General features: G+C 46.0%; 39 protein-coding genes and 1 tRNA gene (2 of these 40 cut by a window edge). 26 read left to right on the top strand and 14 right to left on the bottom strand.

What is annotated here, in order from left to right:
• Positions 1-77, top strand: the 3' end of a protein-coding gene (locus HMPREF1254_RS07515; protein ID WP_023058067.1) for a GatB/YqeY domain-containing protein. 373 nt of this gene lie to the left of the window's left edge; only the last 77 of its 450 coding nucleotides appear in the window; its start codon lies off the left edge, out of view; its stop codon occupies positions 75-77.
• A 242-nt stretch (positions 78-319) separates the two neighbouring features.
• Here HMPREF1254_RS07515 and recO read toward each other — a convergent pair whose 3' ends face one another.
• Positions 320-1,045 carry a DNA repair protein RecO gene (recO, locus tag HMPREF1254_RS07510; RefSeq protein WP_036878303.1) on the bottom strand — a complete coding sequence of 242 codons (726 nt, stop codon included), beginning with the start codon at positions 1,043-1,045 and terminating at the stop codon, positions 320-322.
• A gap of 222 nt (positions 1,046-1,267) precedes the next feature.
• Between recO and rpsT the strand changes: the two genes are divergently transcribed.
• Both rpsT and gyrB read left to right on the top strand, forming a co-directional pair.
• Positions 1,268-1,522 carry a 30S ribosomal protein S20 gene (gene rpsT / locus HMPREF1254_RS07505; protein ID WP_004348968.1) on the top strand — a complete coding sequence of 85 codons (255 nt, stop codon included), beginning with the start codon at positions 1,268-1,270 and terminating at the stop codon, positions 1,520-1,522.
• A gap of 336 nt (positions 1,523-1,858) precedes the next feature.
• Positions 1,859-3,832 (top strand): DNA topoisomerase (ATP-hydrolyzing) subunit B, encoded by a 1,974-nt coding sequence (gene gyrB, locus HMPREF1254_RS07500; RefSeq protein ID WP_023058021.1) that lies wholly within the window; start codon positions 1,859-1,861, stop codon positions 3,830-3,832.
• A gap of 104 nt (positions 3,833-3,936) precedes the next feature.
• Here the strand turns inward: gyrB and HMPREF1254_RS07495 are convergent, their stop codons facing one another.
• Positions 3,937-4,968 (bottom strand): C1 family peptidase, encoded by a 1,032-nt coding sequence (locus HMPREF1254_RS07495; protein ID WP_023058090.1) that lies wholly within the window; start codon positions 4,966-4,968, stop codon positions 3,937-3,939.
• A gap of 83 nt (positions 4,969-5,051) precedes the next feature.
• Here HMPREF1254_RS07495 and HMPREF1254_RS07490 point away from each other — a divergent pair, with 83 nt between their 5' ends.
• From HMPREF1254_RS07490 to HMPREF1254_RS07470, 5 genes are all read left to right on the top strand, one after another.
• Positions 5,052-6,311, top strand: a complete 1,260-nt coding sequence (locus HMPREF1254_RS07490) for a peptidase U32 family protein (RefSeq protein WP_023058034.1) — start codon at positions 5,052-5,054, stop codon at positions 6,309-6,311.
• A gap of 242 nt (positions 6,312-6,553) precedes the next feature.
• Positions 6,554-6,973 carry a SufE family protein gene (locus tag HMPREF1254_RS07485; protein WP_023058108.1) on the top strand — a complete coding sequence of 140 codons (420 nt, stop codon included), beginning with the start codon at positions 6,554-6,556 and terminating at the stop codon, positions 6,971-6,973.
• A 54-nt stretch (positions 6,974-7,027) separates the two neighbouring features.
• Positions 7,028-9,184 carry a hypothetical protein gene (locus HMPREF1254_RS07480; RefSeq protein WP_023058003.1) on the top strand — a complete coding sequence of 719 codons (2,157 nt, stop codon included), beginning with the start codon at positions 7,028-7,030 and terminating at the stop codon, positions 9,182-9,184.
• Between the two features lie 5 nt (positions 9,185-9,189).
• Positions 9,190-9,720 carry an RNA methyltransferase gene (locus HMPREF1254_RS07475; RefSeq protein WP_036874242.1) on the top strand — a complete coding sequence of 177 codons (531 nt, stop codon included), beginning with the start codon at positions 9,190-9,192 and terminating at the stop codon, positions 9,718-9,720.
• A 285-nt stretch (positions 9,721-10,005) separates the two neighbouring features.
• A complete protein-coding gene (locus HMPREF1254_RS07470; protein ID WP_023058019.1) occupies positions 10,006-10,872 on the top strand; it encodes an OmpA/MotB family protein in 867 nt (288 codons plus the stop codon).
• Between the two features lie 120 nt (positions 10,873-10,992).
• On the opposite strand, the gene trpS is transcribed toward HMPREF1254_RS07470, so the two are convergent.
• The gene (trpS, locus tag HMPREF1254_RS07465; protein ID WP_023058081.1) at positions 10,993-11,979 is read right to left on the bottom strand and encodes a tryptophan--tRNA ligase; all 987 of its coding nucleotides are present in this window, start codon (positions 11,977-11,979) and stop codon (positions 10,993-10,995) included.
• Positions 11,980-12,114: 135 nt separating this feature from the next.
• Here trpS and HMPREF1254_RS07460 point away from each other — a divergent pair.
• The 3 genes from HMPREF1254_RS07460 (at position 12,115) to HMPREF1254_RS07445 (ending at position 15,295) form a co-directional block, all read left to right on the top strand.
• Positions 12,115-12,189, top strand: a tRNA-Val gene (locus HMPREF1254_RS07460).
• 538 nt (positions 12,190-12,727) lie between these two features.
• On the top strand, positions 12,728-14,245 hold the full coding sequence (locus tag HMPREF1254_RS07450; RefSeq protein ID WP_036878246.1) for a bifunctional ADP-dependent NAD(P)H-hydrate dehydratase/NAD(P)H-hydrate epimerase: 1,518 nt from the start codon (positions 12,728-12,730) through the stop codon (positions 14,243-14,245).
• 3 nt (positions 14,246-14,248) lie between these two features.
• Positions 14,249-15,295 carry a DUF4831 family protein gene (locus HMPREF1254_RS07445; RefSeq protein ID WP_023058114.1) on the top strand — a complete coding sequence of 349 codons (1,047 nt, stop codon included), beginning with the start codon at positions 14,249-14,251 and terminating at the stop codon, positions 15,293-15,295.
• A 195-nt stretch (positions 15,296-15,490) separates the two neighbouring features.
• Here HMPREF1254_RS07445 and bglX read toward each other — a convergent pair whose 3' ends face one another.
• On the bottom strand, positions 15,491-17,752 hold the full coding sequence (gene bglX / locus HMPREF1254_RS07440) for a beta-glucosidase BglX (RefSeq protein WP_023058035.1): 2,262 nt from the start codon (positions 17,750-17,752) through the stop codon (positions 15,491-15,493).
• A gap of 317 nt (positions 17,753-18,069) precedes the next feature.
• On the opposite strand from bglX, the gene HMPREF1254_RS07435 reads away from it, so the two are divergent.
• Positions 18,070-19,080, top strand: coding sequence for a class II fructose-bisphosphate aldolase (locus HMPREF1254_RS07435; protein WP_036878248.1), 1,011 nt, complete (start codon positions 18,070-18,072; stop codon positions 19,078-19,080).
• 420 nt (positions 19,081-19,500) lie between these two features.
• On the opposite strand, the gene HMPREF1254_RS07430 is transcribed toward HMPREF1254_RS07435, so the two are convergent.
• Complete coding sequence (locus HMPREF1254_RS07430; protein ID WP_023058103.1) at positions 19,501-20,715, bottom strand: sugar MFS transporter; 1,215 nt, start codon at positions 20,713-20,715, stop codon at positions 19,501-19,503.
• Between the two features lie 368 nt (positions 20,716-21,083).
• On the opposite strand from HMPREF1254_RS07430, the gene HMPREF1254_RS07425 reads away from it, so the two are divergent.
• The 6 genes from HMPREF1254_RS07425 to HMPREF1254_RS07400 all read left to right on the top strand — a co-directional run bounded on the left by HMPREF1254_RS07425 (position 21,084) and on the right by HMPREF1254_RS07400 (position 30,332).
• Entirely contained in the window at positions 21,084-23,504 is a 2,421-nt protein-coding gene (locus tag HMPREF1254_RS07425) for a TonB-dependent receptor (RefSeq protein ID WP_023058074.1), read from the top strand.
• Positions 23,505-23,574: 70 nt separating this feature from the next.
• Positions 23,575-25,020: a hypothetical protein gene (locus tag HMPREF1254_RS07420; RefSeq protein WP_036878250.1), complete on the top strand. Its 1,446-nt coding sequence runs from the start codon at positions 23,575-23,577 to the stop codon at positions 25,018-25,020.
• Positions 25,021-25,186: 166 nt separating this feature from the next.
• Positions 25,187-26,644: a hypothetical protein gene (locus HMPREF1254_RS07415; RefSeq protein WP_023058024.1), complete on the top strand. Its 1,458-nt coding sequence runs from the start codon at positions 25,187-25,189 to the stop codon at positions 26,642-26,644.
• Positions 26,645-26,701: 57 nt separating this feature from the next.
• Positions 26,702-28,087 carry a hypothetical protein gene (locus tag HMPREF1254_RS07410; protein WP_023058104.1) on the top strand — a complete coding sequence of 462 codons (1,386 nt, stop codon included), beginning with the start codon at positions 26,702-26,704 and terminating at the stop codon, positions 28,085-28,087.
• A 59-nt stretch (positions 28,088-28,146) separates the two neighbouring features.
• Complete coding sequence (locus HMPREF1254_RS07405; protein WP_036874088.1) at positions 28,147-29,253, top strand: DUF4876 domain-containing protein; 1,107 nt, start codon at positions 28,147-28,149, stop codon at positions 29,251-29,253.
• A gap of 92 nt (positions 29,254-29,345) precedes the next feature.
• Positions 29,346-30,332 carry a leucine-rich repeat domain-containing protein gene (locus HMPREF1254_RS07400; protein WP_036874090.1) on the top strand — a complete coding sequence of 329 codons (987 nt, stop codon included), beginning with the start codon at positions 29,346-29,348 and terminating at the stop codon, positions 30,330-30,332.
• Positions 30,333-30,838: 506 nt separating this feature from the next.
• On the opposite strand, the gene HMPREF1254_RS07390 is transcribed toward HMPREF1254_RS07400, so the two are convergent.
• The 7 genes from HMPREF1254_RS07390 to HMPREF1254_RS07360 all read right to left on the bottom strand — a co-directional run bounded on the left by HMPREF1254_RS07390 (position 30,839) and on the right by HMPREF1254_RS07360 (position 44,214).
• Complete coding sequence (locus HMPREF1254_RS07390; RefSeq protein WP_023058098.1) at positions 30,839-32,620, bottom strand: MutS-related protein; 1,782 nt, start codon at positions 32,618-32,620, stop codon at positions 30,839-30,841.
• Positions 32,621-32,935: 315 nt separating this feature from the next.
• A complete protein-coding gene (locus tag HMPREF1254_RS07385) occupies positions 32,936-34,543 on the bottom strand; it encodes a hypothetical protein (RefSeq protein ID WP_023058096.1) in 1,608 nt (535 codons plus the stop codon).
• 117 nt (positions 34,544-34,660) lie between these two features.
• Positions 34,661-36,010, bottom strand: a complete 1,350-nt coding sequence (locus tag HMPREF1254_RS07380; RefSeq protein WP_036874243.1) for a RagB/SusD family nutrient uptake outer membrane protein — start codon at positions 36,008-36,010, stop codon at positions 34,661-34,663.
• 12 nt (positions 36,011-36,022) lie between these two features.
• A complete protein-coding gene (locus tag HMPREF1254_RS07375; RefSeq protein ID WP_023057989.1) occupies positions 36,023-39,268 on the bottom strand; it encodes a SusC/RagA family TonB-linked outer membrane protein in 3,246 nt (1,081 codons plus the stop codon).
• A gap of 19 nt (positions 39,269-39,287) precedes the next feature.
• Positions 39,288-41,822, bottom strand: coding sequence for a zinc-dependent metalloprotease (locus HMPREF1254_RS07370; RefSeq protein WP_231385831.1), 2,535 nt, complete (start codon positions 41,820-41,822; stop codon positions 39,288-39,290).
• A gap of 248 nt (positions 41,823-42,070) precedes the next feature.
• Entirely contained in the window at positions 42,071-43,168 is a 1,098-nt protein-coding gene (locus HMPREF1254_RS07365; protein WP_023058015.1) for a porin, read from the bottom strand.
• 71 nt (positions 43,169-43,239) lie between these two features.
• On the bottom strand, positions 43,240-44,214 hold the full coding sequence (locus HMPREF1254_RS07360) for a YitT family protein (RefSeq protein WP_023058023.1): 975 nt from the start codon (positions 44,212-44,214) through the stop codon (positions 43,240-43,242).
• 1,241 nt (positions 44,215-45,455) lie between these two features.
• Between HMPREF1254_RS07360 and HMPREF1254_RS07355 the strand changes: the two genes are divergently transcribed.
• From HMPREF1254_RS07355 to HMPREF1254_RS07320, 8 genes are all read left to right on the top strand, one after another.
• On the top strand, positions 45,456-46,895 hold the full coding sequence (locus tag HMPREF1254_RS07355; protein ID WP_051331303.1) for a leucine-rich repeat domain-containing protein: 1,440 nt from the start codon (positions 45,456-45,458) through the stop codon (positions 46,893-46,895).
• Between the two features lie 189 nt (positions 46,896-47,084).
• Positions 47,085-47,435: a hypothetical protein gene (locus tag HMPREF1254_RS07350; protein WP_155945439.1), complete on the top strand. Its 351-nt coding sequence runs from the start codon at positions 47,085-47,087 to the stop codon at positions 47,433-47,435.
• A gap of 8 nt (positions 47,436-47,443) precedes the next feature.
• Positions 47,444-48,100: a DUF4903 family protein gene (locus tag HMPREF1254_RS07345; protein WP_008123029.1), complete on the top strand. Its 657-nt coding sequence runs from the start codon at positions 47,444-47,446 to the stop codon at positions 48,098-48,100.
• 247 nt (positions 48,101-48,347) lie between these two features.
• Complete coding sequence (locus HMPREF1254_RS07340; RefSeq protein WP_036878258.1) at positions 48,348-50,402, top strand: TonB-dependent receptor plug domain-containing protein; 2,055 nt, start codon at positions 48,348-48,350, stop codon at positions 50,400-50,402.
• Positions 50,403-50,406: 4 nt separating this feature from the next.
• The gene (locus tag HMPREF1254_RS07335) at positions 50,407-51,111 is read left to right on the top strand and encodes an HmuY family protein (protein ID WP_023058064.1); all 705 of its coding nucleotides are present in this window, start codon (positions 50,407-50,409) and stop codon (positions 51,109-51,111) included.
• Between the two features lie 46 nt (positions 51,112-51,157).
• The gene (locus HMPREF1254_RS07330; RefSeq protein WP_023058047.1) at positions 51,158-52,711 is read left to right on the top strand and encodes a DUF438 domain-containing protein; all 1,554 of its coding nucleotides are present in this window, start codon (positions 51,158-51,160) and stop codon (positions 52,709-52,711) included.
• A 14-nt stretch (positions 52,712-52,725) separates the two neighbouring features.
• On the top strand, positions 52,726-53,604 hold the full coding sequence (locus HMPREF1254_RS07325) for a hypothetical protein (protein WP_023058105.1): 879 nt from the start codon (positions 52,726-52,728) through the stop codon (positions 53,602-53,604).
• A 14-nt stretch (positions 53,605-53,618) separates the two neighbouring features.
• The gene (locus HMPREF1254_RS07320) at positions 53,619-55,064 is read left to right on the top strand and encodes a PepSY-associated TM helix domain-containing protein (protein ID WP_036878314.1); all 1,446 of its coding nucleotides are present in this window, start codon (positions 53,619-53,621) and stop codon (positions 55,062-55,064) included.
• Positions 55,065-55,164: 100 nt separating this feature from the next.
• On the opposite strand, the gene HMPREF1254_RS07315 is transcribed toward HMPREF1254_RS07320, so the two are convergent.
• A complete protein-coding gene (locus HMPREF1254_RS07315; RefSeq protein WP_023058099.1) occupies positions 55,165-55,827 on the bottom strand; it encodes an ABC transporter ATP-binding protein in 663 nt (220 codons plus the stop codon).
• Between the two features lie 67 nt (positions 55,828-55,894).
• A protein-coding gene (locus HMPREF1254_RS07310) for an ABC transporter permease (protein WP_023058036.1) crosses the window boundary here: on the bottom strand, positions 55,895-57,671 show its 3' portion. Its footprint extends 626 nt past the window's final position; only the last 1,777 of its 2,403 coding nucleotides appear in the window; its start codon lies beyond the right edge, outside the window; the stop codon is at positions 55,895-55,897.

Below are 57,671 nucleotides of genomic sequence, written 5' to 3'. Positions count from 1 at the left end.
GAATGGCCAACAAACAATTGGCTGGCAAAGCTGATGGCAAAACCATTTCAGGCATCGTTAAAAAGCTGCTCGCCTAATTCTTAAACTCAATTTCGCCATCTGCGAACCCAACGGCAAGAACCCTTTGAAACACTATGTACCAAAGGGTTCTTGCCGTTTTCTTTTTCCTTGAAAGTCAAGACTTTAAAACCTGACCTGCAATTGCATTGAGTTTGGGGTGCAAAGTCATGCACTTTGCACCCCAAAAGCATGTAGATTGGCACCCAAAGTCAATGACTTTGCAAAGCCAGCCCACAAAGGCTTGAAAAGCAACCGGTGGCTACCGAAACAAATCTTGCAACACCGAGAGCGATTTCAGTTCGGGGAACGAAGGGATGTGCAAGCGATAGTAGCGCAATATCAAGTTGGCGCAACGATTGCGTTCCTCACGGGAAAAGCGAAAAAGATGCATCGTTTCATAGTTCATCCGCATCAGTTGACCAATCTTCGCCGCCTCGTTTGGGGGAATAAAGTCGGGATGTAAGGGAACGAGAGAGCAGAACACGCCGTTGCGAAGGTCGAAGAAATCGCCCGCATGCCAGTTCTCAAGATTTGGATAAAACCCGATGAAGCGCGTCAGATGCATCATGAACACCAGGTGAAAGTTTGCGAAAGCCCCCTCCGCCGAATCCAACCAACGAATGCTGTTCTCCACATATTGATACAATGCCCCCACCTCATGCTCGCCGCGCACGCTGAAATACAAGAACTCTGACAAGAACAAGGAGATGGACAACTTATAAGAATTGAAAGGTATGGTAGAGAACGGATAGGCCAGCCGCATCTCCTTGATGCGCTGCAACTGCTTGTTAGGACGCTCATCAAACTCGATATCCAAGATAGTGAGCGGCTGAAAATAGGGCTTTCCTACTCTGCCGCCTTTGCCTTTGCGCATACGCTGGATAAAAGAGACGTTCCCCGTAGACTGGGTGAACAAATCTGTTATCAACTGAGAATCGCCATATTTGATGGTTCGTAGTACAATAGCTTGCGTCTTTACTAACATCTGAACGTGGGTTTGAATGGCAAAAATACTGATTTTCATACATTCAATGAAAAATTACAGCATAAAATTTGGTTGGTAAGGAAAAATGTCATAACTTTGCACCCGCTAATCAAATGGCACGGTCCCTTCGTCTATCGGTTAGGACGTGAGATTTTCATTCTCAAAAGAGCAGTTCGACTCTGCTAGGGACTACACAAAAGAAATAAAAGAAGTAAATAGAAGATGGCAAATCACAAATCATCACTTAAAAGAATCCGTCAGGACAAAGTTAAGACTTTGCACAACAAATATTATGCAAAGACCATGCGTAATGCTGTACGCAAGTTGCGTGCAATGACCGACAAGGATGAGGCTGTCAAGCTGTATCCTGAAGTACAGAAGATGGTAGACAAGCTGGCCAAGACCAATGGCATCCACAAAAACAAGGCTGCCAACCTGAAGTCAAGCCTCTGCAAGCACATCAGCAAACTCGCATAAGTCCATCTGACGACCCTACATACAAAGGTTACATTTCGAAAGAAGTGTAACCTTTTGAGGTTTCACCCACCTCAATCTCATCCTCCGTTGACACAGCACAGCGTCTATCCCAATCTTCAAGCAGGCGATTCGTCACAGGTTCGTTGCCGACCAACACAGGCTACGAGGTGGGCAAGAACTACAAAATACCAGAAAACAGAAAAACTTTATTCGCATCTTTAAACCACATAAAAAAGGCAAACGCACGCCAGCCTTTTACGCATTTTTAGCAACAAAAGATTTCCTCATTTGGCGGTAATTTCGTATCTTTGCATATCATAATATACAAAACGACAAATGGCAGAAAATCAGAATACCGAAAACAATTATTCGGCCAGTAACATCCAAGTCTTGGAAGGACTTGAGGCTGTTCGCAAACGCCCTGCAATGTACATCGGTGACATCAGTGAGAAGGGTCTCCATCACCTGATTAACGAGACCGTGGACAACTCTATTGACGAAGCGATGGCAGGTTATTGCACCGACATTGAAGTGACCATCAACGAAGACGAATCAATTACAGTACAAGATAACGGTCGAGGCATTCCAGTAGACCAGCACGAAAAACTGCACAAGTCGGCCCTGGAAGTGGTCATGACGGTACTCCATGCTGGCGGAAAGTTCGACAAAGGCTCGTACAAAGTCAGCGGTGGTCTGCACGGAGTTGGTGTAAGTTGCGTTAACGCGCTATCCTCTCACATGACATCTCAGGTGTTTCGTGACGGCAAAATCTACCAACAGGAATACGAAAGAGGAAAAGCCCTCTACCCTGTGAAAGTCGTTGGAGAGACCAACCTACGTGGAACACGTCAGCAATTCTGGCCAGACAAATCTATATTCACAACCACTCACTTTCAATGGGACATCATTGCGAGGCGCATGCGAGAGCTGGCGTTCCTGAATGCAGGCATCCGCATTACTCTTACTGACCTGCGTCCCAATGAGGAAGGCAAAACACATACGGAGGTTTTCCATGCCAAAGACGGCCTTAAAGAGTTCGTCCGCTATGTTGATCGGCACAGAACTCACCTCTTCGACGATGTCATCTATCTGAAAACAGAGAAGCAAGGCATCCCCATTGAGGTGGCCATCATGTACAATACCGACTATTCTGAGAACATACACTCGTACGTTAACAACATCAACACCATAGAGGGTGGCACGCACCTCACAGGTTTTCGCGCCGCACTGACACGCACGTTGAAGACGTATGCAGACAACGACCCCGTTATTTCAAAGCAAATTGAAAAGGCAAAGATAGAGATTGCAGGTGAAGACTTCCGTGAAGGACTTACCGCTGTGATATCTATTAAGGTGGCAGAGCCGCAGTTTGAGGGGCAAACCAAGACCAAATTGGGCAATAGTGAGGTATCAGGAGCCGTGCAACAAGCTGTTGGCGAAGCACTTACCAACTACTTGGAAGAGCATCCCACCGAGGCAAAACAAATCTGTGAGAAGGTGGTTCTGGCAGCTACGGCACGTATTGCGGCACGAAAAGCGCGCGAGAGCGTTCAGCGTAAGAACGTCATGAGCGGTGGAGGACTGCCAGGCAAACTGGCCGACTGCTCCAACAAAGACCCAAAAGATTGTGAGATATTCCTGGTGGAGGGCGACTCCGCAGGTGGATCGGCTAAGCAAGGACGCGACCGATACACGCAAGCTATATTGCCATTGCGTGGTAAAATTCTGAACGTGGAAAAGGTGCAATGGCACAGAGTGTTCGAGGCCGAGTCGGTGATGAACATCATTCAGAGCATCGGCGTACGCTTTGGCGTAGACGGAGAGGACGACCGAGAGGCCAATATCGACAAGTTGCGCTACGACAAGATTATCATCATGACCGATGCCGACGTCGATGGTTCGCACATCGACACACTCATCATGACGCTGTTCTATCGCTTCATGCCCAAAATCATCGAAGAAGGTCACCTCTACATCGCTACCCCACCGCTTTACAAGTGTACATACAAGAACAAGGCCAGCGAATATTGCTACACCGAACAGCAACGACAGGCCTTCATAGACAAGTACGCCCAGGGCGAGGAAGACAGCAAGAGCATTCACACGCAGCGATACAAAGGTCTTGGTGAGATGAACCCTGAACAATTATGGGAAACGACCATGGATCCAAAGACCCGTCTGTTGAAGCAGGTTACTATCGAGAACGCAGCCGATGCAGACGAGATATTCTCCATGCTTATGGGTGATGACGTGGAGCCACGTCGTGAATTTATTGAACAAAACGCAACCTATGCGAACATTGATGCATAGGCGCTAAATAAGTAAAAGCTAAGGGGCATGCTATCAATTTGCATGCCCCTTTTTTAATAATCTAATGTGCAGTGTGGGCCAACCCTTGTTGTTATGAAGTTTTATCACACTCCATAGGCCGCTTGACTCATGTAAACAGCCACCGTTTTCAAACGCAAATAATTGTTGCTAAGATACATATACCCACCGAAAGGATTGTTCTTACCCCACGAATTCTTGGCAATATAGTAGGTATTTCCTCGCTCATCGTGCGCCAATCCCACCAATACCATACAATGGTCGTCAGTAGTTTTCAGTGTTTCAAACTGCCTTTGACGCGCTGCTGGCGTAACGTTTACGGCTTCATTGGGCAACTTAGCCACGCCCTTTGCAAACGAAAATCCCGGCTCGCTGATATCTCCTTCCCAACAAACGGGATGCCCCGTCTGCAAAGCCCGCTTGACATGTGCCATCAATGTGTCCAGGGGTACATTCATAAAGGTGTCGCGGTACCGATTATCGGGTATCTCCAAAGCAAACGAATGCCCGTATGGATGGTGCGTAAAACTGGTTAATAAGAGATATTCATGAGGTAAACAAACGCTGTGGGCAAACTGTTTTGGCGTATATTCAGCATGCCTGAAAAAGACAAACCGCGGCATGAAACCAACTTCAGCGTCCAACATTTTATCCACAAGCCCATCCATTTTCTGCAAACTTGCTGACCGCGAGGCCGCCAACTGCACCTTTCTGGCCAACACATTGTAATTCACTTGCTGACTATGATACGTGTCCTCATGCAACATGCCATATCTTTCCAGCAAACGAAGAGCCATCGATGCCGTCCCACGAAGCGACACCTGCTTTCTTCCTCCCGCAAAGAAAGCCTCACGAGCCTGTTCCTTCAGCAACATTCGAGCAAGATAATCAACCGACAAGTTGACCGAGTCGCCCATCATCAACCGTTCCGATTCGATGGTTCCCAGCATGGCATACGCCCAACAAAGCGAACTGCTTCCCTGGTTCTGCACGGGAGTGGCCTTCAACATCACATCCGTTTTGAACTGATGATGCCGTACCTCGTTCGACTTATTAGCATTTCTGCAAGCCGAAACTAAAACCAACGTGCCGCACACAAACAATAGTATCTTTCTCATCTCAGTGCAAAGATAATACAAAAACCGAACAAATCGCACAGCTTTACTTTGCAGTTATTACAAATAAGCGTAACTTTGCATGTATGAATTATCAGTTATCAGACTTTGAAATCATGGCACCCGTGGGGTCCAGAGAGAGCCTCGCAGCCGCCATTCAGGCCGGAGCGGGAGCGGTATACTTCGGCATCGGCCAGCTCAACATGCGCTCGCACTCGGCCAATCATTTTACGATTGACGACCTGCACGACATCGCCGACACGTGCAAGGCACACGGCATCAAGACCTATCTCACAGTGAACACCGTGATTTACGGCGAGGATATCCCAACCATGCGCAAGATAATCGACGCGGCAAAGGATGCCCAAATATCGGCAGTGATTGCCAGTGACGTAGCCGTGATGACCTATTGCGTGGAGAAAGGAGTAGAAGTGCACCTCTCCACCCAACTCAATATCTCCAACATTGAGGCCCTGAAGTTCTACGCCCGCTTTGCCGATGTGGTGGTATTGGCGCGCGAACTGAACCTAAAACAGGTGAAAGAGATTCACCAACAGATTGTCGAACAGCACATCTGCGGCCCCCATGGCGAGCTCATTCGCATCGAAATGTTCTGTCATGGTGCGTTCTGCATGGCAATCAGCGGCAAGTGTTACATGAGTCTTCATGATGCCAATCGCTCGGCTAACCGTGGTGAATGCGTGCAAATCTGCCGCCGTTCGTACACCGTTACCGACAACGAGACGGGCAACCAGCTGGAGATTGACAACAAATACATCATGAGTCCGAAGGACTTGAAGACCGTTCGCTTCATTAACCTCATGATGGATGCAGGCGTGCGGGTATTCAAAATCGAGGGCAGGGCACGCGGACCAGAGTATGTGTACAACGTGGTGACGTGCTACAAAGAAGCCATTCAGTCGGTTATCGACGGCACTTTCACCGAAGAGAAGAAAGATACTTGGGACAAACGCCTGTCCTCAGTCTTCAACAGAGGATTCTGGGACGGCTATTACCAGGGTCAGAAGCTGGGCGAATGGACGAAAGAGTATGGCAACAAGGCTACCGAGAAGAAGGTCTTGGTGGGCAAGGTGGTGAAGTATTTCTCTAACCTTGGCGTGGCAGAGTTGGCCATCGAAGCCGCAGAAATAGAGCTTGGTGAGCATCTACTCATCACGGGTCCCACAACTGGCGTGATGTATTTCGACGCCAACGAGATACGCTATGAGCTGAAACCGGTACAAAAGGCCGAGAAAGGTTGGCGCATCTCCATTGCCGTTCCTGACAAAGTGCGCCCCAATGACAAGCTGTTCAAGATAGTAAGTGCGGTGAAACGGGATGTGTGAAAACTGCGGCCTCTCCCCCAACCCCTCCCCAAAAGGGAGGGGAGTGATTAGCCTGTTTACTGCATGATATTGTCAAAACCTTGAAAATTCAACGTGAACAAACCATAAAGTTCAAAGCTCAATGTTCAATGTTCAAAGTAAACAAACCATAAAGTTCAAAGCTCAATGTTCAATGTTCAAAGTAAACTGACCATAAAGTTCAATGTTCAAAGTTCAATGTTCAAAATTAAAAACTCCTCAATATGACCATTAACGAATTGCAAGACGAAGTAATAGAAGATTTTTCAGAACTGTCCGACTGGATGGACAAGTACCAAATGCTCATCGACTTGGGCAACGAATTGGATCCATTAGACGAACGGTACAAAACCCAATCGAACCTCATTGACGGCTGTCAAAGTCGCGTTTGGCTGCAATGTGATGAGAAAGAAGGCAAGTTGTACTTCACAGCCGACAGTGATGCGCTCATCGTTAAGGGCATCATAGCCCTGCTCATCCGCGTGGTCAGCGGGCATACGCCCCAGGAAATCATGGATGCAGAACTCTATTTCATCGACCGCATCGGCCTTCATGAGCATCTATCCCCCACCCGAGCCAACGGTTTGCTGGCGATGGTAAAGCAGATGAAGATGTATGCGCTGGCCTTCCAAGCCAAGAATTGACGAGCTGACACCTCTAAATATAAAAACAACGCCCAACACACAAACCAACACATCATGAAACACCTATTGATTATTCTGGCCTTGCTCATCAGCTGTGCAACAACCAACGGGCAAGTAAAACGCGAAAAAACAACGTTTCAAACGGACGCACAGTGGAAACCAGTCACCGACATCCGTGCCGATGTGGTGATGTGTTATGGCACCCTAGTACACAAAGGAATGACCTTTGAAGAGCGTGTCAAGTCGTGGCGCGACCGCGGATACGTAACCCATTTCATGACAGGCATCGCTTGGGGCGAATATCAAGACTACTTTACAGGCAAGTGGGACGGTCGGTGGCACATTGATGAAGGACAGTTTGAGCAGAACGGAGATTCCATCTGGCATGGACATTTGGTTCCCTACATTGTTCCCAACGACAACTTTTTGACCTATTTTAAGCAAACTCAGATCAAGCGAGCCATTGACGCAGGCATCGATGCCATCTTCCTTGAAGAGCCTGAATACTGGGCTCGTGCTGGCTATAGCGATGCATTCAAGAAAGAATGGAAGAAGTATTACGGTTTCGACTGGCGGCCTCAGCATCTTTCAGCGGAGAATACATACCTATCAAACAAACTGAAATATCACCTGTACTACAAGGCTTTGGAAGACTGTTTCACCTATGCAAAGGCTTACGGTCAAAGCAAAGGCATGAATGTAAGATGCTATGTACCCACCCATTCGCTGCTTAACTATTCACAATGGTCCATCGTCAGCCCCGAAGCCAGTCTGGCTTCGATGGACTGTGTGGATGGATATATCGCACAAGTATGGACCGGAACGTCACGCACACCCAACTATTTTAACGGCAATGCCAAAGAAAGGGTGTTCGAAACAGCTTTTCTTGAATACGGATGTATGGAGTCGATGACGGCACCTACCAAACGAAAAGTCTTCTTCCTGACCGATCCTATCGAGGACAGAGCGAAAGATTGGGACGACTACAAGCGAAATTATCAGGCCACATTCACAGCCAAACTGCTCTATCCTCGCAACAACAACTATGAGGTGATGCCGTGGCCCGACCGCATATATGAAGGACTTTATCGCGTCAGCACCAACAGCAACGAGCGAGCTAACATACCACGATTCTACTCTACGCAGATGCAAGTGATGATTAACACGCTGAACCACATGCCGCTGTCCAACAATCAAGTGAGCGGATCGCAAGGCATCAGCGTGCTGATGGCCAACTCCTTGATGTTCCAACGAGCTCCCAAACCGATTGAAGGATATGACGATCCACAGCTTTCCAACTTCTATGGAGAAGCTTTACCCTTCATCAAACGCGGCGTTCCAGTGAACATCGTACATATAGAAAACACGGGATATCCCGACACCTGGAAGCATACAAAGGTGCTGTTGATGTCGTATTCCAACATGAAACCTCTCGACAGCAAGGCTCATCAGTACATCGCCAACTGGGTAAAGCAAGGTGGTGTACTGGTTTATAGCGGCAGAGACGATGATCCTTTCCAGCGGGTATTGGAGTGGTGGAACCAACATGGCAACTCTTATTCGGCACCTTCACAGCATCTCTTCGAACTGATGTCTATGCCAAAGAATGCCACAGAAGGCCGCTATGCCGTGGGGAAAGGTGCCGTTTACGTGATTCGTCAGGATCCGAAGGAATTTGTTTTGCAGGCAAATGGTGACAGCAAACTGGTCGACACCGTGAAAAAAGCCTACGAAAACGATGCCAAGGGCGGACAATTGCAATGGAAGAATGTATTTACCCTGTCGCGTGGCAACTATGATTTGGTGTCTGTCATCGACGAAAACGTCGTCAGCAACCAGCCCTACACAGCCAAAGGCCGGTTCATTGATTTGTTTGATCCGCAGTTACCGATACTTTCCAGCAAAACAGTTAGACCTGGAGAGCAGGCTTTCCTGTACAACATCAACCGCATCAAGAATAAGAAACAACCGCAAGTATTGGCTGGAGCGGCACGCGTATATGACGAAAAACGCACCCAGAAGAGCTACTCATTCGTAGCGAAAAGCCCCAAGAACACTACGAACGTGATGCGGGTGTTGCTACCCAAGCAGCCCAAACTGGTGGAAATCAGCGGCGAGAAAGTCCGACACACATGGGATGTGAGCAGCAAGACACTGCTCGTTCAATTCGAAAACGATCCCGATGGCGTACAAGTTTCATTAAAATGGTAAGAAAATTGAGAAAATTAAAGACCATAGAAATGCAGCGGTTGTCGGTCAAAGACTTCAAAGCGGCCGACAAACTACCGCTGGTTGTCGTGCTGGACGACGTGCGATCATTATATAATGTGGGGTCGGTATTCCGCTCATGTGATGCCTTTCGGGTAGAAGCGGTGTACCTCTGCGGCATCACGGCCACCCCTCCACACCCCGAGATACACAAGACAGCCTTGGGTGGAGAGGACAGTGTGGACTGGCGATATTTCGCATCGGCCACCCAAGCGGTGGAAGATTTGAGAGAAAGGGGATACTGTGTTTACGCCATCGAGCAGGTGGTAGGCTCCACTAAGCTGCAACATTTGTCTGTTGACCGCAGTCAACGTTACGCCGTAGTCTTCGGCAACGAGGTGAAAGGTGTGCACCAAGACACGGTTGACGCATGCGACGGATGCCTGGAAATACCGCAGTTTGGCACCAAACACTCGCTTAATGTTTCCGTCACCGCTGGCATCGTGGTATGGGAGTTTGCCCAAAAACTGCTGTTGTAATCATACGACATTCATCAAAGTCGATGACAGAAGAAAGGCAAGTAGAATACAGCAAATTGTAAAATAAACGCCTCTATTGACATCTACCTAACGTGTTAACACTCAATAAATAACGGCTTAAGCGGTTAAAATATTTTAATTTCGGTTTACTTCTCATTGCCTTTGCCGTCATTATATGTATATTTGGCACAAGAACAGTGTGCCTAAACAGGCTTAAAATGGCGTTCATCCAAGAGCCAGACACACACGGAAAGAAGATTTTAAACTGAATAAAACAATAAAATCATGAAGAAGAAAAATGCTGTTATATTACCCTTGTTGGCAGCAACATTACTTGTTACAGGCTGTGCCAGCAAGAAAGATTTAGAGAATTGTCAAACGGAGAACCGCGAGTTGACAAACAACTACATGACAGCCAAAGAACAACTGGCTGCCGCACAGGCTCGTCTTACCTCGCTGGAGGAACAACTTGCACAGCAAAAGAGCGACTACGCTGCTTTACATAAGTCGCTGGACAAGAGTTTGTTGAACACCAACTCCAACAACATCAACATCTCTAAGTTGGTTGATCAGATTAATGAGTCCAACCAATACATCCGCCATTTGGTGGAAGTAAAGTCAAAGTCAGACTCGCTGAACATGGTGCTGACCAACAACCTCACCCGCTCTTTGAGTCGTGAGGAGTTGAAAGAGGTTGACGTTCAGGTGCTAAAGGGCGTGGTATACATCAGCTTGGCCGACAACATGCTGTACAAGAGCGGCTCGTATGAGATTAATGACCGCGCGGCAGAGACGCTGAGCAAGATTGCCAAAATCATCATGGACTACAAGGATTACGATGTCTTGGTAGAGGGAAACACGGACAACGTGCCGGTAAACCAAAACAGTCCGCTGATGAAAAACATCCGCAACAACTGGGATTTGTCAACCCTTCGCGCATCCAGCGTGGTGCAGTTCTTGCAAAACCACTATGGCGTTGACCCAAAACGGATGACTGCTGGCGGCCGTGGTGAGTACAATCCGCTGACAAGCAACGACACGGAATTGGGCAAACAGCGCAACCGCCGTACGCAAATCATCATCACACCAAAGCTCGACCAGTTCATGGATCTGATTGACAAGGCACCCGAGAACGAGGGCATGGCGAAGTAACGCAACGATTTTCTGCCGATGACGCAGGTTTCGGCAGGTAAGAATAGAACTGAAAGCGGGGGCGTTCCAAATGTTGGAACGCCCCCGTTTTCGGTGTTCATGCAGTCTTTTTCAGACCTGTTATGACCTGAATCCGATGATTCTACGCACCTCTTTCAAGGTAGCGCTGGCACTCTCGCGCGCCCGGTCGGCACCCTCTTTGGCTATCTTGTCCAACAACTCCTTATTCGAAATGTATTCGTTAATCTTCTCTCTGATGGGAGCTACCGTCGCACAGATGTCCGCTGCGATCTGTTTTTTCAGGTCTCCGTAGCGAATGCTGCAATCGTTCCACTTCTCATCAAAATAGTCGTATGTGTCTTGTGTCGAGCAAATTCGCAAGAACGTGAACAGGTTTTCTATCACCTCCGGCTTCTCACTGTTGGCCTTCTCGGGGCCACTGTCCGTAACGGCCTTCATCACTTTCTTTGAGATAGTCTTGTCATCATCGTGCAAATAGATGCAGTTTCCAGTGCTCTTCCCCATCTTTCCACTTCCATCCAGGCCAGGTACCTTCAAAGCCTGCGAGTTGAAATAGAAGTTTTGCGGTTCAGGAAAGAAGTCAACGCCATAGATTCTGTTGAAGCGCGAGGCGCACTTCCGCGCCATTTCCATGTTTTGTTCCTGATCTTTACCTACCGGAACCTTCTTAGCCCGATGCTGCAAAATGTCGGCGGCCATGAGCGTTGGGTATGTAAAGAGCCCCGCGTTGACGTTGTCAGGCTGCTGACGCGCTTTCTCCTTAAACGTGGTGACGCGCCCCAGTTCGCCGATATAAGTGTTCATGTTGAGGTAAAGATACAATTCCAGCGTTTCTTTCACGTCACTCTGAACATAGATGGGAGCCTTTTGGGGATCGATGCCACAGGCAAGATATTCAGCCAAAATGATGCGCGCACTGTCTTGTATGTCTTCTGGTTTGGGTCGAGTGGTCAATGAATGCCAGTCTGCAATGAAAAACATGCAATCATACTTGTCCTGCATCTCTATGAAGCTCTTCACTGCACCGAAATAATTTCCCAGGTGTAAATAACCTGTCGGGCGTATTCCACTAACTACTTTTTCCATTATTTATTCCTTTTTTTAATTGATTATCATCTGCAAAGGTACATCAAATTGAAGTCAACGCAAAAAAATATAATCAAAAGTTTGGAGGTTATCAGAAAAAGGCATATCTTTGCACCCGCTTACTTCAAATAGCAAGGGCGTTTAGCTCAGCTGGTTTAGAGCATCTGCCTTACAAGCAGAGGGTCGGCGGTTCGAATCCGTCAACGCCCACTGGGGTGTTTCCCTGTAATCCTTCGGGATTGCAGGGATTTTTTTTGGCCATTATGTTCCCACCGCCTCGCCCACCAACATTTATCAATTTATAAATCAACGAGTTACTATCACCTTTCAATAGCATTGACTTTGGCGGCCAATTGCATTGAGTTTGGCATCCAATTGCAATGAGTTTGCCGGCCAAAAGCTATGACTTTGTTTTTCATCCTCATATCAATCGTTTGTTTCAACAACGAATTGAACCAATAAAACAAATTCGATTGTTTGAAATCAATGAACGCCGGCGTTCTCCTAATCAAACGAATTTGGCAAACACATGCAGCATGTTCATGTCGGTAGACTTGCTTTCATTCGCAGAACGCTTGCGTTCATTGTCTTGTTTACTTTATACGTTACATTTGTTAAATTTGTTGTTAAACAACATTGCCCTTCAATGAAAGAGCCGTGAAAACGGACGCTCCATTTTGATTCAAATTAACGAAAAATAGGACAGCCCATGCCCATGCATTGGTATTATTTTTGTATTTTTGCAAGGATGAAGATATTTACAAGTGCTCAGATACATGAGCTTGACCAACATACCATTGCGCACGAACCCATCAAAAGCATCGACTTGATGGAACGCGCAGCACAGGCTTTAACCCAAGCCATTACCGATGAGTGGACCAACCGCACACCAGTCGTGGTGTTTGCCGGTCCGGGAAACAACGGAGGCGATGCGCTGGCCGTGGCTCGCATGCTGACGGAAAAAGGTTACACGGTGAGTGTCTACCTGTTCAATACCAGCAACAAGCTGTCGGAAGACTGTGCCATCAACAAGAAACGCATCGTAGAGGCGAAAAAAGCAAACCTGTTCAAGGAGATTACGCTCAACTTTGAGCCGCCCACACTGGACGCTGATACCCTGGTGGTGGACGGTCTTTTTGGTTCGGGACTTAACAAACCGCTCAACGGCGGCTTTGCCTCGCTGGTGAAATACATCAACCAGTCGCCATGTCAGGTGGTGAGTATCGACCTGCCATCGGGACTGCTGCCCGAGGACAACACGTTCAACGTGCGCACACACATCGTCAAAGCCAACCTTACCCTGACGCTACAACAAAAGAAACTGGCCATGATGCTGCCCGACATGCAATGCTTTCTCGGCCGCGTGAAGGTGCTGGACATCCGGTTGTCCGAGGAGTTCATCAACAAGACGGATGCGACTTACACCATCTTGGAAGAGCAAGACGTGCGGCAAAAATTGCTGCACAGGCCCTGCACGGCGCACAAAGGCGACATGGGACACGCACTTTTGGTGGCTGGCAGCTATGGCATGGCCGGCGCAGCCGTACTGGCAACGAGGGCATGTTTGCGAGTTGGCGTGGGAAAGGTAACGGTATGCTCGCCCCAACGCAACAACGACATTTTGCAAATCAGTGTTCCGGAAGCGGTGATGCACGCCGATGCAGACGAGAATGTGTTCAGTGAGCCGGTCGATACTGACGACTTTGATGCGTTGGGCATCGGTCCCGGACTGGGACAGGATGAGACTACGGCCATCGCTATGATTGCTCAGGTGCGCCGCGCACAGTGTCCTGTGGTAGTCGATGCCGATGCTCTGAACATGTTAGGTACGCATCGAGCATGGATGCAGCAGCTGCCCAAGAACATCATCCTGACGCCACACCCCAAAGAGTTCGACCGACTGGTAGGCAATACCTGTGGGGGTGGCTACGAAAGACTGCAAAAGGCCATCGAACTGGCCCAACGTCTGCATGGCTATGTGTTGCTGAAAGGGCATCACACGGCACTCTGTCTGCCCGACGGTCACGTCATCTTCAACGCCACCGGCAATGCGGGAATGGCCACGGCGGGCAGCGGCGACGTGCTAACGGGCATCATCACGGGACTGGCGGCGCGTGGGTATCAACCGGCTGACGCCTGCGCCGTGGGCATGTACCTGCACGGACTGGCGGGCGACTTGGCCGCCAAGGAACTGGGACAGGAGAGCATGACGGCCGGCGACATTGTGCGCTTCATCCCACAAGCATTCAAACGATTAAACGACTAAGACATGAATAAGCTCATTTTATCAACCTTGTTTCTGGCCTTCTGCCACGCTACGGCGCAAGCTCAGATACCAACAGAGGGGGTTACTTACTTTCTTCCGAAGACGGCTTTGCGCTTCGCACTGCTCATCGAGAAAACCACTTTCACGCCGGGTGAATACGCCCGATATTCTGAAAGATTCATCAAAACACCTGTAAACGACCAGCCTACGACGACTTACCGCATCGTGGCGACACAGATGGACACATACGCGGTGCCCGATTCGGCCAAACAATTCACGGCTACCATCGACAAGAAACACAGTATCGTGAGTGTGAGTCGCGACCAAAACGGGGTCATCATGGCCGTGAACGACAAACCGAGAGCAGTGGAGAGCCAACCAGCGTTCAAGCCGGCGCGCAAGCCTTCGCCCATCGATCCCGCCAAATACATGACGGCAGAGATGTTGGCGGCGGGCAGCAGTGCCAAGACCGCCGAGCTGATTGCACAGGACATCTACGACATTCGCGACAGCAAGAACCAGCTATCGCGCGGTGAAGCCGAATTCATGCCAAAGGATGGCGAGCAGCTGAAGATTATGCTGAACAACCTGAACGTGCAGGAAAAGGCCATGCTGCGGTTCTTCCAAGGCACCACAACCGTCGATACCATGCAGGTGTTTGTTGACTACGTGCCGACGAAAGAAGTGGACAAGGCGCTGCTCTTCCGTTTCTCCAAGCACTTGGGCATGGTGGATCAAGACGATTTGGGCGGTGCGCCCTACTATATCAGCATTCAGGATGAGCAGGTAATCCCAACATTGAAGATGCCCGTTGAAGTGAAGAAAAAAGACAAGCGTGACGTGGGCATCAACGTAAATCTGCCAGGAAAAATCAAAATCACGCTGTACAAAGAAGAACAGCCAGCAGCCTCTTTTGAAACTTATGCAGCCCAATTCGGTCGCATAGAGAATCTCAGCGGCGAGCTGTGGGGCAAGAAATTCACCACGCACGTCGTGCTTAATCCCGTGACCGGTAACGTGGAGCGCCTCGAAACCGAGGCTCTCGATTAAGCAGAGCAGCGCAGGGACGCAGCCGAGTCAATGGGCTTGGCACGCGAGAGGTAACAATTCAGCTATCAACATATAGATACAACACCTGCTTTCTGAAGTTTTATCATGTCGATGATGATGAGCGACAGGCGTTAACTGATTAGGTGGGTGGCGGCAAATCACCGTCACCCACCTCACCGATGCAGCCACCTTATTTTATTGAACGGTGATGCTGGCACGCTTGAGGTCACGACTATTGGGGCCAACCATCACATCAAACTCGCCTGGTTCGACCACCTCTTTTAAGTCATAGTTGTAGAATTTCAACTTACTGGCATCAATAGTGAACGTCGCAGTGGCTGTTTCACCAGCCTTGATCGACAAGCGTTGAAAGCCTTTCAGCTCTTTAACGGGTCGGGCGATGCTACCCACCACGTCGCGAATGTAAAGCTGTACGACCTCTATCCCATCCCTGTTGCCGGTATTGGTCACGGGAATGTTAACGGTAATTTGGCCATCAGGGCTCATCGTCTTGCTGTCCAACTTCAGCTCACCATACTGATAAGTGGTATAACTGAGTCCATAGCCGAAGGGATAAAGTGGATCATTGCGAACGTCAAGATAGTTGCTCTGATAGTTAAAGAAGCGGTCAGCACCTTCTGCGACGGGCCTACCGGTGTTGAAATGATTGTAGTACAAAGGAATTTGTCCCACATGTTGCGGGAAACTGGTGGTGAGCTTGCCACATGGATTCTTGTCACCAAAGACCACATCACAAATGGCATCACCCGCCTCACTGCCTCCGAACCACACGTTCAAGATAGCTGGAACATGCGCTTTTTCCCAATTTAAGATGGTGGGACGGCCCGAGAAGTTCAGCAACACCACAGGTTTTCCAGTAGCAACAAGTTCCTTAAGCAGGGCCATTTGCACGTCGGGCAGTTCCAAATTAACCCGACTGTGGCTCTCACCACTGAACTCAGCCGCCTCTCCCATGGCGGCAATGATGACATCAGACTGCGCAGCCACGGCGAGAGCCTCGGCCTTTGCTTGCGCATCATCTACCCGCATGATGTTTTTACCCTGCTCACCAGCCTTCTGTAAAGCATCGTCTGAAGCGATGTTGCAGCCTTGCGCATAGAGCAATTGGGCCTTTCCTTTCAAGGCACGCTCCATACTTTCTTTCAACGTTGAATAGCGTTCGGGAGCCATCGCCACACACCAGGTGCCACAAAGATTAGCTCGATCGTTGGCCAGAGGGCCGATTAAAGCGATTTTACCCTGCTTCTTCAAAGGTAAAACCTGGTTCTCGTTCTTCAACAACACAAACGTTTCAGCTGCCAAATCACGGGCCGCTTTCCGATTAGTAGCAGTATATACATACTGATTCCTGCTCTTCACCCTTATATATTTATAAGGATCTTTGAACAAGCCCAACTTATATTTCGCCTCCAGCACCCTGCGACAAGCCTGGTTGATGTCAGCCATGGTGACCTGTCCGTTGGCCAATGATTGCTCCAACGTGCCGATAAACCCTTTTGCCACCATGTCCATGTCGGTTCCTGCACGCAAGGCTCGAACCGAAGAGGTTGCCAAATCGCCTACACCATGCGTTGCCATTTCATTGATGGAAGCGTAATCAGTGACGACAAAACCATCAAATCCCCATTGTTTGCGCAGTACGTCATTAACCAACCAAGCATTGGCTGTGGCCGGAATGCCATCCACGAGGTTGAAAGAGGTCATCACACTGCCCACCCCAGCCTCAACAGCTGCCTTGTAAGGAGCAAAATACTCGTTGTACATTCGCAGCCTACTCATATCCACAGTGTTGTAATCTCGCCCAGCTTCTGACGCACCGTACAAAGCAAAATGCTTCACACAGGCCATGATGTTCGATGGCAAACTGTAATCACCTTGATAGCCCTTAACCATGGCTTTGGCGATAAGACTGCCTAAATAAGGATCTTCTCCGGCGCCTTCCACAATGCGTCCCCACCGCGCATCCCTACAGATATCAACCATAGGTGAGTAGGTCCAGTTCACTCCCTCAGCACTTGCTTCGAGCGCAGCCACACGCGCGCTGTTCTCAATGCCCTCCAAATTCCAACTACAAGCTAAGGCCAAAGGAACAGGAAAGATAGTTTCGTAACCATGAACTACGTCCATGCCCACCAGCAGTGGAATGCCAAGGCGAGATTTCTTGATGGCTATCTCCTGCAAAGTGCGAATCTCATTCAGTCCCTTGATGTTGAACACGCCACCCAATTCACCGTCCTTGACTTGCTGAACGATAGAATTATTTTGCACCGCCCCCGTGGTAATATTCCCGGCAGGCAACAGATTCATCTGACCCAACTTCTCTTTTAAGGTCATTTTAGACATGAGTTCATCCACGAACTCCTTCATAGGTTTGTTTTGTGCCACGACATTCATCGAAACAACACACAAAGCCAACAGAACAAATAGTTTTTTCATCGTATCTTATTGTTATATTATTTTTTTACTGCCGTATAGATTTATCGGTTATGCAAAGTTAACCATATTTCATGAAAACAGATTGAATATTCCAACCATTTTTCCGTCAAAAAGTGGCAGGGGTTTGACAACTATCTGATTTTGACATGTACAATTGACAATTAGGCAGGCAAAGATGGCTATTTTTAGACAGAAAGATTATGCACAGGACTTCATTCATAAAAAAATGTTGCATCACTTTGTCATGCCAAATTAAAATACTAACTTTGCATTGATTCCCAAAGTTATTGGAAACTCACTTTAAATATTTTAATAATATGGTAGATTACAAATCATTAGGTCTCGTAAACACACGCGAGATGTTTAAGAGAGCCATCAATGGCGGTTATGCCATCCCAGCATTCAACTTCAACAACATGGAGCAGTTGCAAGCCATCATCACGGCTTCTTCAAAAGAAAAGTCACCTGTTATCTTGCAGGTTTCAAAAGGTGCTCGTGCTTATGCTAACCAAACATTGCTTCGCTACATGGCACAAGGTGCCGTAGAGTATGCGAAAGAGTTGGGCTGCAAGCATCCTGAAATTGCACTGCACTTGGATCACGGTGACTCGTTTGAAACATGCAAGAGCTGTATCGATTACGGCTTCTCTTCTGTCATGATCGACGGATCTTCACTCCCCTATGAAGAGAATATCGCCTTGACAAAGAAGGTTGTTGACTACGCACATCAATTTGATGTTACCGTAGAAGGTGAACTTGGTGTATTGGCTGGCGTTGAAGACGACGTTGTAGCCGAGAAGTCTCATTATACAAAACCAGAAGAAGTTATCGATTTCGTAAAGCGTACGGGCGTTGACTCGTTGGCTATTTCTATCGGTACATCGCACGGTGCATACAAGTTTACACCAGAGCAGTGCACACGCGACCCGAAGACAGGTCTGTTGGTTCCGCCACCCTTGGCATTCGATATCTTGGACGAAATCATGGTGAAGCTTCCTGGATTCCCTATCGTTCTCCACGGATCATCTTCTGTTCCACAGGAGTATGTGAAGATTATCAACGAGAATGGCGGCAAGTTGCCTGATGCAGTTGGTATTCCTGAAGAACAATTGCGCAAGGCTGCGAAGAGTGCTGTTTGCAAGATCAACATCGACTCTGACTCTCGTTTGGCTTTCACCGCTGCCGTTCGCAAGGTGTTCAACGAGAAACCAGGAGAGTTTGACCCACGCAAATACTGCGGTCCAGCTCGCGATTTGATGACAGAACTTTACACACATAAGATTGTAAACGTATTGGGATCTAACAATAAGTTGGCACAATTAGACTAATCGTCTATTTGATGAATTAAATGAAATAAAAGATATCGCTGCTTTGGGACATGGCATCATCTATGCAAAAATGATGAAACGACACCAGAACCATTGACAGTATATCTTACGAATTGAATAAGGAAAGCGGGATCAGCGTGAGCTTGATACCCGCTTTTTTTGGTTGATGAACTCACAAATTGTGTGCTTGTGTGGCGGAACATGATGATTCACGTCCGCCACGCTGGTATCACATGATAAAATAGTGTCTGGTTATTACTTTGCAAACCCATTGAGATTGAGTTCCAAACCCATTGAGATTGCCCGCCAAACCCATTGAGATTGGATGTGAAAGGCATTGAGTTTACATCCTCATCTACTCACACCAACCTAAAAAGCTGATTTTCAGATCTTTGCATCAATAACGAGTTGTCAGAAAAATCATGCCAACTCTCCTTTTCGCTTCCTCATCAACTGCCACGCATAAGCCAGCACAACGGCATAACCTATCCATGGAATGACAAACGGAATGACCATATTGACAGTATCTGCCACATAGCCCATCAGTAAAAATCCGCAACCACCGATAGGAGTCATCATCAACAACGACGAGGCACTCTTGGTAAGATTGCCCAATCCCGACAACGCCAAAGCAAAGATGGTAGGGAACATGATGGCCTCAAAAAGATAGTTACACACCAAGGCCACCATGGAGATAACGCCGAGGTTCAATAGCACAACAGTGATACACAACACGCTGCCAGCGGCACAATAGAGCAACAGGCGTTCGGCCACGATGCGACGCATGACCCAACTGCCCAAGAAGCGGCCCACCATGAAGAACGCCAGTGCCCCCGTGAGCACCACAGAAGCCAGGTTATCGGTCATCCATCCCTGTCCCGTCACAAAGTTGATGAAATAACTATTGATGGAGATTTCGGCCACTTCGTAGGCCAACAGGGCAAACAGTCCGAAAACAAACAGCTTGTGCCGCCACAACTTTGAATAATTGTTGCCCTGCGCCTGATCTTCAACCGTTTGCTGATGCTGTATTTCAGGCAGGTCTACGCGTGCGAATACCACGGCAATAGCCAGGACCAAAGCACCGAGAATGGTGTAGGGAACCACCACGTTGCCGCCCGTTTCTGAGCCGTTGAACAGGAACTGACCAACCACCAAGGTGGCGAAGAGGCTTCCCAAACCGTTAAAACTCTGTGACAGATTGAGCCTGCTCGTTGACGTTTCGTTCGGTCCCAGCTCCGTTACATACGGATTGGCTGCCGTTTCCAGGAACACCAGTCCGCACCCAATGACAAACAGAGCGACCAGATAAACATAAAATTCGCCTATCTGCGCCCCAGGAATGAACAGCAACGCACCAATGCCAAACAACAACAGACCGAAAACTACGCCCCGCCTATAGCCTTTGCGGTTGATGAAAATACCGGCAGGGATGGCCATGAGGAAGTAACCCAGATAGGTGGTGACCTGTATCCAAGCCGACTGTGTGATGGATATGTCAAGCATATTCTGGAAATGCTTGTTAAGCACATCCAAGATGGCACGGGCAAATCCCCAGAGAAAGAACAGGGAGGTAATCAGGACAAAGGGTATGGTGTAACGCTTGTCGGTTAGTTTGTGGTCGTTTGGTTTCATGTCGTTTTCTACTTAACAGTATATATATAGGTATCTGCACCACGCCCATTCCGCTTGATGTGGTGGCAAGTAGACAAACACCTGTTGACGACAAAGATAATGATTTTCAGACAAAGTCACCTTGTTTTCGCACAAGAATCAGTGCCGTGCGTGTAACAAGGAGGAAAAATAGAGCGTTATTTTGCCATACAAACCTACATGCAAGTTTCTGTCGATCAGACATAATAAATAGGTATGAGTATTGTAAAAACGATTGGAAAAATGCCTACTTCTGGGTATGCCATATTTTTTAACAGTAGAAAAAGTTTCCGTACCTTTGCACTCCAAAATAAACATTAGTTATTTTTTTTTACATCAAGTTAGTGAAAATGTTAAGAAACATCCAACGTACACAAAAGAACGGACAGATGCGGTACACTCTCCTGAAAGGCTGCATGGCGCTGCTGCCACTATTAAGTTTGGTTGCGGCACCTGCAATTGCACACGACAACATGGAGAAGGTGGCTGACAAATCCGAGAATGGAAACCTGACACTCAGGATAACAGATGCGGTGACAGGCGACCCTATACCTGGTGCCGTGGTGAAAGCCGATGACGCCAAGATATATGTGACTGATGCATCGGGCAACTGCGTCATGACGGTAAAAGACCAAACCAAGAAAATCAAGATTACCGTAACATCGGTGGGGTATAAGAATTATACAGCCAACATATCCCCCCGCGCAGGTATCATCCCAGTAAAGCTGAAGGAAGATGCGCAAATGCTGGGCGGTGTAACGGTGACATCTAAAAAGAGACACACCGACATCATGCAGCAAGCCAAGACTCTGGATCAAAGTATACTTGAAAAAGGTGGTGCCACCTCGTTGGCAAAAATGTTGGAGTCCATTCCTGGTGTGAGCTCTATCAGTGCTGGTAGTACGGTGGCTAAACCTGTTATTCAAGGTATGCACAGCAGCCGTATCCTATTGATGAACAACGGTGTGAAATTGGAGAGTCAGAGTTGGGGTAACGATCATGCACCAGAAATTGACTATACAGGTGCCAGCATGGTAGAGGTTGTAAAGGGTGCTGAATGTATCCGTTACGGTTTTGGCGCCATGGGAGGTGTGGTATTGCTCAATGATGCGCCCCTACCCTATGGACATAACAAACCTATCGTGAAAGGAGTTACCAACATCGGCTATGACACCAATGCCCGAGGGATAAGCGGTTCGGGAAGCATTGAGGCCGGTTGGAAGAATTTCGGTATGCGTCTACACGGTAATTATACCCGTGGTGGTGATTACCATACACCCGAATACATCATGAACAACACGGGGTACAACAACATCAGCATGTCTGCTATGGGTGGTTTTGAGAACAAGCGCATCACGGCAACAGTGCTTACAAGTTTGTTCTACCAACGCTCTGGTATCTATTTTGGCAGCCAAATATCCGACTTGACGCAATTGCAAGAACGTTTCCGCATTGGCCGGCCAACAGAGTCGTCATTGCAACCATTCAGTTATGAAATTGGTATACCCTTCCAGCAATCACAACACTTCACGCTGAAGGGCGAGGTGAAATATCGCATCAACCCAAAGCAATCGCTGGATTTGACCTTGTCGTTTCAAGAAAACTTGCGACAGGAGTACGAGAACCGTATGAAAAAGGAGTGGAGCGTCATCCCGATGCAAGACCTTATATTGAAAACATACAAGGGCGACTTGTCATATCGTGCTTCATGGAAGCCTTACAAAATGTCTACCTTTGCAGGTATAGCAAATACATACCAAATAAACTACAACTTCCCAGGTACTAAGAATCCAGCCTTTGTACCAAACTTTGCGGCTCTCACTATGGGTGGTTTCCTGTTGCAAAAAGCTACTTTCTTTGAAAAATTGCAATGCGAATTGGGCTTGCGTTACGACTTTAGAGTAATGAGCGTGAGCGGTTACACGACATTGAACAAGTACGACTATTACGATGACTTCAAGGTTTACAGCAATTTCACCTCGAGCTTTGCCACTCACTATCAGTTTAACGACAACTGGGACATGCGTGCGAACATCGGTTGGTCGTGGCGTCCACCAGATATTAATGAGCTTTATGCCATTGGTCTGCAGGAAGGTTCTTACTGGGTGGTGGGCAATAGAAACCTGAAGAGTGAACGTGGCTGGAAGTCCATCTTAGGTGCAAGATATCGCAACACATGGGTATCCATAGAGCCAAGCATGTTCTACCAACACATCAACAGTTATATATACGACCATATAGGTTATGGTGTAGATAGATTTCATAACAGTCCGAGCGGAAAGTATGCCAAGTTTATGTACGACCAAGACGATGTTAGGTTGTATGGTGGCGATATAGAGGCTACAGTAAAGCCTGTTAAAGGCTTAAGCGTTGTGGCTAAGGGTGAATGGATTTTTGCTCGTAACCTTACTCGCAACGACTGGTTACCATTTATGCCTTCAGATAAGTACGGCTTGTCTGCAAACTATGATATGGCTTTTGGTAATCAGAAAAAGACTCTTGCTTCTTTCTCTCTATCAGGCAATTATGTTACAAAGCAAACCCGTTTCGACCCTAATAAAGATTTGGTGCCCGTATCGCCAGACCCTTATTTCTTGCTTGGAGCATCGGCTGATGTTACATTTAAGCTACCTGGCAACAGGGAAATAAAGTTGATGTTGGTAGGCGACAACATCCTCAACACATTATATAAGGAATACACAGACCGCTTTAGATATTACGCGCACGAACGTGGCATGAACTACTCTTTGCGCACAATCATTAAATTTTAAGAAAATGAAGTTACAGCATAAGACATATAAAATGATACGTTCAACAGTTTTGGCGTTAGGATGTAGCTGCATGCTTGCCGCTTGTTCTACCAATGATGTTGATGATTTCCTGAAAACGATAGTAAAAGCCCCACCCGCTTCCATCGAGTACAACGGCAAGGGCCACTCGCAGATATATGCAGTGAGCGCCGTACTTAGAATGGGGTTCAAGGGCGGTAACATAAAGGTTGGAAACTTTGGTGCCGACAACAGCATAGACAACACCTACGAACAAGACTCGTACAACATGATAAGCGTGAACACGGATAAACCGACAGACTATCCGCTCATGCAACAAATTGAGATAAGCAAGGGCGACAATGGACAAATGCAAATTACAAGTCAGCGCGACCATTTTGATGTAGTTGCGTCAGATGACGTTTATTACGGACTTGAGCTTACATATTATGGAGCCAATCACCAACAAATAAATGGTGAGTTCATACAGTTCTATTACAAGAAAAATGGAGACCCAGACCTCGATAACTCCACGCTGGTACAGCACCAACACTTCTTTACCATTGGCAACGAAGTATTGGAACACAGTTACACTATAGACGGTAAAACCATATCCAAGAACAGTAAGCAGGGTTTTTATCCACACACGCTGGATGAGAAATCCACCTATTATCCAGAGCTTACTTTTGAAATGGAGGGCGACAAGTTAAAGACCTGCGACATCACCACTACCAATGCACTGCTTGCACCTGAAAGTGGAAACAAATCAGAAATCATGCCGTATGACAGCACTCTGATAGACAAAGCGATAAATATATTCCCTACGCTGAAAAGAGATCAAGCCACATGGACTGAAAATGGCTATAAATTCTTTCAAACACTCACCATGCCACATGCAGCAGAACTTGCCAACAAGTTGTTTACATACCAATACCGAGATACCGACCCATTTGAAAAACAATTAGGATATGAATACCAAGAGGGCAGCGGTGACGGTGGCGTAGTTGACGATGGCACAAATGCACTGAGACAAAGACAAGGTGACTTCGTGGAATTGCTGCATCAATGCCGGAGAATAGGTAAGGGTCCAAACAATTTGGACAGAATGGGATTCAAGGGTGTATTGCAGTTTAGCCAAGCCAACACCGAATTTGCGATGCAAATAAGTCTGTGCAACATCGTATCGCAAATGGATAAATCAAAGAATGCTATTTGGCCCAAATATGGAAATGATAATCCAGATGCCGACTCAAAGACTTGTTCTGAAATTCCAACATTCGGTAATGGAGAAGGTAGAGGACTTTATAATTTTAATGAAATAAAATCAGAATGGAGTAATCACGACATTGATATTCCTTTAACATTCCGTGTCATTGCGGACATGAAAGATGGAGACGAGAAGTTCGTGGAAGATTTCAAAAAGTTCTATCCTCACATGGATCCTAATGAAATCAAGAATTATTTCTTCAATCCTCAATATTTGCTGTCCAGAAATCGCAAGAATATATTCGTCATGTAGACTTCAGCTAAATGGAAGGCATTTGCGCATCATCATTCCTCAGATGGCTGACACGTTCTCCTAACTAAGGAAAATTTACATACACGGTTAAAAGGAGTGAGAGTATTTAGCAAAGTGCCAATTATACTGGACTTTCTAATCAAGACATTTACAATAAAATAATAAAATGAAAAAATATAGTTTTTGTTTCGTTCTTATATTGATGCTATGTACATCATGTGATGATTTCATCTTTGGAAACATGAACATCAATTACAACGAAAACCCACTTGAACACAAAGAGGTGCCACACAGTGGTGCGGATGCCATGGTTGACAGCTTGAAGAAAAAAGCTCCCTTTGGTGATGCCATGAGTAACCCCGACCAAGATGGCGCATTCAACAACTGGGCTCGTTGCTTAGTCATGTTTAAAGAAGGACACTCACACGGAGATGAAAAATTTCATGGCAATTATGTTTACCCTGCAGCGCCATGGAGACAAGAAGAATTTGTCATAGTAGAAAATAACTCACAAAAGTTTCCTACTGTAAAGGTGGAGTGGGAAAAGAGTATTCAAACTGTTTTTGAAAAGAAGTTAGGCAAACCTACTCCCCAGCAACCTTACATTCGTCTTATAGGTGGAGATAAAAACCTTTGGGGTATATGCCTGTACTTCTTGGATAAAGATGGAAAGTTGCTTAACGATGAGATATACAAGCACTCTGATGAGTATCAAATATTCTTTACTATCAGCGATGTTGACGATAAGGGTAACCCATACAAGATTGAAGACTGTAGAGGTACATGGGAAGTTGACAAAAATGGGAAAGATGGCAAAGTAGACGATCATCCTGTCGTATCACCTTATTTCGAAGGAGTAGATAAGGACGAAACTTTAGGTCACGATATCTTCATGCGTAGACAAAATGCAACCAAGAATTTGTTTGAATATGCCTACCGTGACACATGGCATCAGAATGCCATGGCTGACGGAATGCGCGAGTTTTACAACATTAGGTTGCTGCCACCCCTTGATGCCACCGATGCTAATTCATGCGTTTCTTATGACAAGGACTGTGTAGGACTAAAAGGACATATCAACTTTTATTATGAGGCTAACGAGCCTTCATCTAACTTTAGACCTGAAATAGACGGACGATATGGGTATGTAGAAAAAAATGACACATGGCCCTTTAAGGTAAAAGGTTTTTCAGATGAGTCGGTAGTATATAGCCGTCCTTCATATATTTTGCCCTACTTCTATCTTTCCGTAAGAGTTATGAAATGTCAAAAGGGAAGGAAGGCATATATTCCTAAGGCCACCATTGTCAACAAGGAACTTGACTATGCTGGATATTGGGACTGGATGAAAAGCGAAAAAGCCTGCGCACCTTTCTATAATCCTTTCTGGCAATCGAAGAATACAACCCTCGAGGTTCCTGAATGGAAAGAGCTTATACGCTTCAACATACCTATTAAGGTGTATTGCAACAGGTTCGACTCAGATCCTACAAATGTTTCTCCTTCAGAACCATATTATTTTTACTTAGGTAGAGAGATTGGATTAACAGGAAAACAAGCATACGAAGCAAGCCAAAATGTTAAGACGCATGGCTTTGGCGCATTTGGTAACTGGTTCCTCTAATTCATACAATTATTATCAACAACAAAAATTATCAGAACAAATAAACAAAACAAGGATATGAAAAAAATAAATTATACCTTGATATTAGCATTCATGGCTTTATCATCTCTATTCACTGCATGCCAGAGAAATGGAGACATGCCTGACAGAACAGATGCTAATTCAACAGTGGATCACCTCATTTTCAAAGAAGTTTTTTACATTGGTTACTGCACTTACAGGGATTTGTCTTCCTTGGGCTTCAAAAGCCAATATGAAAGATACGAAGATGCCAACTATCTGGTGATATACAATCCTACCAATCAACCGATATCGCTTGCTAATATGGCACTTGCTTATCATGTTGTCGACCCAAGTATACAATATTCATTCCAAAAAGACGGTAATGGAGATTTCACAAAGCGATACTATGGCATTGGAGGAATGTCGTACTTCCCCAACGACCCTGTGACAAAAAAGCCACATATCATACAGCCTGGTGATAGTGTCATCGTAGTGAAGTATGCGTGTGATCACAAGAAGAAATTCCTAGCCGAGAATGAGACCACAGAAGAGCAGGCAAAGAAAGATTACTGTGGCTGGGAGGCTTTGCCCGACTATAGTAAACTTCCAAAGGACAAAACCTTTGAATTGTGCAACCAATATAAACCGAAAAACGGAATGTATGACCCTGACGACAAATTTGACAACAAGGATATTCCAAACATGCGTGACCTTGTTTTGTGGGATGGACTTCCATTTAAGGGACCAAGCCAGAGTATGCGCATGGCTTTGGTGAAATTGCCTGATGGCGATGCTTCCAAGCCTCATGAAAAAGACAAAAACGGATTTTATCCTGACGAATCGCCACGTTCACGCAACAATTGGTATCGACTATATGACTTGTACGGAACCGAGCAGGACCAAATTAATGACGAGACAGATCCCTTGAAGAAAAGAGAGCTGGAAAAGAACAGAAAATACCCAACGGCATACTACCACATGATATATAACACAACTGGCATGGCTGGCGTCAATGCTATTGAGCTGAATTACAATTGGGTTGTCGACTTCCTTACTATTTGTCCTTCGACAGAGAAGAAAATGGACTTGCTGACAGGTCCAAGTTCTGTAACAGTATATGATGCGACAGGACACGCTGTAATGGAAGGAACAGAAGAAAAGAAAGAAAAAGTATGGTGGTACGACAGAGGAACAGCAAGTGTCTGCAAGCGGATATTTGGAATTAATGACTTTTCTAATCCGTCATTCGATCCCTCGCAATTACAAGGTGCGCTAATCCGCCGAAGCAATGGAAAGGGATTTGTAGCCGAGATGAGTTCTGCACTGAACTACACGAAAGGCGTACCATCACTGTGCAGACGTGACAGCAAGGGCAAACCGTTAGACATGACCGCATACTGGAAGATTAACTCCATCAATGCACGTACCAAGAAGAAATAAGAGTTGAGGCATACAAGAATAACTAAATAACAATAACTGATAAAAAGAAAAACTAACAAATGAAAAAGATGATGCTATGCGCATTGGCAACAATTGCACTATTCGCAAACTGCACGCGCGACGGACAACCTGAAGAAAAGAAAAATACCGCTGAAACAGAAAGCGCAGACTTGATTATCAAGGACATTTACTATGCTGGAGACTTCGTGGAGACACCCTACGGCAACAAATCTGAAGAAACGGACGACAAGTTTATTTCCGTCTACAACCCTACCGACCATGACATAAGCCTTGAGAACATGGCTCTGGCTCTATGTCAGTACAACGCCGTTGACAAGATCAACTTTGAAAAGCCTAATTGCGATTACAGGCAGAAAGGCTTCGGCGTTTCCAACATGATTGGCTTCCCCAAGGATAAAAGCGGAAAGCCATACACCGTAAAGGCAGGCAAAACCATCGTTATTGCCATGAGAGCCATCAACCATGCGGAGGGATACAAGAAGTACTTGACAGAGTATGGAGAGGATCCAACCAAATACAAAGGTATCGAAAAGCTTATCGACCTTTCCAAGGCCGACTTTGAATGGGGACAGAATGGTAACGAAAACGTTCCACACATGACGTTCCTCTATTGCAAGGAAAACGACAAAGAGCAGGAAAAAAGAATGAAAGAGGACAAATCGAAAGTCGGAGTATGGGATGAAGACGACGATGAGTATGTACCTTTCGGATTTGAGCGTAACTTCACCATTGCGCTGATACGTTTGGCAGAACCTATCGAGAAGATAAAAGAGAACATGAACAATGCCAAGGTAAATGAAGCGTTGCTAAAAGAAATTGAAGAGCCGACAGCAAAGTATGGACGCTATGTCATGTGGAACGAGAGTGGACATCACTCACATTCACAAATTCTCATGTTCTTACCGAACCAATGGGTCGTAGATGCTGTAAACGTAAGGTTCAAAGGAGTTACTACTGAAAAAAGTTTCCCTATATCGGGTACACTGGACAAAGGTTGGAATGGCGTGTACGACAAAGCTGACGACAAGTTAGAAGTCGGTGCGGGCAAGATGCTTACCCGACGTTTCAATGGAAAAAGATTATCCGATACAAACAACTCATCGGTTGACTTTGAGGTCAAGAAAGTAGTTGTACCTACGAAATAAGAAGGCATGGGCATTATAAATGCCTGCCTTCTCTTACTAAACATCATGAAATAGGTTTTACCTAAATATGTTTAATTTAATGTTTTTATAGTATGAGAAAAATTTACATGTTAACAATGAGCCTGTTCGTTTGCATGGGTGCACTGGCAGGCAACAATGGGACTATTGGTGATAATTTGCAATGGTCGTTTGCCGATGGCACACTTACCATTAGCGGAACTGGAGAGATGGAACACGCAGAGGGTAACTCTGGGTATGCGTGGGGAACAGACAACCAATCATTAGACCGTAACTCGATCAAAAAAATAGTGGTGGAAGAAGGGGTGACAACCCTTGGCGAATACATCTTCTGGGATTGTGAAAATCTTACGGAAGTAAAATTACCAAAGACACTGACGACGCTTAGGAAACAATGTTTCAAAAGTTGTACATCGCTCAAGTCCATAACATTACCAAATAACATCTCTTTAATTGAGGAGAGTGCCTTTGAAAAATGTAGCGCTTTGGAGACTGTTACTTTCCCGAAAAGTTTGAAGGAAGTGCATGAACACGCATTCTACAGCTGCAATCTTAAGAAGGTAGATCTTTCACAAACACAAGTAGAAACAATTGGCTCGGCAGCTTTTGCTCAGAATGCTCACTGTGAAGAGGTGTACTTGCCAAAGACACTCAAAACCCTCGAAGGTGATGACGAGGGTACTTTTTCTTCCTGTGGTGTGAAGAAAGCCGTATGTAGTGCAGTAGAGCCTCCCAAGACAATAGTTGGCGGATACAATTTAATCACATTAGAGAAGAATACAGATCCTGTTACTTGGATAAATATTTTCGAAGGCTCTGATGAAGATTTTGTATTGGAAGTGCCAGCAGGAAGCGTGGAGAGATACAAAAACGCAGACGGCTGGAAAAATGCAGCAAGCCACATTACTACCGGCATTCGCGGCGTCAAGGCAGCCCAGGCAAAAGTTGGCGTGTACGACATTACTGGCAAGAGATATATGAACCATGCTGATGCACAAACAGTCAGCACATTGCAACATGGCGTTTATATCATCAACGGCAAGAAAGTTTTAGTTAAGTAACACAAAATTATCCCCACCCATAGAATGTATTTTAAAGATGTACCTAAGAAAAACGTGCAGGAAGACAACAAATTCCGCGCATCATAAAACAAAGGTTATTCTATACATACTGGAGGTGGGGATTTTTTTATTTCATCAAATTTACCTTAGCACACACCTCGTGTTACAGAAAAACACAAATACAGAAGATTGAAAATGTGTCACGGCATTTTATCAATCCATTTTTTTAGACGTACAACACCTTGCCAACTTTGCAGACATGCAGTTTAGGCAAACCATCGACAGGCGTGCGAGCGCATCCATCCTGAAAACCAATGTGTATGACATTGGCACCCAAAGTGATTGACATTGGCATCCAATTCACATGACTTTGCCATTCAAAGTCAATGCAATTGAAAACACACAAAATCATACTGTCTTTTCAAAGGCTTTTAAGGGATGTTTCGCATGAAATAAAAGACAGAGACAAGGCAGTTTATTGCCACCACCGAACAGTTACCACGTCCCTACACATCATTTAATGTTTCTAATATACCCCTTAACAAGAAGGTGGCATTTTGATTGCGGGCGACACCGGGAGTGATTTTGTATGAGTAGGTTACATCCTGTCCCAACGCAATCTCGAAGCAATAGTTGTGAAACCGTTCTCCCTCCATTTTCGACAATTCCAAATCGTGTGTGGCAATGACACCCGTCACTGGCAATGCCGACACCGCTTGTAAAAACAGGCGCGAACCATTGAGCTTGTCGGCCGAGTTGGTTCCCTTCAATATCTCATCCAGGATAATCAGCGTTTGTGCATTGTGCTGACACGCTGCAAGAAGTTGTTTCAAACGCAGCAACTCGGCGTTGAAATAAGAGATACCATGCGCCAAGTCATCGGTGGTGCGCATGCTACTGAACAGGCTATATGCCGACACACGCAGCGATGTGGCAAACACAGGCATGCCGTTCATGGCCAAGATGTAGTTGATGCCCAATGCCCGAAGGAAAGTACTCTTACCTGCCATGTTGGCTCCCGTAATGATATAATAGTGACGATGCTGCAAGGTAAAATCGTTGCGCACCGCCTTTGCACCCAAAAAGGGGTGGTACAGTCCCACTGCCTCGTACACCATTTCCTCGCTCGCCGCCACTTCTGCCCTACCCGCTTGTGGCTCGTTGTAACGAAAAGTGGCCATACTCACCAGTCCATCCATCTCGCTAATGGCATCTATCCACACAGGTACTTGACCTAAATACTGCCGTTGCCACCGCAGGAAACGACGCACCAAGAAATAATCGCTCAAGAACAACGCATCCATCAGAAAGAGTCCAAGGATATTGCCACGCCTGTCCAAACCGTTCAGAATGTCATTCAGCTGGTCGAACGACTGTCTTGCTCCTTGCAACACACTGACAATCGAAGCGTTTTGTGGCGTGGTAAAGGTCGTTGTCTCACTCACCTGCCGTATCAACTGTACATAGACCTGCAACTGTGCATGCAACTTGTCAACCACCTTACTAATGACTCTGCAAGCACCCGAACAAACAAAAAACACGCTGAAGAAATGCAAGATGCCCCACCATAAGGGCAGTTGGGCACTCACCAAGCCTGCCACGGATGCCACGACAGCTGCAAACAGTCCGATAATGAGCAGCCACGCCAGCACGAAAGTCCATCGCTTTGCTGCAAAAGTGGGTATCTGCAACGACTTTATCTCTTGCAGTGCCTGCCGTATCAAGGCAGAATCAATCCTCCCGTCAGCACCTAACGCCATGAAAGTGGATCGCCAAGGTTCCATTACAGCCAACTCGTCAACAGCATCGGCACGTGCAGACCGATTGGCAACCGACGACAGTTGAGCCGCCAACCAGTCGCTACCGCCCGTGGTCCCCGTGCGGTTGATGCGCTGAAACAACGAGTCTTTCCCAAATACATCCAAATCGAACGTAAACGGATGGTGTGCATCCATGTACCGTTCCCCATCATCGAAGCACGAAAAGTCGCCTGAGAGATATTGTAGTTCTTGCGTATAGACCTTGCGAAGTGCCTCTTGATGATGAATCGTTCGCTCGTTTTTCACATCATAATAACGCACCAGTGCATATACACTCAACGATACGAAGGACAGTATCAGCAAAACATTGCCCCAATCTATAATGGTGTACCCTACCAAAAATCCTAAAAATACTACAAAGGTAAATATTTCTCCAGCAACAAACCATTTGTTTTTCCTTTTGAGTTGTCTAATGGCAGCCGCCAGTTGTTGTTCCTTTTCGAGATAATATAACTTCAAATTATTCATTACTTGGTAAAATATTTACAGCTAAAAGTGTAGTGAGTCTTCTCAACATTCAATCAATGCTGTAAGTTATCAAAAGTAAATATCTCTACAAAGGTAATGCTTTTCAGGGATTAGCAAATGCGCAAATTCGGGTATTAACAATCTTTCATCGTTCTATTCATGGTAGCTATCAAAACAAAACAGGCTATTTTGTGCACCAAAACAATCTGTTTTACAGCACAAAATAGCCTGTTTCCCGTTCCTGTCTCATGCAATCAGTGTACATCAAAACGAGCTGTACACCAACCGCTGAAGGAGTATTCTATGAAAGTGCTATCACTTCACAACCACCTTTTGAACCTGCTTACCTGTTTTCACCATGTAAACACCTGCTGGTAAGCCTTGGCATGTTCTTCCCACATATTGCCCACGAAGATTGTAGACATAAGTAGGCCCAGAGGGATTTGCAACTATTGACTGGACACCAGTAACCACATTCTTAGGATAAATAGAAACCGTAGTAGTCTTGTCCGCTTTTGTTACAACTGCTACTACATTGTTATTGGTAGCCATAGAAGCCACTGCATCGTTAGCAGCTGGTTTAATCTTTCCATCTGCCGTAAACCAATAGTTGAGATAATTTACAACCTTTCGGTCGCTCTTCTGTTCGACAAAAGTTGCCAACAAAAGTTCTCCCTTATTCTCTACCATACACGATACCTGCTGCGTATAGGCATTTTCTTCCCCTTCATCGTAGCTATCGGTAGTACACCAATTTACAGAAAGGTCATTGACATTAAGCTGTGCTGCAAACACTGCTGTCCCTACCACCTCTGGACAAGTTGCCACCAGTGGATTATGTCCTTCTACTGTTCCACACATATACAGTTTTCCGTCCGACACTTTCATACCAGAAATACTGTAGTTAGGTGCCACCGTCGCCTCTGTTGGAGTGTGATAATCCTTTACAAACACTTGAGAACCTTGGATAGAAGCCAAGATAAAAGCTCGAGCCAAATTACCTTCGTCATTCTTCATCTCAAACTTATCTACGCCCTTGGCTGTTTCCAAAACTAATTTGCCATCGCCTATGGCTGAAATATAAACACAGTCACCACTCACGGTGAAAGCAAAATCAGCTACTAACGACTGTGTTTCAGATTGCTTTTCCATAGCCCCAATAGTAGCTACAGACGTAGCATTCTTCAAATCTGCTGCATCTAAGGTTAGCAAACCAAAACTCGCATTATCTTGCATGAATACCCCTGGAAAACCAGTATAACAGCCTTTCCAAGAAACATTATCAAACTTCACATCACCCAAATAGCGACAAGAAAGATAAACCTTACTGCCCACAACAGCTAACTGAGAAGGAATAACCTTTACATCTTTGTTAGAATAGATTCCCGAAGCCATTAATTCTGCATCGGGGGTTGCCTCAATGGTGCGTACCACCTTGAGGTTTCCGTCCTTGTCGTATTTGGCAACGAAGGCAGCACGACGATTAGGCGTAAAGTTTCCTTCTATTTTCATACCTTCAACGGTTTTTGTGTTACCGTCAACAGATTCAAATTTAACTTTTTCTGCCAATGTTCCGAGCAGATATACATTGCCATCCGCATCGGTGGTAATCTCGTGAATCAGCGAGTTACCCACCATTCCAACGGCCCAAAGTTCCTTGCCGTCGGCACTATATTTTGCCAAATAAGCCGGTGTCAGTCCATCTGGCTCTAACAAAGAGCTGCCAAAGTTGAGGTCTTGGTTATAGGTACCTGTAGTGAAAACACTACCATCAGCAGCGACAGCGGTTCTGGTGCCACCTAATTTCTTTGCTTCCGTGACAGGTGTCAGTGATTTTGACCACTTTGCAGCCTGGTTGAACACCTGTGCCTGTACTGTTATGTTTGCCACAACAGCCACGATTACTAGTAAAATCTTTTTCATACGCTAAATATTTAAATCATGAATATTATTTTAAAATAGCGCAACTCCCGCTCAAAGACAGTTCATGTACCTCAATAAGGGGTTGTCTATTTCATTAAAAACAGCTCTGAAGAATCATCATTTTGTCCACGCCTCCAAATTTGGATTGGCTGCCACAGCCTCGGCAGGGAATCGGAGTGTGTAACGAGCATCATGCTCTTTCAACTCAAATGTTTGGTCCTTATAGGTTTTGGTCAGTGCTGGTTGCGTGGTTCTTCGCAAGTCGTCCCAACGGAAGCCCTCAAAACAAAGTTCACGAAAACGTTCAAGATAAATCTCAGTAAGCAAGTCTTGTTGGTTCATTTCCTGAACTTCGGCTGTGTAAGTAGCAATGACAGAGGGTTTGTACCGCTTGCTCATTAGCTGAGTAAGATACGCTTTGGCTTCAGTCAACTTGTTTAATTGCGCCGCTGCTTCAGCCGCTATCAAGTACGTTTCAGCCGACCTGAACGAGCAACGATATTCATTGCTGCCCCCTTTGCGCAACAAATACGTCTGCGAACCCTTACGCTCCAGGTATTTTGTCTTACGCTGATCGCCTTTTTTAAAGACTGCTATGAACTGCTGGGATGGTTTTCCGGCTTTTTTATAGCTATTGGTCATCACCTGCTCGAGCGCCACTATCGATTCAACCGACTTGTAATGATCGGGCAACAAGCCGTTAGACGCGTTCAAGTCCTGCAGCTCGCCATGCCGCTTGATAACCTCTTGAGCCGCAGTGAGCGCCCCCTGCCAGTCGCCTTTGTACAAACAGACGCGCGCTTTCAGTGCTTGTGCCGAAATAACATTGAAGCGATAGGTTTGACCTTCGTCCCACTTCTCCACGTTAAGATACTTTTGCGCCTCAGCAATATCAGCCAAAACCTGGTCGTAAACTGCTTTCAAACTGCTGCAACGAGGGATGGCGTTGACGTCTGCCTCCAACAAAACGGGAACACCACGCGTTGTCTCGGGATTGACCTTGGTATAAGGTTGTGAGAACATGTTGGCCAACAGGAAATGACAATACGCCCGAAGCATATACGATTCGCCTACTAATTGGCGCACTTCAGCTTGGCTGTATCCGGTGATTTCGTTTTGGTGTTCGATAAGATAGTTGGCGATGTAGATAACATGCCAATAGCGACGCCAGTTTGGTGAGGTTGTGGTAGGCGAAGGAGCGTTATCATTCCATCGCCATATATCAAAATAGGTGTCATAGTCATTGGGATCTGTAACAACAGGACTCAATTCCATCTCGTCGCTTCTGAGTGTCATCAGTCCCCTATCTTCGGGGAAGGTAGAGTATTCGTAGGTAAGCATGGCGCGGTATTCCTCGCCCGTCTTGGCAATCACTTTGCCCGTTGGCGTGATGTCAAGAAAGCTGTCACAACTTGTCATCAGTGCGGACAGCCCCACGCATAATATAAATATTTGAAGCTTCTTCATCATCATTCTATTTTAAAAATTCAAGTTCAAGCCAAAGATTACGCTCTTTGGAATAGGCTGAGCAAATAGATTTCCCATCGTTTCAGGATCCAAATAGTTGGTGTAGTTGCTTGCCACGACAAACAAGTTGCGCGCTTCCACCGATAAAGATGCATTGGTAATGCCCACGCGGTTCACCCATGTTTTCGGCAATTTGTAACCCAACCGTACGCTTTGCAGGCGCATGTAGCTGTTGTTTCGCACCCAAGTATCCAGCATGCTGTAGGTGTTATACTCCGAATATTGAACATATTCCGGAACACGATAGCCACTCACCATCAAACGAGGGAACGTGGTGTTGGTGTGATTGGCTGTCCATCGGTTTAATATGTCACGATTGGTGTTCAAGCCTCTGTCATAGTTTGTAGGCGAATAAGTGGGCTGTACCCGAACTTTCATGCCTAAATTAAAGATGAAGTTCACGCCCAATTGCCAATCTTTGTATTCAAAATGGTTGATGAATCCACCCGATACCTTCGGGTCTGTCGTGCCCATGTAAGTGTAAAGGTTGCGTTGCTTTTCTGCCGAAAGCGTGCTTGCTCCCGCCTTATTCAATTTAAAAAATTCCTCAGCCGTGAGCTTTTCACCTGCTGCACCAACGAACACTGGATAACCTTCGGCATCCAATCCGGCTGTTTTGTAGGCGAAGATGGCACCTACGGGATAGCCTTCGCGCCCTGGGTAGGTGGAGTTTTCAGCCACACTCTCATTCAATATCTTATTAGTATTGAAGCCCAAGTTCAGGTTGGTGGTCCAATGAAAGTCTTTGGTGTAGATGTTTCGCGAGCCCAACGCAATCTCCCATCCTCGGTTTTCCATGCTTGCCCAGTTGATGGTGGTAGCTGCAAAACCTGTTTCCAAGGGCAACATACGCATGCCAATGAGGTCACTACTGCGTCGATAGTAATAGTCTACCGACAACGTCAGTGCGTTATTCAACACGGCGATGTCTGTTCCAAGGTTCACATTCTTGGTCTTTTCCCAACGCAAGTCAGGGTTAGGAGCGGTCTCTGCCTTAATCATTTGTTCACCCTTTCCAGGCAATATCGATGTTTTGTCATACAAACCGATGAGGTACGGCGATGTGTTTTTGTCGATGTTACCTTGTATTCCATACGATGCACGCAGTGCAAAATTGTTCAACCATTTGGCATTTTTCAGGAATTTCTCCTGATGCACACGCCACAACGCACTGACAGAGTACAACGGCAGATAACGATATTTCTTGGCAACGCCGAACACATCCGAGCCATCGAAGCGCACACTTCCGCCCAACGTATAGCGATAAAGCAGCGTGTACGAACCAGTTGCGAACCATGACACATACGCATTCTCTGCCTGGTTCTCGCGATGAAGCGGCAAACTCTCGGCCGAAACCTCGCTTGGGAAGATGACTGGATGAGTGGTCAGGGTACGGGCATCGTACCCATAGGCTGCTGAATAAATTGATTCCGAATCGATATGTCGCACTTCCGAGCCTGCCAAAAGCTCCACATCGTGTATCTTATTGAATCTACGCGCATATTCGAGCATAGCTTTCCAGGTCCATTGCAGGCTGTTATAACTGGTGGTTTTATGGGTTCCTCCCTCGGGTAAGTACGACCGTTTGCCATCCTTGAAATCGTAAACCGTATAGAGTTTTTCCTTTCTCATGGCATAACTGTTCTCTCCGGCGTACTTCTCTAATGAGTAATTGTCATACTGCAAACCAAATTGAGAGGTGAGTTTCAGGTCTTTGGTGAACTGCAATTCAGCGTCAAAGATAGCCATCATCGATCGGTCGGTACGCTCGTGCGAAGTATTTTCCCGTTCTTCAAAGATATTGAAATTCAGCGATGAGGTCTCTTTTCCCTGCACATTGGTGTCATAGTTATATTTTCCATCAATGAAAGGCTGGAAATATGGGTTGGTCAACCGCGAGTAATACACAGGATTGGTGAATCCGTTCGTGTCTGTGAGATAACTACTTTGCTTGCGCTGATTGGCATACACGGATGCGCCCAGCTTCAAGATTTTGTTGATGCGATAGTCGGTTTTCAACGTCATGTTAAAGCGCTTGTTATCAACCCCCTTCACATTTCCCTGCTCATCATAATAGCCTACCGAGGTATAGTACTTGGCACGGTCGCTACCACCCGCCACACTGGCGTTGTATTCTTGATTGAACGCGCTGCGCAACAAAATGTCATTCCAGTCGGTGTTGATGCTTCTAAGTGCGTTAATCTGCGTTTGTGCCGATGGTGACAACGCATTCCAACCACCTTTCTTATATGCTTCTGACTCGTTGAGCGTTTTCAGTATGTTGGCTACTTCGCCCTTGTTCTCACGGAAAGTATAACCGGAGCCCAATAATCCCAGCTCCAAATCCACCTTTTCGTCAGCATTCAACAGATTCAGACGGTCGATATTCAACTTCGGACTATAAGTATATTTGGCAGAAAAGTTAATCACTGGACGCCCTTCTTTACCCTTTTTAGTGGTAATCACGATTACGCCATTGGCTGCTCTGGCACCATAAATGGCCGTTGCGGCAGCGTCTTTCAGCACCGTGATGTTTTCAATATCTGATGGATTGATACCTGCAATGGACGTTTGATACATGTCGTCGATGTCGTTCAGGTTCTCCATAGACGGGATATCCGTACCTTCCAAAGGTATACCATCCAACACCCACAGCGGCTCTTGCGTGCCATTGATGGAGGCGGTACCACGAATTCGAATCTTCACTGGTGCGCCCGGTGCGCCCGAACTGCTCACCGTAGACAGTCCGGCTATCTGTCCCGCCAAGGCTTGGTCGATGTTCTTCACCGCTCCCACAGCCTTGTCGGAGATGTCAACGGTAGTGACTGCCGCCGTCAGCTTACGCCTGTCAATGCGCTGGTAGCCCGTCACAACTACTTCGTTGATAGAATGTGCGTCGGGCATCAACACGATTTCATAATGGTTAACACCCGCCTTTAACTTAATGGTTTGCGTGGTGTAGCCAATATAACTAACGGTTATCTCCTTTGTTGACTTATCAACAGGCAACTTAAACTTACCTTCATAGTCGGTAATAGTACCGCTACTCACCTTGCCACTACCCTTGCCGATGGTGGCTCCAATAAGCGGTTCGTCCTTGATATCACCGTCCGTCACGGTTCCGGTGATAATTCTTTCTTGTGCAAAGCCTTGCAAGGCGCATAGCATAAGAAGGAGTATTGTATAGATTTTCTTCATCTTGATAGTTTTATTATTCTTATTTTGTCAAGCCCAAGGCTGTCTGTATGCGCAAAATCATGTCCTCGTAATGGAGGCGTGCCGCCAAGTTGGCACCACTCAAACGCGTCTTCAACAGCTTCATCACACGAATCATCTCGCCACGCTTTAGGCTCAAGGCATCACTGTTGCGGCTCACCTGTCCATTGGTAAGCAAGATATTTCTTGACTTACTGCTCAAATAATTGTCACGCTCGCAGGCCAAATACCACTGAGCATCTGCGAACATGTCGTCTTCATACAGTTTTTTGTTAATCTTCACCCCTTCATTTTCAGCAGCCGCAGTAATCAAAGCGTCAATAAAACTCTTCTGAAGATTGCGCTCCAACAAGTCGGGTGACTTTCCCGAAAGCGTAGACTTGAAGATGTGGCGATGCAACATATCCATGAAAGTGGCTGCGGTGAAGGCCGCCTTACCATTTTCATATTCGTTTTCATACATGCGGATGATGCGCTCATTGTTCAGCAAATCCCACAGAATATAGTTCTGTTGATTTTTCAACATGTAGTTGGGTTGCTGCTCTTCAACACCTAATGGCGTCTTACGCTGTATGTAAGTAAGCTTGGAAAGCGGGGTGTCAAACAGCCATTTGGGATGGGTCAGCACCTCATCCAGCAAGAACTGCAGAGCCTCACGCTGCTTGTTTTTCTCGACAAAGTGGAACGATGTCTGTCCGTCACCAACCGTGAGGTTCTCCAAATACATACCTCCCACATTGGCCATGACATGATACAGGTACAGACTCCACTGGTAAATCACCGCCGAATAAAGGTTGGAAGCCTCATCATAGTCCTGCCCCGGTTCGCCAGTAGTAGTCCACTTGACGATGTTAGGCATGATGCGCTTGAGGTTGGCAATGCCATACCGAGCCGATTTCACAGCATCATCACCCAAATCTTCGCTCAATGCACGAGGGTCGATGGCTGTTCGTTGCGACTGCGCCTCCATATATTTGTACAACTTGCCCGTATGTCTTTTCAAAAAATCGTCCAGCTTTTTCTTCTCATTGGTTCCCTTTGGATACCAGCGATAGGCCCACTCGATGGCCATGAGGTCGTAAGGACCGATATTGGGTGACATCACTTTCACCCCATCACCCGGCTGGGCTACATAGTTAAAGCGAGCATAGTCCATGATGGATGCCGACGTTCCACCCATTCGCGCGGTAAAACTTGCCGACCGAAGGGAATCGGTAGGATAAGCGTTAGACGCAATCATGTTATGACGAAGACCCAAAGAGTGGCCCACCTCGTGGCACGCTACGAAGCGCACCGCGTCGCCAATGAGCGCTTCAGGCAGTCGCAAGGAGCGTGCTTCGGGGTTCTGCGCACCCGTTTGCACCATAATCCATTCGCTGATGAGCGACTGCACGTTGTGCCACCAGATGATGTCTGCCTCTAAAATCTCACCTGTCCTGGGGTCGATAACCGATGGCCCCATGGCGTTGGCCTTGGTTGATGCGTCATAAGTCAGCACCGAATAGCCCATGTCGTCGCCCACCTGAGCCAAACTATCTGTATAGTCGAACACCTGCACCGCATCCTTGAAGCCGGCCCGTTCGAAAGCTTTGTTCCAGTCGGTCATACCTTTCTTTATATAAGGGCGCAAGTGTTTGGGTACTGCCTGGTCGATATAAAACACAATAGGTTGAACTGGTTCTACCAGTTCGCCGCGCATATAGGCGGCGGTATCGGAAGGAACAAGCCGCCAACGCGTCACATAGTGCTTATGCTCTACTTTGTGCTGATAATCGTCGTAACGAAGGTTTGACGTGGTAAAGAAGCCCACACGGGCATCTTCCTCACGCCCTTGCATGGGATATTGGGGCAAGAGAGAGAGCGAAGAACTTACCACTACCGTGACGTTTACCTTGCTGTTGCCCTCGTGAACCGTGGTTGTTAACTCTGATGTGGCTGTCACATTGTTCTTAAAAGCCTTGACATCGAGTATGCGCGACAAGTCTGTGGTGGGGCTGGTGCCCAGATTGATGTTGTTGAACACGTCGTTCAAGCAGTTCTCCTTGCCGTTGTACAGGTCGTTCACCTTCACGATAAGCGTGGAAGAGTCGCTTGGTACAGCCTCAATCTTCAAGCTGGCGATGATGGGGTCGATGTAATTGTCCTTCACCGACCGTGCCATAGCTGCATACACAGGCACTTCGGGCGTGACGCGTTGTTGGCGAACAATGAGCCGCTTTTGCCGTTTGTTCCATTCAAACCGCACGGTCTGATTTTCATAGTTGATGCCTTTGTTCACCCCCGACTCGTTCAATTCAGAGGGAACCTGCTGCAATCGGTTCACCACCAGGAACTCGCGTCCCATCAGTTTGGTAGGAATCTCGTAATAAATGGTATCACCTTTCTTGATGACATTAAACACACCCTTCATCTCAACCGAATCGCGACCCGTGAGACGTTTATAGGTAGAAATGGGTTTCTCTACCGGTTTCTTCTTTTTAGAGAATGGCCAAATATGAAAGGCTGCACGCATTTCCACGGGCGTGGTTGATAACATGAAACCTGCACAGATGATGAAAAATAATGATTTACCTTTATGACGAAAACAATTTTTAAGCATTAACTTGATAATTATTAAACAAAAATGAATCGAGGAACTGCTATCCTATTCGCAAAAGGCCTATTTACAGCTTTTCGATTTATCTCATACTTTCTGTTTGCAAAATTAAACTTTTTCTTCCATAATGCCAAGATTATTAACCATAAAGAAATCTTTTCTTATATTTTCATGAGATAAACCTACAGTTACTTGATGACATCCACTCGCCAAGTAATACCAAGGTCAAGTATGGAATGTTTGTCTTGCAGGTAGCCGGCAGGATTGGTATTCTTACCAAAGCAATAACTATAGTTGGCATGTAGACGCACTTTCTTATTTTTTAGTGGATAGTATTCTAATCCTGCACCAACGCGTGTGATTTCGGTTCCTTCATATAAAGCCAGATCAGCGCGAGGCTGGGCTTGCTCGACTGTCTTTTGATTGGATTCATCCAAGGGAGCTGATGCCTTGGGATTGGTGTCTACGCCTGCATGATTCACGTCGTAACTCGCCTTTGCCCAAAGGTTAACCTGTGGCGTAGGCTGGTAATCAACACGAGCAGTCATGGAGCAATCCTTGAAAAAGAAAGTCTGTCCTGTGGTGGCACGGTTCATGTAATCCACGTCTATTTGCAGATTGTCAGCCACATCGAAACGGTTACCAAAAGAAAGGTAGTTGATAAATTTCCCGGGCGCATACTCCATGAAGTTGACCGACCAATCGGTGTGCAAGATACCATGGCTTCCATACCATATCAGGTTGTAGGCATACATCTCTGAAGATATGCCACTATTTTGTTTATACACCTTTTGGAACGGGCTTTCCACCATTTGCAAGAAGAATTGGTCTTTTTGGTTTGTGGTTTGATAACCCAGCCACACTCCCCACGCATAGCAGGGAAAGTTGTAACAGAATTCAAAGAGTTGAAAACAATCGATAGGAGCTGGATCAAACTCCCACGGTCCACATAGCACCGCCCACTTACCACCAGAGAGTGTCCAATTTTGGTTTGCGTGATAAGTAAGGAAGAGCCAGTCGGTAGCATCAAAGAACGTATAATCCCTGTTAATGCCATTCAGCCGTTGCCGATACTTAAAAGAAAACTTCGGGGAGATGTTACCATTGATGAGAATGTTGAAAATATTTCCCTTAAAACCTGTTTTATCATTGTTTTTCACACCATCAATCGATCCGCGTTGGTAGTCGGCTCGTGCTTCAACAGACAGATTTACATGCCGGGACTCTTGCGCATAAAGTCCCATACCATAGAAGGTCAATAAAAGCAGATATATCTTTAATTTCATAGTAGATTTCAATTATACTTCATAATTTCCGTGCAACTATCATGCTTCTTTTCAACAAAGACATGACTGTGTCAATAATTACCCGTACGCAACAGTCCTTTCTTATTCCACAGACCATATACTTCACTCACGGTATCAGAAGTAATAAATGTTTTAAGTCTTTCCTTACTCATGAAATCAATCAACGTGGAAAATTCTTCTTTTGTCAACACAATCTCCAACTGTATTTGCTTCTCATTCGAGTAGCCGCCAATCACCTCGTGCAGAGTCACACCACGACGAATGGTATGAATGACAAAATCCACTATTTTCTGGTAGTCCTTGGAGATGATATACACACGAGTCTTAGAATTGATGTCCGACATAAAATGATTCAGAATCAACCCATTGAGCCATGTGCCAATTAAACCAATGATTACTAAATTAACAGGATTAATAGCAAAAGCGGTACAACAGATAGCACCACCTGCAACCATCACGGCAGTACCAAGCTTGATATGTAGATACTTGTTGAAAATCTTTGCAAGAATATCCAACCCACCTGTAGAAGCGTTGATACTGAACAAGATACTTTGTGACGCACTCAGGATGAGAACGAAGCAGAGAAGGTCAAACCAAGGATTAGCAACGGCTTGTCCAGCAACGTAGGTGGTGAAGAGAGATTCATGTATAGGAACGAAAGAACCGATGAAGTCAATCATGGGTCCTAATATCAACGCCGTGTACACGGTCTTGGCACCAAACTCATTACCGATGAGCAAAAACGAAAGCACAAGCAGTATCGCATTAATAATAAATATCATCGTACCCACAGACACAAAAGGCAGCAACTTGGCGAGTACCAAGGATAAACCCGTAATAGAGCCTATAATGAGCTTACTGGGAATCAAGAAAAAGTACACACCAATGGCTGCCACAAACATACCCACCGTCATGATGACTAATTCAACCCAGAATTGACGAGTACAGACAATCCGCTTGATTCGATTCGGTGCATTTTGTAACTTCTCAGCGAAAGTCATTTCGTTTTCCTGCTTGTTATTCATAATGTTTAAATTTAAAGGTTGTCAGGTTAACTATCGAGAACTCATGGTGCCCCCACTCCATTCCGTGTTTCTCTGCTGCCACCTCTTTTGAATTATAAGCGGCAACAATTATTAAAACTTCGCAAATTTAATGTATTTTTATCAATACGCAAGTTTTTAGTCTATTTTTTAGTTAAAAATCCTCCCATCAAGATTGAAAAATGAAATAAAAACCCTAACGAGCTCAACAAATGCTGGTTATAGATAAAAACAAATCATCTTGGATTACACGTTGGAAAGACAGAAACACAAGACATCTGACCGTCCACCCCTCAATATAAGGTTAAGCCAACAATCTCTGACCTGATGAGCAATATAAACCGATTGATATAAATAAAAAAAAGGACTACCGCTGTAGTCCAATCTTTGTTAACCTTAAATCTAATACCATGAAAAACACGATGCAAAGATATGGGTTATCTCATGATGTTGCAAGCAACTAAGGATGTTTTACTTTAAAAATGTACATTTCTTGATGTATATCAATCTTATACCCAGAGATTTATCGCACACCGTTGTATTGTAGACCAAAAGCGGCTATTTACCTGCCCACGCGGCTCACAAACCAACACGGTCTTGTCATTGAAGAATGAACTTTTTACCATGTATACCTTGTCACCCTTGGTAAGGACATCCGTTTCCTTTGTCCTGTAATTTTACCGAAAAAAGAGCATTTAAAAATCACCCATATAGAAAAAATCAATAGGCAAGCGGTAGACAAGAGTGCGCTCATTTGAACAAAATAAACGTTTTTTTGGGGTCAAAGCATTGACTTCACGCTCTTGTAAGCATCTTTTTGCGGTATTATTCACATGCTATAGCAACCTGAAAGCATGCAAATTGGAGGTTTAAAGCAATGCTTTTGTCGACAAAAAGTGGTAAAAATGAGAATAAAAAGAGAGATATTTGACCTAATACACTCAATAATAAAAAGTTATGAACATCGCTCATTTTTAGCGTATTTGTGACCAATTGTACCGTTGGTGGTCTACACGCGAAATATGAGAGGCGTTTTGTAAAAAAAACGCAGCGTCTGTCTTCATTCCAGACCGCTTACTATCTAAATCCGAAACTTGAGTAAAAAAAAATCCTCATAAATGAGGATTGCATAATTCGATAAAAAAATCACAATAAATAGGTATTGTGGTATTCAAGACATACCGCTAACTTTGCATTCAAAACTTATTTAATTGATTATTAAAATGAAAATCTTTAAGAATTTAGCATTGCCAGTATTGGCATTTTTTGTCATGGGGCTTGCCTCATGCAGCAGTGACGATGATGTAGTTAAGTACAGCGCGAACGCCCTAAAGAACACGGAGTTGATGAACATTCTGAAGCAGAAAGGCTATCAGTTTGACAAAGACGGCAAGTTGGAGCTCAACGATTTGGCAAACAATACCACCTCGCTCGACCTCAGTGGCACCAAGCTAAAAGATTTAAGCGGGCTTGACATTCTGCCTAATCTGAAAGACGTAAAACTCTCCAATAACGGGTATGGACCTGTTTTCGACTTCGCCCAGCTGCCGGTACAGATTACCGGCGTGGATTTGACAGGCAATGACATTTACGAATTTAAGGGACTGGCAAATACTGACAATGTAGAGGCTACAGGATACGAGGCTACCGACATTAAACGCCACTTTGAAAAGTTGTATCTTCCTGAAGGCGCAAAATACGATCAGGATCAGATTGTAGCTTTTTATAAAAAGTCGGAAATGGACAAGAAAGCCGTTGATATGAAAATGGCAGACGCAAATGGAAAGTTGAATACATATAACACCTTGCGTAATGTGCCTGATGCCATAGTCAGAAAACAACTCTACGAAAGTTTCTCCCAATTATTTGTCATTACAGAAAATAAGGATACACTTATTGATGTGAGCAGACGAATGACCTCACCCGAGCAAAGCAACAATCCCATTGTTATTTTTGAAGGAAAAAATGCTGACGGTTTCCAATATGTTCTACACAACAAGAGTTTCAAAGGAACAACATTAGGTGTCACTTCAGAAGAATATACAAAAGTTCCTTATCTGAAAATGCCTAAACAAATATCATTTTTCCAGTTAGAGCATCTTGACTTGCTTAACGGCATAGATATGTCTGCAAATACCGATTTGTTTCATGGGCACATGTACACTTGTCGCTCTATCAAGAAAATGGACATGAGCCATTCTACCAAATTGGGACAACGCAGCATACCATTGGAGATGACAGATGTGGATGTATCGTGGGTGGAAATCAAAGACTGTCCGGATCTTGAGGAAATCATCTTTCCTAAGAAGGCGTACATCATGAACAATATGACTTTCTGCTATTTGCCCAAATTAAAGAAGCTGGATCTTTCGCAATTTGAGTCTTTTTGGAGATGTGATTTATATGAATTAAAAAATGCGCAGATTATCTACCCAACTATGAAATATAGCGTTTATATGGGTAAAAAAACACAGGAACGCCATTCTGGGTTGGGTATAGATCAGGATATTTTCAATCGTCAGGAAACAAAAGACTTTATCAAGAACAATATAAAATATATAGACAATAATAGTTTTGAAGTTGAAGGGCAGTATATGCCACATCCTTGGGGACGTCATGAGGACGTGAGATGGATGGATATATGGAAAAAGAAACCATGGTAATAATGCCATGTATTATTTGTAAACTTTTTTCACTTTTAAAATTCATTGGGTATGAAACGATTAATATTTTCATTGCTAGTACTTCTTATGGCGAGCTTCGTGAGTGTTAACGCTCAAGTAATTAACAATGAAGTCCAGTTTAAGGGGTCTGCAACAAACGTGTATATGGGAGGTAAACATGTGAGAGACATGAACGACTTAACTTTCACGGTTGCTCCTACGGAGGCCGGCAGATGTTGTCTTAGTGGACATGCCGCCTTTCTTGCAGCAGGAATCACCTATCATGACATGGACTTTACACTTAAGAAAGTAGTATTTGATGTTTTGCAGCCGAATGGTGCAATCAGCAATGCGTCGGGATATGCACATATTTATATCCAACTGTTCAAAAAAATTACAGTGTTGAGTAAAGATTTCAATGTAACCAGCCTCACGGGAAATGTTACCGACAACAACCTGACATTCCATATAGAGGCTATCATCCCAGACTACAAGGGTGGTTATGTCATCAGTTTTGATTTTACAGGAAATAAAATCTAACATGGATAATGGCAGCAAGTAAGAAATATTTGTTCCTTTACTTGGCATTAATGGTTTGTTCAATCTGTGCCTCCTGCTCGGGAGACGAAAGGATTGAACAATCCTCTGTTGATGCGGAATACGCAGCCAAGGTAAAGGAGATATTGAAAGATAGCATAGTCTTGCGTTCCAAGGCTATGATGGCAACTGTGGACAAAACGTTGCTACCCGAAGGATGTCCTTTGAAATATTATTTTCACTGGAACGAAGGTTCTGACAAGCCTCTGAACATTCAGTTGAAGAACTTCTCTGTGGGTAAAATGCCTGTTCAGATATGGTTTAACATCGATTGCAAACTTACTCGTCTTAACTCATGGGAGAGAGATGAATACAAGGGAAATGGCTGGGTGAAATTTATTGGCGAATACGGTGCAACTACCTATATGCCAAACAAGAATGATACCCAACACGAATATGAGAATGGCGACGGAGGCAGCGGCTATGTGCAGGGCTACCTGAACGTGAACACCAAACAGATCGAGTTTTCCACAAACTTTAATGTCATGTTGATGCAGAGTTATGTTTACTTACAGACAATTGACTATTCAAAGATGGACACCTTCAAGGAAGATTTCGCTAAATTTGAAGAAGATTTGGAGAAATACAAGCAAGCACATGGATTGTAAAGAGCGAAAATATCGAGTAACTTTTCGCCAGATGAACACAATAGTCTCTTATGCCTCCTACATTATTATTAGATAGGTATAGAAAGCTATGCTTTTTCCGTAAAGAGCATAGCTTTCGCTTAAGGCTGGTTCTATAAATTAGCTTTGTTAGATTTTGAGCTTATATTTGAGAATAAAAAAGGAAACAAGAGTGAAAATAGCAATAGCATATATATCGTCAGTCCTCCTGCTGTCATGCTTAGGCACGATGCCTGTCTTGGCACAGGAGAAGCCGACGGAAAAGGCGGACACTACGAAAACAAGAAACTTGGAGGGTGTCGTGGTAATGGGTTCACGCACGGCTCGACCAGTGAAGCTGTCGCCCATCACCACGCGGGTGCTTAGCGGAAAGGGAATGGTGGAAAGCGGATACAGCGACTTTCAGCAAGCCCTACAGCACGAGACGCCCGGACTGAGCATACAGAAGGTTACATTCGGAAGCGAAATCAACCTCGACGGCTTGGACGCTCGCCATGTGCTTTTCCTTACAGACGGCGAGCGCATGACGGGCGACATGGCGGGTAACCTTGACTACGAACGTTTCAACCTGCACGCCATCGACCGTGTGGAAATTGTAAAGGGGGCAAGTAGCACGCTTTATGGCAGTCGTGCCTCAGGAGCTGTCATCAACATTATCACCAAGAAGACCAACGAGCCGTTTGCCTTTGACGCCGGCGTACGCTGGGGGCAGATGAACGAGCGCAACTTCAAAAATCCCAAGAAGAAAGATTTTATTTACATGTTTGAGAAGAACGCCGACCGCCCAAATGTACAAGGGTGGCTGTCGGCAGGATTCAAAAAAGGAGCGTTCACTTCGCAAACTGACGCATGGTATAGTGAAAGCGATGCTTTCTACCTGTATCAAGACAAGAACGACCGCAAGGTCTACACGAAAGAGGCAAACCCTTTCTTGGAAAAGGATATCGTTTTGGAAAGCAGCTTTCCGCGTCCGCCCATGGGCATAGAGGGCAGGGAGCATCTCATCGCCTCGCAAAAACTCTATTTTGAGCCCTCAAAGCATTTCAAGGCGCAGGTGTACGGCTCCATGTTCTTCATCAACCAATACGATTTGGTACAAGATCTCGTGTTGACACAGGGACGTGACTACACATGGGGAATGAAAATGAGCTACTCGCTGAAAAATTGGCTTACGCTTACGGCAAGCCTGCACAACGATTATTACGACCGCTTCAAGCGTCATGAACGTCGTGATGAGCGCAAACTGGTTTATCATTCGCGCATCTTTCAGCCACGACTGACACTTACCAGCAACTATTTTCAAGGGCACGCAATCGTCATGGGATTGGAATATTGTGGAGACCAACTCACGAGCGACCGCTTTGTGAACCACAAAATGACATCGCGCACACTGAACGAGACTGAGTTTTATGTACAGGATGATTGGACTGCAAGCGACCATTGGATGCTCTCTTCTGGGGTGCGCACCAATTTTTCGAGAGCGTTTGGATTTATGTATATGCCAAAGATAGCCGCAAAATATTCGCCTGATGAACATTGGGCAGTACGTGCCAACTACTCCATGGGTTACCGATCGCCAAGTATCAAGGAACTCTTTTTCAACTGGGATCATTTGGGGATGTTCATGATAAAGGGCAATGAGTTTTTGAAGCCAGAGAAGAACAATTATGTTTCTACAGGTGTGGAGTATAGCGATCAGCGTTTCTTCTTCAATGGTACACTTTATGGCAACTTCTTTCGGGACAAGATAGAAGGCGTATGGCGTATTTACGATATGCAATACAACTTTGAGTATGTTAATCTCAGTAACCAGACCATTGCGGGGATTGACTTGCTGGGACGCTGGACACCAAAGAAATGGCTCACGCTGAACGCTTCTTACTCGTATGTGTACGTGAGCAAGGAGAAAGGGCTGCGCATCAATACCACATCTCCACATGCTGCCACGGCAGGAATTAAATATAGCTATAACAAGAAAAACTATCGACTTGACGCTTATGTCAACGCACAAATCATGGGCGAGAAGCAATATGATGTGCAAGATAGAGTGTATGTAGAGAAGGATGCCAGGTCGTATGATGCTTATTTCCGTTGTACATTGCCTTCTTATATGTTATGCAACTTAAACGTGGCACAGACTTACAAAGAGAGATTCCGGTTGTCGTTGGGGGTGGATAATATCTTTAATTACAAACCCAAGACGCTTGGCTCTGGACTTACCGCTTTTAGTGTTCCTGCCACGGCTGGAGCAAGGGTGTACGTACAGTTTGAATATAAAATATAATAAGATGAAGACAAAATCACTCCCATTACTCCTTTGCCTTTTTCTTTCCATATCCTCGTGTATATCGTATGATGCGGAAGAGTTTACTGGAAAGGTGATGCCGCGTGTGGCGAGTTATACCACAGGGGTTACCAACGACTGGATATATTTTAACTTGCGCACTGGCGAGATATTCAACCGCATTGCCCCTAACAGGGATATTAGAGAGGGACAGCAACAAAGCCGACTGGATTGGGACATCGCTTTTTGTGGCTATCACGTTCGTACCAATAGTGGAACGAGCGGAAAGGGGAAAGGTGGTGCCATAGACCTTGGATTTGGCGACTACGACCATTGGCAGCGTGTAGAACAACTGCCAAAAACAGAAAAGTGGATAGTAGATAATGATACTACAGTGATGATAACCTATTCGCAAAACGACTGGTTTCGCTATGTGAACACACACAAGCTCGATCCAAAGGAGAACCCATGGTTCGACCCCAATAACGGACCACAACGCACACTCACAAGTGCAAACCCTCTGTTGGAGAGAAATATGTTTCTCTCTGGACCTCCCATGACTTATACACCCTCATACCATGTTTATGTGGTGCGTACTGCCGATGGTAAGCGTTATTTCAAGTTACAAATCGTCAGTTGGTATAATCAACACACCGAAATCGACGATACGGGCGGACAAATAAGTTATTACTGTGATGAACTGAAATAAAGTTTACATTTGCTCGTTATATCATAAATGTGAAAATACAATTCTTATGAATCAGAAAATATGCGAAATGCAGCGGCACTTGCCTAAGATAGAGATAGACCGACTGCAATGTTTGGCTGACATCAAAAAGCAATACGCTCTTGGAACGATTTCGCTTGAGGAAGCTAAACGACAACTGAAAGAAAAAGTGGGTAAGCTGCGCCCTTATCATTACGCCTTGATGGAACAGACGATGACGGAAGAAAATCCGGAGGAATGTTTCAAAGAGAATCTTTCCGAACTCAACAAGCTGCTGGAGGAGATGATGGATTACAGCATTCCAACCTTGCCTGATGATCATCCCATCCGTCACTACTATCGCGAGAATGGGGAGATGCGCAGCATACTGAATGCCGCAGAAGACTTGGTGCAGTATCCTGTGATTAAGAATCAGTGGCTGGAACTGTTAGACAAAGCCTCTGCCTACCTCATACACTATACCCGAAAGCAAAATCAACTCTATCCGATTCTTGAGAAGAAAGGATTTGATCGTCCCACCGTCACCATGTGGACCTTTGACGACATGATTTCCAACAGCGTGAAGAAGTTGAAACCATTGCTTGAAGCCAACGATGAAGAGGCTTTTATTGCGCAAGTGAAAGAGCTGATACCCTATCTCCGCGACTTGATGGACAAAGAAGAGGCCATCCTCTATCCAACCTCGCTCGCCTTGATCAAAGAAGAGGAATTTGAGGAAATGAAGAGTGGAGACCAAGAGATAGGTTTTGCCTTTATCGACGTGGCAAAGACAGAGAAGAAAGATAACATTCGCCCTGCCGACGGCTTTGCCCAAGAACTGCAATCGCTGCTGGCGAAGTATGGATACGGCATAGGACACAACCAACCGTTAGACGTGTCAACAGGTAAGCTCACGCTCGAGCAAATCAATCTCATCTACCAGCATTTGCCTTTCGACATCTCGTTTGTCAATGAAGATGAACTGGTGCAATTCTATTCAGACACCGACCACCGCATATTCCCTCGCTCTAAAAACGTGATAGGGCGAAAGGTAGAAAACTGCCATCCGCGCAAGAGCGTACACATCGTTCGTGAAATCGTGGAAAAGATGCGAAGTGGCGAACAGAGCAAGGCGGAATTTTGGATTAACAAGCCCAACCTGTTTATCTACATCACTTACTATGCCGTGAGAGACAAGCAGGGTACTTTCAGGGGCATCCTTGAAGTGATGCAAGATTGTACTCGCATCCGCTCGCTCACTGGGTCGCAGACGCTTCTCACATGGGCAGACGAAGAAAAGAAGTCTGCCACATCACCGCCCACCGCTACAATGACAGACTCTGTGGAAGCAGGGAAAGATAACAACCAACAGGTGACAGAGATTACCGAAGACACGATGCTCAAAGATCTTTTCTCGCAATATCCTGGTCTCAAGGAAGCCTTGGCTCAGCAATACGCACCTTTTAAGATGTTGCAAACGGCATTGGGAAAATTAATTCTGAAAAAGGCTACCATCAAGATGGCGGGAGAACGGTCTGGATTAGGAACACAAAAGCTCATCACGCTGATACGGCAGACCATACGCAGCATCAATCAATCATAACATACCTCAATAATATGGATAAGAAAGTAAGAGAATACTACTGGTGGCGCACCATCGCCTCATTTTTATTGGTGCTTTTCGCCATGCCCTTAGGTCATGCGCTGATGATATTGATGGAGAAGTTCATGAGTGAAGGAGCCATGCACGTTGCTGGTTTTATGATGGGCTTGGCAGGTCTCATCATGGTTATCGTTGGTGTGTTTGTGAAGGGCGATACCCGACAAACGCTGTGGGGACTCTTCGGTGGACTGCTTTTCTGGACGGGTTGGGTGGAGTTCCTCTTCCTGTATTATGCCCGACGTTATGGCGTTCAGCCAGAGATAGAGAATGGAGTAGTGGTGACAAAGCCCGAATACCTTATCATGCCTGCCTCGTTTGGCTTGTGGATGATGGTGATGACCATGTATGTGTTCAGCACAAAGAACGGTTGCGACCTGATTACATGGATACAAAAGGTATGTTTCCGAAGCAAGCGCAAGGTTGTGGTGGTGCAACCCATGACACGCCACACAAGCATTGTCACGTTCATGGAACTGAACATGATTCTTTGGGCAATGTACTTGTTGCTCATGTTCTGCTACGACAAGACTTTCCTTGGTGATCATCACCCCGTGACATTCCTTGTGGGAGTGGGGTGTCTCGTGGGGTCTATCTTCATGTTTCGTCATCAACTGCACATCGCTGCATGGGGTGCGAACATACGAATGGCGATAGCCACTGTCATCATCTTTTGGACACCTGTGGAAATATTGGGAAGGATGAACTTCTTTCAAGAGTTTTGGGTAGAGCCAGAGAAACACGCATGGCAAATGCTTGTCATCCTCATGGCATTTATCTTGTTGGGTGCTTATCTTTGGCTCAAAGGCAAACAACGAAAGAGAGTTGAGCAATGATGAAAGGAGTTGGAATGAAGAAAACAACATGGAGACGGCAACATAAATGGTTAGGAATTATCTTAGCTCCGTTCGTCATACTCTTTTGTCTCTCGGGAATAGTACTCAATCATGCCAAGTTGTTTCAAGGCATAGATATCAGCAGAACACTGTTACCCTCAGAATATCGATATAGTCAGTGGAACCAAGGATTGCTTCGTGGTACGCAGAAATGGAGAAACACGTTGTTGATATATGGCAACGCTGGCATTTGGGCGAAAGAGAAGGATGCAGACACGATAACCGACTTTAATCATGGGTTGCCCAAGGGTGCCGACCTGAGAAACATTCGTGGAATGGCGGTCATGCCCAATGGCAGTCTATACGCCATGAGCCAACGTCATTTGTATCGTTTGACCCCCCATAGCGTATGGGAACAAGTTGATATTCTTCAGGGTAAGCATGAAAAGTTGAGCGATATTACACAGAAGGGCGACTCGCTCATTATCACGGGGCGGTCTTATGTCTATCTGTCTCGCTTTCCTTACCACGACTTCCAAAAAATCACCTTGACGAAAACAGACAAAGACCAAGGGAAGGTTTCGCTCTTCCGAACGATATGGCTTCTCCATGGAGGCGGACTGTTTGGTATGGCTGGCAAGCTCTTTGTCGATGCGGTGGGACTAATCCTCTTGTTTCTCTCCATCTCAGGCGTATATTATTCTTTTACGCCTCGTTCCCGTTCATCGTTAGCAAAACGTACGAAGCGAAGGCTGATAACATGGCACGACAAGTTGGGGCGAGGTGCGATGTTCTTTCTGTTGTTGCTTACCATTACTGGCTGGATGCTACGTCCGCCTGCGCTCATCGCCATAGCCTCTGGCAAAATACCGCCCATACCTTTTTCTTCCATGGATAGCGACAACCCATGGAATGGCTGTCTGCGTTCGCTGCGGTATGATGAGAATAAAGCCGACTGGCTGTTGTGTACGTCGGACGGTTTCTATTCTCTTCGTCACTTGGGCGACACTCCGCAAAGAGAGAAGGTGCAGCCCCCTGTGAGCGTCATGGGTATCAATGTCGAACAACACACTCATCGCAACGCATGGCTGATAGGTTCGTTCAGCGGCATGTATGTATGGGATAGAGCGCAACAGTCCGTCACCGACTATTTCACGCATCAAAAGGTGCAGTCTGTCAGTGGGAGTCCTTTTGGAAGTCACGCCATTGCAGGATTTTCATCAGACTTGGACGATGCTGACATGGTGGTGGATTTTAAGAAGGGAAATTCTCGTCTTCGTATGCCCGACAGCATGACAACGCTCCCGATGTCATTACGCAATGTTTGCATAGAAGTGCACACAGGACGCATCTTTACCTTTTTAAGCATGGCGTCTCTATTTTACATCTTCCTCATGGGCGTGGCATGCGTATGGTGTCTTTGGAGTGGATGGAAGATATGGCAAAGAAGATCTCGCTGAGTTTTACGATTGTCCGAAAAAGCTATAGGGCCAAAGCGTAAGCACGTTCTGCCAAAGCAGCCCGTCAGGCCACCTGGCTTGCTTACGCTTTGCTCCTGAATCAACCAACAATTTGTCCGTCGAACAGTCGCACGATGCGATGGGCGATGGAGGCGTCATGCTCGTTGTGAGTAACCATGACGATGGTGGTTCCCTCGCGGTTGAGTTCGGTGAGCAGGCCCATCACCTCGGCACCGTTTTTCGAGTCGAGATTACCTGTCGGCTCATCGGCGAGAATCAGTTTCGGACCAAATACCACGGCACGCGCAATGGCCACACGCTGCTGCTGACCGCCTGAGAGCTGGTGTGGGAAATGCTTGGCTCGGTGACTGATGCCCATGCGTTTCATGATGTCCTTCACTTTCTGCTTGCGCTCGACCTTCGACATGCCAAGGTATGTCAGGGGCAGCTCGATGTTTTCTTCCACGTTGAGCTCGTCGATGAGGTTAAAGCTCTGGAACACGAAGCCTATCTCTCCCTTGCGCACGTCGGTGCGATCTTTCTCCTTCAGCGCCGACACTTCCTTGTCGCCTAACCAATACTTGCCGCCCGTGGGATTGTCGAGCAGTCCGAGGATGTTGAGCAGGGTTGACTTGCCACAGCCCGAAGGCCCCATGATGGCAACAAACTCCTTGTCTTCTACTTGGAACGACACATTGTTGAGTGCAATGGTCTCCACTTCTTCCGTACGGAACGATTTGCTTAAATTTTCTACTTTAATCATATTCTTAAAATATTATGGTTTTTATATGTTTTATGGTTTGTAGTCCGGTCAATCGGATGTTCCTTTGCTACTCTTGTTTTAGATACTCCACCGGGTTGCTGTTGGCCACACGCCAGCAGTTGATTGCCACAACGGCAACGATGATGAGCAGCACGAGGACGATTGTCACGAGGAACGGCCACACCGTCAACGCGATGCGGTTGTCATAGAGCTGCAGCCACTGTGCGGCTACCCAGTAGGCACCGACGGCCCCAATTAGCACGGCAGGAATGGCGGTACGAAGGATGTTCAGCTGAAAGATGCGCATCACGTCGCCCACACACGCACCGTTCACCTTGCGGATGGCTATTTCCTTGTGACGACGGTTCACCTCGTCGCTGACATAACCAATAAGTCCCATCAGCGCGATGAAAAGCACCACGATGCCAACCGTCATCACGCCGTTACGGAAGTTGCGAGTCGCAACATACTGCATGTTCTTGAGGTTCTCCACGCTCTCGACCATGACTGTTTTGCCCGGGAAGAACCGCTGGAGCCGCATCTGGATGTCGGTCAGCTTCTCTGCGCTGAAATCGTCCAGCTGAATCAGCAGGTAATTGTTCATCCAGTTGGCCGCACGTCCGTAGAAAATCACAGAGGGTCTGTCCCTCCCATTGTTCTCTGCACTGCCGAGATGAATGTCACGATAGACGCCTACGATGGTCAGTAAGTCTTTGTTTTCGTTGCCGCTATGTTCACTGATAATCACCTTCCTACCCACCACGTCGTCCCATCCGCGCAGCTTCTTCATCATAGAGGCAAAGTCCTGACTCACCATTACTTGCTTGAGACTGTCGCTGCCCGATGCGAAGACACGGCCTGCGACAACAGGAATCTGCAGCACATCAAAGTAATGGTCGGCGACGGTGTAGAGATCGGCGATATTGAACAGCTGTGATTCTTCCCCGGGAACAGTTACGTTGTTACCACTCATGCCATAGAATGGAAACGTATTGCAGGCCGACACCTGACGCACACCGCTCATACGGCCTACCTCGTCGTATGCCGTCTGGCGTTCATCGGGCTGCAGCGCGGTGATGTTAACAGTCGCAAGACCGGCACACTGATAGCCCAAGTCAAAGCCAACCGTATGCCTATACTGCATGCTGACAATGAAAAGCAGACCTAAAAGGAAACTTACCATGGCAAACTCAAGTCCCAGAAGTGCCACCTTCCAGCGACGCCTGGCCTCGACATAGCCATGAAATGCAAGGGTCACGGGCATGCGGTTGTAAAGCCATCCGGGCACGATACCACCCACGAAGAGCACCATCAACGCAATTAAAAGCAAAATCCACGCACCACGGTTGAATACCAACACAGAGAGCGGAGCCGACAACAACTGTTCGATTGTGCCATGGCAAGCCCACAACAGAGCTGCTCCTAACATGAGGGCAAGCACGAGATGCAGGCACACTTCGCTGAAGGTGATGCTGTAGACGGCTCCTCGTCCGGCACCATAGCATTTTCTTACCGCCATCTCACGGGCACGGCTGACCAAATTGCCCACCACGATAAGCACATAGTTGAGTATCGAGGCCGAAAGCAGAATGATGGCTAGGAGCGACAGAATCCAGAACATTTGGCGCACATTGTCCGCCTCCGTGTAATAGCGCGATATGGGGGTTAGCTTGTAAATGAGCCATACACCGGACTGTCGCAGTTCCTGGACGGGGTAATGCGTCTGTATCATGTGGTGTATAAGAGGCGTCAACGAATCGGGAGAGGCACCTTTCCTGATACGCACGAAACTGCTGTAGCGGTCGTTGCCAACCAGATTATCCTGACCGTCGAAGCTAAAATTC

This window comes from Prevotella sp. BV3P1 (assembly GCF_000479005.1).
Taxonomy (GTDB): Bacteria; Bacteroidota; Bacteroidia; order Bacteroidales; family Bacteroidaceae; genus Prevotella.
This window is presented reverse-complemented; position numbering and strand designations above follow the sequence as displayed.

What these genes read in the sequence shown, in the direction of transcription:
- recO (WP_036878303.1), bottom strand. Translation starts at nt 1,045, where the DNA reads ATGTTAGTAAAGACGCAAGCTATTGTACTACGAACCATCAAATATGGC.
- rpsT (WP_004348968.1), top strand. Translation starts at nt 1,268, where the DNA reads ATGGCAAATCACAAATCATCACTTAAAAGAATCCGTCAGGACAAAGTT.
- gyrB (WP_023058021.1), top strand. Translation starts at nt 1,859, where the DNA reads ATGGCAGAAAATCAGAATACCGAAAACAATTATTCGGCCAGTAACATC.
- HMPREF1254_RS07495 (WP_023058090.1), bottom strand. Translation starts at nt 4,968, where the DNA reads ATGAGAAAGATACTATTGTTTGTGTGCGGCACGTTGGTTTTAGTTTCG.
- HMPREF1254_RS07490 (WP_023058034.1), top strand. Translation starts at nt 5,052, where the DNA reads ATGAATTATCAGTTATCAGACTTTGAAATCATGGCACCCGTGGGGTCC.
- HMPREF1254_RS07485 (WP_023058108.1), top strand. Translation starts at nt 6,554, where the DNA reads ATGACCATTAACGAATTGCAAGACGAAGTAATAGAAGATTTTTCAGAA.
- HMPREF1254_RS07480 (WP_023058003.1), top strand. Translation starts at nt 7,028, where the DNA reads ATGAAACACCTATTGATTATTCTGGCCTTGCTCATCAGCTGTGCAACA.
- HMPREF1254_RS07470 (WP_023058019.1), top strand. Translation starts at nt 10,006, where the DNA reads ATGAAGAAGAAAAATGCTGTTATATTACCCTTGTTGGCAGCAACATTA.
- trpS (WP_023058081.1), bottom strand. Translation starts at nt 11,979, where the DNA reads ATGGAAAAAGTAGTTAGTGGAATACGCCCGACAGGTTATTTACACCTG.
- HMPREF1254_RS07450 (WP_036878246.1), top strand. Translation starts at nt 12,728, where the DNA reads ATGAAGATATTTACAAGTGCTCAGATACATGAGCTTGACCAACATACC.
- HMPREF1254_RS07445 (WP_023058114.1), top strand. Translation starts at nt 14,249, where the DNA reads ATGAATAAGCTCATTTTATCAACCTTGTTTCTGGCCTTCTGCCACGCT.
- bglX (WP_023058035.1), bottom strand. Translation starts at nt 17,752, where the DNA reads ATGAAAAAACTATTTGTTCTGTTGGCTTTGTGTGTTGTTTCGATGAAT.
- HMPREF1254_RS07435 (WP_036878248.1), top strand. Translation starts at nt 18,070, where the DNA reads ATGGTAGATTACAAATCATTAGGTCTCGTAAACACACGCGAGATGTTT.
- HMPREF1254_RS07430 (WP_023058103.1), bottom strand. Translation starts at nt 20,715, where the DNA reads ATGAAACCAAACGACCACAAACTAACCGACAAGCGTTACACCATACCC.
- HMPREF1254_RS07425 (WP_023058074.1), top strand. Translation starts at nt 21,084, where the DNA reads ATGTTAAGAAACATCCAACGTACACAAAAGAACGGACAGATGCGGTAC.
- HMPREF1254_RS07420 (WP_036878250.1), top strand. Translation starts at nt 23,575, where the DNA reads ATGCTTGCCGCTTGTTCTACCAATGATGTTGATGATTTCCTGAAAACG.
- HMPREF1254_RS07415 (WP_023058024.1), top strand. Translation starts at nt 25,187, where the DNA reads ATGAAAAAATATAGTTTTTGTTTCGTTCTTATATTGATGCTATGTACA.
- HMPREF1254_RS07410 (WP_023058104.1), top strand. Translation starts at nt 26,702, where the DNA reads ATGAAAAAAATAAATTATACCTTGATATTAGCATTCATGGCTTTATCA.
- HMPREF1254_RS07405 (WP_036874088.1), top strand. Translation starts at nt 28,147, where the DNA reads ATGAAAAAGATGATGCTATGCGCATTGGCAACAATTGCACTATTCGCA.
- HMPREF1254_RS07400 (WP_036874090.1), top strand. Translation starts at nt 29,346, where the DNA reads ATGAGAAAAATTTACATGTTAACAATGAGCCTGTTCGTTTGCATGGGT.
- HMPREF1254_RS07390 (WP_023058098.1), bottom strand. Translation starts at nt 32,620, where the DNA reads ATGAATAATTTGAAGTTATATTATCTCGAAAAGGAACAACAACTGGCG.
- HMPREF1254_RS07385 (WP_023058096.1), bottom strand. Translation starts at nt 34,543, where the DNA reads ATGAAAAAGATTTTACTAGTAATCGTGGCTGTTGTGGCAAACATAACA.
- HMPREF1254_RS07380 (WP_036874243.1), bottom strand. Translation starts at nt 36,010, where the DNA reads ATGAAGAAGCTTCAAATATTTATATTATGCGTGGGGCTGTCCGCACTG.
- HMPREF1254_RS07375 (WP_023057989.1), bottom strand. Translation starts at nt 39,268, where the DNA reads ATGAAGAAAATCTATACAATACTCCTTCTTATGCTATGCGCCTTGCAA.
- HMPREF1254_RS07370 (WP_231385831.1), bottom strand. Translation starts at nt 41,822, where the DNA reads ATGTTATCAACCACGCCCGTGGAAATGCGTGCAGCCTTTCATATTTGG.
- HMPREF1254_RS07365 (WP_023058015.1), bottom strand. Translation starts at nt 43,168, where the DNA reads ATGAAATTAAAGATATATCTGCTTTTATTGACCTTCTATGGTATGGGA.
- HMPREF1254_RS07360 (WP_023058023.1), bottom strand. Translation starts at nt 44,214, where the DNA reads ATGAATAACAAGCAGGAAAACGAAATGACTTTCGCTGAGAAGTTACAA.
- HMPREF1254_RS07355 (WP_051331303.1), top strand. Translation starts at nt 45,456, where the DNA reads ATGAAAATCTTTAAGAATTTAGCATTGCCAGTATTGGCATTTTTTGTC.
- HMPREF1254_RS07350 (WP_155945439.1), top strand. Translation starts at nt 47,085, where the DNA reads ATGAACGACTTAACTTTCACGGTTGCTCCTACGGAGGCCGGCAGATGT.
- HMPREF1254_RS07345 (WP_008123029.1), top strand. Translation starts at nt 47,444, where the DNA reads ATGGCAGCAAGTAAGAAATATTTGTTCCTTTACTTGGCATTAATGGTT.
- HMPREF1254_RS07340 (WP_036878258.1), top strand. Translation starts at nt 48,348, where the DNA reads ATGCCTGTCTTGGCACAGGAGAAGCCGACGGAAAAGGCGGACACTACG.
- HMPREF1254_RS07335 (WP_023058064.1), top strand. Translation starts at nt 50,407, where the DNA reads ATGAAGACAAAATCACTCCCATTACTCCTTTGCCTTTTTCTTTCCATA.
- HMPREF1254_RS07330 (WP_023058047.1), top strand. Translation starts at nt 51,158, where the DNA reads ATGAATCAGAAAATATGCGAAATGCAGCGGCACTTGCCTAAGATAGAG.
- HMPREF1254_RS07325 (WP_023058105.1), top strand. Translation starts at nt 52,726, where the DNA reads ATGGATAAGAAAGTAAGAGAATACTACTGGTGGCGCACCATCGCCTCA.
- HMPREF1254_RS07320 (WP_036878314.1), top strand. Translation starts at nt 53,619, where the DNA reads ATGAAGAAAACAACATGGAGACGGCAACATAAATGGTTAGGAATTATC.
- HMPREF1254_RS07315 (WP_023058099.1), bottom strand. Translation starts at nt 55,827, where the DNA reads ATGATTAAAGTAGAAAATTTAAGCAAATCGTTCCGTACGGAAGAAGTG.